The organism is Wolbachia endosymbiont (group A) of Barypeithes pellucidus, assembly GCF_964030885.1.
Classification (GTDB): domain Bacteria; phylum Pseudomonadota; class Alphaproteobacteria; order Rickettsiales; family Anaplasmataceae; genus Wolbachia.
This window is the reverse complement of record NZ_OZ034985.1, coordinates 1,440,815-1,498,485: the sequence shown is the minus strand read 5'-3', so window position 1 is coordinate 1,498,485 and position 57,671 is coordinate 1,440,815. Positions and strand designations below refer to the sequence as shown.

The following is a 57,671-nucleotide window of genomic DNA, read 5'->3' as shown; positions in this document are numbered from 1 at the left end:
GTCCATTAAATTTTCTGTTTAGGTAAAGCTAGAATTATACTAAAATCATAGAAAAACTGCTATGTTTTTTTGGCAAACTAGTTGTTTGTGTATGCTATAGCTATACCGCCGCGGTATCTCTAGATCCCGCTAACACGTAGCGGGATGACGAATTTGTCGTTACGTCATACCGCGATTCATTCGCGGCATCTCATCCGCTAACACGTAGCGGAATGACGAATTTGTTGTTTTTCAAATTGTAGGTAAACATACTGTAATTGTATTGAACAATTTAAGTTGTCATTCCAGCGCGTGACGCTGGAATCCAGATTTTTTAGACTGGATCCTATGGTCAAGCCATAGGATGACAAAAGAGTAAACTTTATCTGTGTGAGCTATAGACGCAAATTACAACAAATGCAGTAGCATAATCTCCATCGTCACTCAGAGAAAGATGAATTATGTAGTCCTTTGAGATAAAATCCTTGCCAACGGTAAGATACGGCTTGCCTCTTACATCATTGTATATTTCTATATCTTTCATTATAATACCCTGACCACTGCCTAGTGCTTTAACAAAAGCTTCTTTTGCAGCAAAGCGTTTAGCAAAATACCTTGCTTGCATTTCTTGACTATTATACTTTCTACTTAGCTCTATTTCTTTTTCAGTGTAGATTCTATTGAGAAATTTTTCCCCGTATTTTTGTAATATTCTCAATACTCTTGGTATATATACTATGTCAGTGCCGATACCACGTATCATTTTGTGCTAAAGCGATTTATTGCTTCCTCAATTTGCATTTCCTTTACCTCTCCAGTTGCTCTATTTTTTACTTCAACTATATTTTCATCTATTGCCTTTTTTCCGACAATTATTTGCCACGGCAAGCCTATCAGATCCATTCTAGAAAATTTTACTCCTACACTTCCTTCCGTATCATCGTAAAGCACTTCATCGCTTTTCAAAGCTTTGTATATTTTATCTGCAGCCTCCGTTACTTTCGTTTGTAAATTGATTAAACCAATTCTGAAAGGAGCTACCACCTCCGGCCAGATAATTCCTTTATCATCATGAAAAGCTTCTATTATTGCACCGACAAGCCTTGAAACCCCAATGCCATACGAACCCATATGTATATTGACATTTTTTCCATCTTGTGCGGTGACTTTTGCATTCATTGGTTTTGAATATTTGTCGCCAAAGTAAAAAATATGCCCTATTTCAATACCCTTACTAACATTTAACTGTTCTTGCGGTATAGGACAAATTTTAGGATCATGCATATCATCTGCAACTGCATATATACTCTTCAGATTTTCAATATCTTCACTCTCTAGTAGTTCAGAAAATTTATTGTCATAATATAAAGTGCTCTCACCAGTGTTTGCCAATATGTGAAATTCATGACTTAAATTTCCTCCAATTGGCCCAGTATCAGCTCGAACTCCAATTGGAGTAAGTCCCATGCGTTTGAAGATTTTTATGTAAGTTTTGTACATCAAATTATATGAATTCAGTGAATTTTCGTAATCTACATCAAAACTATACGCATCTTTCATCAGAAATTCTCTGCCTCTCATAACACCAAAACGTGGTCTTACCTCATCACGAAATTTCCACTGGATATGATACAAACAAAGTGGCAAATCTTTGTAACTTTTTACCACATCTCTAATTAAATCAGTTGCCACCTCCTCATGCGTTGGACCGAAAAGCATGTCTTCCTCATGCCTATCCTTTATACGCAACATTTCCTTGCCGTAATCATCGTAACGCCCTGATTCTCGCCAAAGACTTGCCGGTTGCACACAAGGCATCAACACTTCAATAGCACCGGATTTGTTCATTTCATCTCTGATAATGTTTCCAATATTTTTAAGCACTAAGAGACCAAGTGGTAACCACGTATAGATGCCAGATGCTATCTGCTTTATTAAACCTGCACGTAAAGAATATTGATGGGAGATAATTTTAGCATGAGCAGGCTTTTCCTTTAGAGTTGGCAGATAATATTTGGATAAACGCATATAATAGACCCGATTGTATTAAACAATCTTAATACAATCAGATCTGTAGGTAAACTTATTTTGAAAAGGAAGGGAAGTGCGTGGTTGACCATTTCATAAAACCTGTGATCTTTGTACAACAAATTGTTTTTGGTATTGCAACGCTTCTCCACCAAACTTTGTTATGCGATCCTTCAAAGGAAGAGTAGATGGATCTTGCACCTCATTATTCACCGGGTTAACATTATTCACTTGTGCTGTAGAAGGTGAACCAACACACGAACTTGGTGGTACCGGTGACTCCTCTGTCTTTTGTTCAGAATATAACGGAGATGTGGCTCTAGATCCTATACCACTGTCAAAACCCCCGCTTCCTTCTTCCTTGCTTAATGGGGGATTTGTGTGTTTTGTCTGTTCCTTTTCTGCCTGCTCTGGCTCTGTTTGTTCGTGTCCATTTTCAATACTTACCCAGCTATTAGAATGATCACTTCCACTCTCTGAGGGTGCCTTGGCTTCTCTTATCGTATTAAGAACACTAATAAGTGGATTTAGAACAGGTAGATTTACAATAGTAGGCTGCACTTGCTGCGTATCTTCCTCAACATGCTTCAAATTAAAACCTTTTTTCTTATCTGTGCAAACACAGCATCTCTAGGATTTTCTTGATTAGCACCACCATTAACTTTACCTTCAGACATACTAGAACTATTAGCTTTTTTTGGCAAAGGAGTTCCATTTGAATTTGGAGCAAGCGGTGGAGGAGGTGGTGGTGGTACTGCACCACTTGATAGAGACGAAGGGGATGGTGGTACACTATGTTGTACTTGAGGAGGTGCTGTACCACGTGTTTGCGGAGACTGTGAAGGGGAAGTAGGCACACTTGATTTATCCTGCGAACTAGTACCACTATCAACTTCTATATGTGATCCACTACCTTGCTTAACAGGCTTTTCTTGTGGTACTTGAGAAAGTGCTGTATCACGTGCTTGCGGAGGCTGTGAAGGGGAAGTAGGCACACTTGATTTATCCTGCGAACTAGTACCACTATCAACTTTTATCTGTGATCCACTATCTTGCTTAACAGACTTTTCTTGTGGTACTTGAGATGCAGTATGGCCGGATTCTTCTCCACTAAGATCTATTTTTTTTTATCACCAGCTCTAGAAACGGCCAGTCTAATAAGACATATCACTGAAACCAGTGCAACAATTGCAGAAACAGCAAAAATTGCTAAGAGCCTGTTCATAATCTTTTAAGGAGTAAAGCAGTGAAAGCAAGAACGACCATTTGCAGGCTAGTGTTGAGTTTCCGCTCACAATTTTTCCACAATCTTCTACATTTTTCTAACCAAGCAAAAGATCGCTCCACAACCCATCTTTTGGGCAACACAACAAAGGAATGTAATTCATTTCTTTTTACCACTTCAACGGTTGCACCAATAATCGTTTTTATTTGAGTTGCAAAATTCTCTCCACTGCATCAACCAGTACATTTTTTACTCTCGAGAGGTTTTCTTTTGCATTTTCGACCATTCTCACAGCACTGCTACGGTCAGTTATCTCTGCTGTCGTTATATAAATTGCATGCTTGCGTATCTACTGCAATATGGCGTTTTATTCCTGAAATCTTTTTGCCTGCATCATAGCCTTTTTCTTCAGCAGTATCTGCATTTTTTACACTTTGTGCATCAATTATGCAGAAGCTGGTTTTTTCTTTCCGACCATTGTTTTGTCGGACCACGCCAACTATTTTTTTTTAATACCAGCTCCAGAACACTTTCTTTATTTACATCTGATTTTTCACTCCACTTCTTAAAATAGTCGTAACAATTGCGCCATTTTGGAAACTCTTTTGGTAACATTCTCCACTGGCAGCCGCTTTTTAAGACGTATAGCACCCCACAAAATACATCATATAAATCAAGTGTTCTTGGTTTTGTCTTCTTTCTGCAAGATTCCAGATCTGCTACAATAATCTCAAACTTTTCTCGACTTATGTCACTTGGGTATAAACTCCTCATATATCCTCATTTATATACACTATCTCTTAGTTTATTCCTTTCTTGAGATCATGTACAGTCTCTGAGACAAATAGAGAGAAGGAACTACTTATTAAATGCTACTTAATGAACAAATTTACTGCAATTGGTATGCCTAAATTTGAAATAGTCGCATAAAATTATTTACTCTGGAAAAAACTTACGTTGCTATGCAACAAAGCCATCCCAGTGTCGGCTACTTGGATGACACCCTCTTGGATGAAAACCAGTGTCCGCTGCTTGCATAGCATTTATCTACCAAAACAATGGTCATGCAAGAGGCTTAATGACTTTGCTTGGATGTTTGATATAATTTAAATTGTAAGGTCTAAAGAATACTAGCATGAATGAAGTGATAACATTTGGTTGTCGTCTAAATTTTTACGAGAGTGAGTTAATCAAAGAAGCATTAAAAAAAGCAAAGAGAGAAAATGTTGTTGTGGTGCACAGCTGTGCAGTGACAAACGAAGCAGAACGTCAAGTAAAGCAAAAAATACGTAAGATCTATAAAAATGACCCAAGTAAAGAAATTATCGTAGTTGGCTGTGCTGTTCAGTTGGATCCTGAATCGTATAGTGATATTCCTGGTGTAAGTAAAGTGCTCGGTAATCAAGATAAGCTAAAAGCTGAAAGTTACTTACTAAATGATGATAAAATCTTAGTCAGTGATAACCAAGCAAACAAGTCAGAACCTGTTCTAATTAATGGATTTGAAGATAAATCAAGGGCATTTATTGAAATTCAAAATGGTTGTAATCATAGCTGCACATTTTGCTCAATTACTGAGGCAAGAGGGAATAATCGATCTGTGCCAATAAACAGTATTATAGAGCAAATCAGGATCTTTATAGAAAATGGATATCAAGAAGTAGTGTTTACAGGTGTTGATATTACTGACTTTGGTACAGATTTGTTGGGTAAGCCATCACTTGGTTCAATGATTAGGAGAGTTTTAAAAGATATACCAGAGTTGAAGAGACTAAGACTTTCCTCTATCGATGTTGCTGAAGTTGACGACGAATTAATGGATTTAATAGCTAATGAGTCAAGACTTATGCCTCATTTACATTTGAGTCTACAATCTGGTAATAATTTAATACTAAAGAGAATGAAGCGTCGTCACAACAGAGAACAAGTGATAGAATTTTGTCATAAAATGAAGAGCTTGAGGCCTAATATAGCATTTGGCGCTGATATTATTGCTGGATTTCCAACAGAAACTGATGAAATGTTTCAGGATACAGTTGATTTACTGAGAAAAACAAATATAGTTTACCTACATGCTTTTCCATATTCAGAGCGGAAGAATACACCTGCTGCACGAATGCCACAAGTACCAGAGAATGTGCGTAAAGAACGAGTAAAAAATTTAAGAGAAATGAATAGAGAAATGATGAGTAGCTTTTATCAATCTTTGATAGGCACTGAACAAAGTGTTCTGGTTGAGCAAAATCATATCGGTAGAACAGAAAATTTTGCATTAGTAAAGCTTGAATCAAAAGCTCAAGCCAAGAGTATTGTGAAAGTTAATGTTAAAAGAGTGGAAAATAATTATCTAATCGGAAGTATCTTACCTTAATTTTTTGTACATTAAAGAAATATATGATATAGTAGTTATACTATAAATGATAATTATGGGTTCATTTGTGATAACTAAAATATCTATTGCTTTATTTTTAATTTTCATTCCATGTGTCTATTTTTTTATTACTTATATTAGTAATAGTACACACATTGAGCAAGTACAACCCTTAAAATTAGAAACAGACAATAATGAAAGTGTAATACGTTCTGAAGAGGTTACTGAAAAAGAAATACTAATAAATGATTTAAAATATCAAGAACTTGAAAGTAGTCCTATTAAGCAACCTTCTATTCTCCAAGTAGCTGATCAGAAAAATATGTGGTCACGTATTGCAGATCAAGCTGATAATGAGCAGCCTACAAAAGAAAAATCAAAAAAACTTGATTTTTATGTTAGTGCTAACGGCGGTAAGATATACAATGATAGTTCAGAAACATTTGTAAAGGGCATTAGAGAAATAGGGCAATGGTTTATTAGTTTAATCGATACAGATGCTGAGAGTAACATTATAAAACAAATGATAATAGGGTATATAAAAGGGAAATTCGAAGATGAAATTAATAGTATACAGAAGTTTAACGGTAAAATTGATTTCCAGTGGCTTAGGAGCGTATCTTTAGGTTACTATGCTGAGGAAAATGGCCGAGTTGATTTTGAAGCCATGTATTCTAGAGCCAATATTGAAGATAGTAATTCTCCTCCGATATTTGATAAATCAGCAAGTGTGTTTGCATTTTTATTAAATTTTTATTATAATCCCAACATTCAAAGTACACAATTTGCTCCGTACATCGGTCTTGGTATAGGACCAACAGTTTTTAGATTAAAAAGGATTAATGGGTCACCCCAAAATTCAATGCCACTCAATGTTCCTTGGTTTGCTTATCAAATAAAATTTGGTGTTGATTATTCAATAATCCCAGAAGTCAAAACCTTTCTCGGCTATCGTTACTTTAGCATTCCGATACCTGTTGCAGATGACATATCTACTCACAATATTGAAGCTGGTTTGATATTTAATTTTTAGTAATGATTTAATATATATATAAATTCTTATCTTTTCTATCTAACAAACCAAATGTTGGTACGATTGTTGCTTTTAAAAAAATGACAGTTTCTACTGTTCTAATATTATTCGCTAGCCTTTTTGACTTCTGATGCAATGAGCTTTGCTTATCTTCTCTATGTTCTATAAGCCCGCCGATTACCATAATTTCACCGCTCTTAATTTTTAACATAGAGTTCATTTCTCTGATTTCAACAATTGGAATGTCGCTATTTAATTTCATTTTACTCTGCTGTGCGACGTACTCTATATCTGGATCTTTAGTGTAGCCGTTAATTCTTGATAAAGTTGGATGTATATCCATGAATATTTCACTAGTATCAATGTTAATGCTTGGGTGGATTATTAGCACAACACCTATTGGGACGCTATTCATCTTGGTAATTAAGGTCTGATTAGAGTTTCTAGTATCTTTTTGTATATCGGAAGTAAAATAAATATGGTTTTTAGTAAATGAAATCATCGCTTGCTGATTATTTATAGCATGTACTCTGGGGCTTGAAATTACAGTTGAAGTGCCAAATTTGTCTAAATTTTTTACTAAATCTCCTAGATCATTCGCACCAAAGTTCATTGCTAGGTTAATAATGGAGTTATCTTGATTTATTATAGACTTAGTTCCATCGTATAAGTCATTTAAGTTCATACCAGAAAGGTATTTGTCATCTAGCACAACTTCAACTATTTTTGCCTCTATCATTACTTGAGAAGACGCTAACTTCTTAACCTTATTAATATATTCTTCAACAGCTTTGTGGATATCTTTTCTAGCATTCAAAATAATAACACCAGCTTCTCTGTTGGATGAAAGGAATTCGCCATCATCCACCCCGTTAACATCCATTATTGCATTCAAGCCTTTTTCTAATGAATTCCATAAGTCACTACTGTATTGAGACTTCATAACATTGTTATAGTCCCTATCAACGTTACTTCCATCACTGTTAGTAATATTGTTACTAATGACGAAACTGCTTTGAGCAGAATGTTGAATATTGATGAAGTCTACGTAATAATTTTGCGTGTATGGCAAGTCCTGCTCAATTCTAATTACACCATTACTTGTTGAGTAACGCAGTTTGGCGCTATTTGCTATACTCTGAATTACTTCATTTATATTCTTATCTTTTAGCTTTAAAATAATATTACCTGATATTTTTGGGTCCATATCCAAGTTAACGTCAGAAAGTTTTCCTATCTCAATCAGCAAATCTTTTACTGATACTTCTTCACTAACATTAATAGAAATAAGCTGACTACTGGTCGTGAGATCAGGAAACTCTATTGGTAAAGGCATAATTTCTGGTATTGCCGGTTCATTAATCTCCAAAGAGGTGTTATATTGTTGCAACGAATAATCGTGCCCACCTATATCATGATGATCTTCGTTGTCTATATTAGTGAGATGTTGCTTAGTAGGCAGGTGTGTGCAAGAAATAATGAAGAGGAGTATTAAGCATTTAAAAATAGCCATTAGAACAGCATACAAAATCTATACTAATAGATTTCTATGAAAATATTAAAAATGTATTTAATTTCGTTTTCATCGAGCAGATAATTGTCATATATTAGCTTGACCTACACTGGCTATAGCTAAACTGACTTAGATTTACCGACGATTTGAAAAACCGTCATCCCGCTACGTGTTAGCGGGATCTAGAGATACCGTGACGGTATGACGGTTCGCGGCGGTATAGTAACTCGTCATTCCGCTACTCGTTAGCGCCGTGGCGGTATAGCTATATATGTTTCTTTGCACACTTTATCTTGTACTTAAATGTAGACCAGCATAGCCTTAGTTTTTTTATATATTTTACTTCTTTCTCTATATTTAATAATAGGCTTGAAAATAAATGGTAAGCCTATAATTGTTAAGCTTAGAGCTAGGGTTGAAAGTATACAACAGGCTTTGTGTTTACTATGTAGCTCTTTCAGGTAAAGCATCAAAAATCTACAAAATTTTTTGTAATTTTCTTCGATGTTTTTTTTGCTATGAGCCTTGCTAATGAACATATCTATTGCGGTATGACCGTTATTACACTTAATGTTAAGGTCTGCACCTTTTTCTATTAACAGCTGAGCTATATCAAAATAATCCTTTTGAACAGCAAGATGTAGAGGTGCAAAACCTTGTTGCTCACAAATGTTCATATTGGCTCTAACTTCCAATAACATTTTCACAATTTTTGTATGGCCTTTTTTAACTGCCAGTAGCAAGGGAGTTCTGTTACATTTAGTAACAGCATTAATGTTTACCTTAAGCTTCAATAAGAGCTTAACTGTTTTAGTGTTACCATTATGGCTAGCTTTATGCAGCCTGGCATTACCATTAAAATCTTGATCGTTTGCTTCTATTCCCTTTGAAACAAGAAATGTTACCATTTTTCTATTATTATGCTCAATAGCGCAATCTAATGCATCAAAACCATGGTTGTTTTTTGTGCAAAAAAACTCTTTAAGTTTAATTTTATCGTTACTTACTTGCTGTCTTTTTGCAATAAGCTTTACTATTTGCATTTTGTTGTTATACGCTGCTAGGAAAAGCGTAGTGTTATTTTCTGCATCTTTTGCTTCTATATTTGCACCTTTCTTTATCAGATATTCTATAATTTCTGCTCTGCTGTCATAATGTGCGGTGCATTGATAAATGGTTAAAAACAAAGGAGTACGAAAATTGTTATCTTCACATTCGAGATTTGCTCCGCTATCAATTAAAATTTGGACGCTTTTTTTAGAACCGTATAGTGAAGCTATATGAAGAGGAGTATAGCCCTCTTTGGCATCTTTTTCATTAATTTTTGCGCCTTTTGTTATCAAAAAATCTATTAATTCCGTGTCATCTTGTAGTGCAGCAAGGTGCAGTGGAGTGAATCCGTTTTTATCCTTGGAATTAATTGTCAGTTGATTAACAAAAAGTTTAGCAACTTTCTTGTGTCCATGCATAATGGCGTAATGCAGAGGGTTTCTATTTTCATTGTCTACGACATTGAAATCAGCTTCGTGCTCTAGTAATGACTTTACTCCAACTAAATCACCTTCTTTTGTGAACTTGTGCAAGAGAGTGATTCCACTTGCATCTTTTGAGTTAATATCAAATCCATTTTCTACTAATTGGTTTATATCTTCCTCACGCGCCATATTACTTAAGTCTCTAATTGAACCCTTTTTGCGTTAATAATACTCCTACTTGATTAAGTTTAAATGAATCTGTGAGAAATGGCTAGGATACTATGCATTCTTGCATAACAAACTTTTGGCAGCGCGTTGAAAAACGAAAAACTTGCTTGACACCCTCCGCCAGCCCCCTTATCATGAAACTGAAGCTATTTATTTATCTTCGCAATCTGTGCAGGTTAATGACAAAAAACTTAGGGTATTTGGCGTCTCATGTTTAATTTTTCGCACTACGTGCATCGCATGTCTTTAAAAATTTCTGGGTTTTTACCTATATAAGCCGAAACGCGCTTACAAAGCGTTTAAGACAGCAAAAAACGTCAAATTGACAAGGGAGAATTTGAATGCTAGCTACTACGGGGTTTCTTTGCCTTTTTTCCTGCTTGGTAAATTTCTTAAACACTTGCGGTGTAGGTTAGTTGCAAGTTAAAAGTAACTAAATCGCTCTTAATCAAGCGTTTTAGAATAAAAAAACGCCGATATTTTAGTACATAGTAAATAGCCAACCACCATGGGGCTTCTTTTGCCTTTTTTTTCGTTTGGTAAATTTCTTAAATATTTATGGCTAAACGACAACCGTCATCCCACTACTTGTTAGCGGGATCTCTTGTTAGCGGCTGAGATACCGCGAATGAATCGCGGTATGACGGTTCGTGGCGGTATGACGGTTCGCGGTGGCATGACGATAAAGCCTCGTCACCCCGCTACTTGTTAGCGGGATCTAGAGATACCGCGGCGGTATGACGGTTCGCGGTGGCATGACGATAAGGTTTATACCTTGTCATGCCAGTGCTTGACACTGGCATCCAGTTTTCTTTACAAATTCACCAAAAGTGCTTCATTCTATAACGCAAAACCCATACTCACCAAACCCAATGCATTACTTGCAATTAAGTTTCCTGGATCCCAGTTTCTGGGCACTGAGATGACAACGAAGGGCTACTTGGATGATAGGGAAGGGTGCTGGAATGAAGGTTTTTCAAATTGTCGGTAAACCTAAATCTATAATAACTATTTGCCTTTTTTCTAGGTTATGCAAGAAGTCTACTGAATAACAGTAAGATTTTTCAATCCTGTTCCACAGCAAATTTTAGTGCCATGTGAGTAGTTACAGTGCTGTTGACAATCAAAATGACAAAAACTAAGATGGTGATTAGTAGTGTATAAATATTCAAGGACAAATTTTCAAATTGAGTTAGCATTTTAAAATACACAAAGGTTGGCATTATCATTGGCAAAACAAGAATTTGCGATACTCCTGATGCTAAGTTGTTTCGACCAATCATCAATGCATTTCCAGTAGCTGAAATATTAATGATTATCAGCGTATTAAATAATAAAGACACTCCAACTGCTATTGAGTGTTCAATACTATTGCCTAGAACTGCAAAGCTGAATATGGAAGAAATTACTGAAATCGGTAACCCAAATAATAACCAGTGAGCGAAAATTTTATAAGCAACTATAAGCCTAGAAGAGAGTGGCTGTACAAAGATTTGCTCTAATATTCCATCATGATAATCAGATGTAAACAAATTATTTGTAGAGATCTGCAAAACAAATGTAGCACATATCCATGTTAATGTTAGCATAACTTCTTGTTTATTGTTGTTTTCAAGTGTAAATGAAGATAAACTTAACATTATAATGAAAATACATACTATATAGGTAAGATTCTTATCATTTATTACTAATTTTTTTACTGGGTCGATCATACTAGGCTTTTAAATGTTTATTATAAATTATAGTGTTTACTTTGAGGTAGTATAATTTTTTGTTCATAAGTTATATAAGTTTTATTATTTTTTTGATAATGCAATTATGGAAAAGTTACCAAAAATAAAGTCACCAGAAGATTACACTCCTTCAGAAGATGAAGAATATATGAGCGTAAAACAACTGGAATACTTCAGCTTAAAGTTACAATCAATACTCGCTGAGTTGGAGAAACAAGAACTAGAAGAGAATAGTATTGATACATACTATTCTGATGGAGATAGTGGAAACGAGGAATTAATCAAGCGTCGAAAAGATAGAAAAGAAAAAATTAAGGAGGCGTTAGAAAAAATAAAATTAGGCACTTATGGTTACTGCGATGGAACAGGAGAAGAAATAGGAGTCGAAAGACTTAAAGCTAATCCGCTTGCTATATATTGTATTGAAGAGCAAGAGAGAGTAGAAAAAGAAAAGAACGTGTACAACATTAACGATTAATTTACACATAAGTGGTGAGCCATTGGACTTCAAGAGGAGCAAGAGGCGCTAAAGTATGTTATGCTATAAAGAAAGTGGAAAATTGGACATTCTCAACTCGACTCCTGCAGATTAAAAGGGAGTGTTAAATAAACTGTGTCAAACCGAAAAAAAAGTAATAAATTGATATAAAAAAATGGAGGTTTGACAATGAGTCAGAAAGTAGTAAACAGAACTACCGGTTTGGTAGATTATAAAGAATTAGAAACAAATATCCTGTCGTCTATACGAGAAGGAAGACCGTTGACAGGAAGAGATGGAGCATTAACACCGTTTATAAAAAAGTTGCTGGAGGTAAGCCTGGAAGGTGAAATAGAAAACCACTTGTCGGCTAAAAGCGAAGAGAATAATCGAAGAAATGGGAGAAATGCAAAAACTTTACGTACAAGTGCAGAGCTATTAACACCAAGAGATAGAGAAGGAAGTTTCGAACCACAAATAGTCAAAAAAAGGCAAACAAACTTACATCCAGAGCTTGAAACGAAGATTTTGAGCACATTTGCCAGTGGTATGGGCTATAGAGATATAGTGTCACATGTTGAGGAAATTTATGATCACAAAATATCGGCGGCAGAGATATCAAGTATTACTGACAAATTGCTACCAGTAATCAACGAATGGCGTAGTCGCCCGCTGCAGTCTGTATATCCGATAGTTTTCATGGATGGCATGTTTTTTAAAGTCAAAGAGGACGGGCATTGCGTAAGTAAATGCATGTATAACATATTAGGCATAGATCAAAATGGCAAAAAAGAAGTATTAGGTTTTTATTTGGCTGAAAGTGAAGGAGCTAACTTCTGGTTGGGAGTGTTAAATGACCTCAAAGAAAGAGGAGTAGAAGATATCCTTATTGCCTGCGTTGATGGGCTAAAAAGCTTTCCTGCAGCTATAAACAGTGTCTTTCCTAATGCGGAAGTGCAGATGTGTATAGTGCATCAGATACGCAACTCACTGAAGTATGTGGCCAGTAAAGATGCGAAGAGTTTTTTGAGCGATTTAAAGAAGGTATATCAAGCTTCAAGCAAGGAAATTGCCGAGAATTATCTGTTGGAATTGGATGAAAAATGGGGCACAAAGTACCCTATGGTTATAAAATCTTGGCAGAATAATTGGGAAAACTTGTCTGGTTATTTTAAGTATTCTGGTCCAGTTAGGAGGATAATCTACACCACCAATCCCATAGAGGGGCTACATAGGCAAATTAGGAAATTCACTAAGACCAAAGGCTCATTTACCAGCATAAATGCCTTGTATAAGCAGGTATATTGTGCTATAAAGAAGGCAGAGGAAAAGTGGACGATGCCTGTACATGATTGGGCATTAACTATCTCTCAACTTGATGTTTTCTTTCCTGGCAGATTGAAAATTGAGTTGAACTAAAAATGCGGTTTGACACAGTTTATTTAACACTCCCGATTAAAAATTAAGTTGAATTAAAAATTGGGTTTGACGCAGTTTTTTCCCATAGTTTAAGAAATTAAAAATTTAACGATTAGAATTATAATTACAGACCACAGTAAAAAATAGACTTTTCCATTTGATTTATTTTTAACTTGGATGTTTTCTAATTTTTTATCAGCTATTAGGTTTAATTTTTCTATAAGGCTAAATATCCCTTGGATTGTTTTTATGGGATAAGAACTTCTAATTTTTTCCCTATACCCTATTTTACTTTCATGTTGACTGCTTATCCACGCTTCAACTACTTTCCACATATTGATTTCTGGGTAGATCTTTCTACATGTCCCTTCTAGTAAAATCATAGTTTTCTGCAGCAATAACAATTGTGTTTGAACTTTCATATCAAAATCACCCGTTATTTTTAATAGCTGAGCAAGTAAACTAGCAAATGAAATTTTCTGTATAGGCTGCCCAATAATGGGTTCACCTATTGCCCTGCAAGCTGTGACAAAATTTCTATGCTGTGATGAAACGTAACCAGCTTTAAAGTGCATTTTTGCAACGTGATCATAATCCCGATTTAAAAAGCCTTTGAGTATCTCTATAACGTAATAGCATGTCTCACGATCTATTCTACCCATGATTCCACAATCCAGGGCAATAATATTGTTATTACTATCAACCATTAGATTTCCAGGATGCATATCAGCATGGAAAAAACAATCCCTGTATACCTGATTACAAAACGATTCTATAAGGTTGATAGCTATTTGCTTACGATTATTCAGTTTTTCAACTTCGTATATTGGCGTTGCTTCTATCCATTCTAATGTTAAAACCTTTTTCGAAGTTCTATTCCAATCTACTTCAGGTACGTAAAAACCTCTGTCATTTTTTGTGTTTTCCTTTAGTTCCGAAGAGTGAGCAGCTTCAAAACGTAGATCTAACTCTAATCGGCAAATTTCAGCAAAAGTTTTGACTAATTCAATCGGCTTCAGCCTTTTTGATTGTTCGCTAAATTTTTCTGCAATTTCCGCAAGCCAAGAAAGCATCTTTATATCCCTTGAGAATGTTTTCTCAATATTTGGCCTTAAAACCTTCACAGCAACTTCTTTACCCTCAGTTGTAACCGCTCTATGCACCTGAGAAATCGATGCTGCTGCAATTGGCTTTTCAGAAAAGCTTGAAAAAATGTCGCTCAATTTACAATTAAACTCACTTTCTATAGTTTTAACTGCTATTTTATGTGAAAACGATGGCAATCTATCACATATCAATAATAAGTTATTTGTTATATCCTCATTTAAAACATCAGTACGTGATGAGATAGACTGCCCAAACTTAATGAACACCGGACCTAATTTTTCAAGAGCACGCTTTAGTTTATGGCCTTGTATCTTATTTATTGATTTCTTTGATGGTGGAAGTAAATAAGGTAATATATTGTAACGCGTCAGCACTGTAGTTATGTGCAGAAGACGCAAAATATTTTGAATCATTTCGCTGCGTAACTGCTAAAGATTTCATTTAGGGTTTTATTCTTCATAATCTCACCAGGCTTACCTTGGCAGTAGACAGTATTATTTATACAAATTATGTAATCTGAGCATGGTAGAGCAGAGTTAAGATCATGAGAAGTCATAAGAATCGACACTAATCGGTTTTTTGCTATTTTGCTTATAATATCATAGAACTTAGCCCGTGCGTTAATATCCATTGCACTAACTGGTTCATCTAGAATGATCAAGTCAGGCTCTGCGATTAAACAACGTGCAAGCAGTAGTAGTTGTGTTTGCCCTGCAGAAATTTCTAACACTTGATTCTTCAAAATGTTACCGATACCAACCAACTCTATCGCTTCTGTAATAATGGATTGATTTTTCTTTGGTCTTTTCAAGGAGCTATTTAAAAGGAAATATTCAACTGTTATTGGCATCAAATTACTAACACTAAAATTTTGCGGCATATAGCCAATTTTTATGTTGTCAGCAAATACGATACTACCAGTACAGCTTTTATTTATGCCAGCAATTGCTTTCACTAAAGAGGTTTTACCTCCACCATTTGGACCAAGTATTGTAATTACGTCTCCTCTTTCCATGAACATATTGATATTGTCAAGGATTCTTTTACCATCATATGTGAGAGTAAGATTTTCTATTTTTAGAACATGATTATTGACATTATTTAACTTATTGACAAAATTTAACTTCTTCTCAACGTTTATATGAGACATTTACTGACTTTTTTTCTATTACTTTCATTTACACTATACTATAATATTGCTTTTTCATCCAATTTAAAAGTTGTAGCTACAATCAAACCTATCCACTCACTTGTGGCTTCTGTTACAGAAGGGATTTTAGAACCGGAATTGCTTGGCTATGCAACATCTGCGCATAATTATATATTAAAGCCATCTGATGCGAGTAATTTGGAATCAAGTGATGTCATATTTTACACTGACGATAACTTAGAGACGTTTGTTCAAACTTTCGCTAAAAATAATAAAGAACTAGTGCAATTGTCAAAGGCAATCAACCTACTTCCTGCTCGGCCACATTCATTTTCTAGAAAAATCACTAATATTCAAGATGAAAAAGACCTACACATTTGGCTGAGTCCCGAAAATGCAAAGAGCATGATACTTTTTATAAGTGCAACATTGTCTAACATAGATAAAGAAAATTCCCATCAATACAACTCTAATGCAACAAAAGCTATAAAAAAAATAGACCAAGAAGTAAAAGAAATCATGAAAGAACTGAATGATTTTAAAAATCAAAAATACATCGTCACTCATGATGCTTATCAATATTTTGAAAAATATTTTGGTTTAAATCACCCAAGCGCCATTCTTTCTATAGAAGAGGATTCTTACATAGGTATGAAGAGTTTAATGAAGCTAAAAAAGATAATGAAGGAAGAAAACGTTAAATGTATATTTGCTCATTCACAGGAAGATAGCATAAAGCCTAATGCCCTTTCTAATAACGCAAAAATGGTAGTTCTTGATCCTATTGGATCAGACATAGAGCCTGGAAAAGATGCATATCTAGCTATAATCAATAGCATTGCACAAAATTTTAAGTCTTGTTTTGTTGAGTAATAAGCTCCCTTTTAGCTTACCGTTTTATTGTTCTGCAATTTAAATTACCATTTGTCCTTTACATATTATGCAGGTTTAGAATTATGCTTTATTCTTACGTTTATGTCTTGGCCCAATGCAATCAATAAGTTAAGCAAGTATTCTAAGGAGAACCCTTCGACTCTTGATCTATTGATTTGAGATACTTTAGGCTGATCAATCTTTAGAGCGTTTGCTGCTTTTTTCTGTGTTGTGTACTGCTTACTTATTAATTGTGCAATGATCTTTATTAATTTCAGTTTTGTATCTTTTACATCCCCCAACTCTACTATTATAGGATAACTTAATTGTAAATTTTGCATAATAATAAAATTCCTTATAAAAAAATTACTTTAGTTTTTCTTCTTTAAATAACACATGCCTTCTGACTACTGGGTCATACTTCCTAAACTCCAGTTTTCTGGTGAGCTTTTTTGGATTACGCTTTTTTACATAAAAATAGCCAGTTGATTTTTCTTCACCAGTTTTTGTTGTCTTGATTGCAGTGCTGACTAACTTAACAAGCAAAGAAGCATTTTTTTTCGTCATACTTATAATGATATAATAAATTCTATGCGAGTTTATTACGCAAAACACTAAAAGTCAACCGAATAATGCAGATCGTAAAATTCTTGACAATCAACAGTGCATTAAGTAGCATAAAGTTAACTTCAGAATAAAAAGCAAACGGTAAATAAGTGGCAAATAGTGGCAAAAGGTTATTGTTGATAGAAAATTCCACCTGTTCTAATGAGGTAAGAGTTGCCTTGTCAGTTAATAATAAGGTTGTAGAATTTGAACAAGAATTCAAGGAAAAAAAACAATTAAGAGGTAATATATATGTTGCTTATATAAAGCGTATAGAGCCTTCTTTGCAAGCCGTATTTATTGAATATGGAAAAAATAAGCAAGGTTTTTTGTCTTTTTCTGAGATATCTCTAGATTACTTCAATATTCCAGAAAAAGAAAAGGAAACTATCTTTGAGAGCTACTCAAATGACGATTGTACAGAAGAAGCCCCAGCAAATATTTCTTCAGATTCTGCAGCTAGTAAGAATGTCAACGAGTCAGGTAGTGGTTTTGTAAGAGAGGTACCTTTATATAAAAAATACAAATTACAAGATGTTATTTCAGTAAATCAAAAAATATTGGTTCAGCTAACTAAAGAGGAACGAGGCAATAAAGGGGCTTCATTTACAACATACATAACTTTAGTGGGTAGATACTGTGTTTTCATGCCAAATTCCATGAGCAAAGGTGGAGTGTCCCGCAGAATTGAAGATGCTAATGTCAGAAAGCAGTTAAAGGATATACTAAATTTAATAAACTTGCCAAAAAGATCAGGTTTAATAGTAAGAACTGTTGGTTCAGGAAAAAGTAAGAAAGAAATTGAGCAGGATTACGATTACTTATCCTCATTATGGCAGAACATTCAGAAAAATGCCTTCTCTGTAAACGCTCCATCATTAATTTACAACGAAGCAGATGTAATTATGAGATCTGTTCGTGATTTTTGTAGCGATGGTATAGAAGTTATAGTGTCTGGAAAGGAAGCTTTTGAAGCAGTTAGGCAATATGCTAACAATGCACTAAAAGGTAGTAAATTGCGCTATAGATTGTATAGAGGTTATGTTCCGATCTTTACTTACTATGGAATTGAAGATCAAATTTCTGAGTTATATAGCAATAGAGTAGAATTGCCATCTGGTGGGTCTTTGATAATAACTTTAACTGAGGCGTTTGTTTCAATAGACGTAAATTCAGGAAAGATGACAGGAGAAGATAGCATAGAAGAAACAGCTTATAGAACCAACATGGAAGCAGTACCTGAAATATCAAGACAGGTGAATCTTAGGGGCCTATCAGGATTAATAGTAGTCGATTTTATTGATATGTTGAAATATCAGTATTGCAGAGCTGTTGAGTCTGCTATAAGGCAAGCGTTTAAAGATGATAAAGCTAAGGTTCAATTTAGCTACATAAATGACTTTGGTTTAATGGTGTTTTCAAGACAAAGAATCAAACCAAACATACAAGAAATTAATACTACAGAGTGTTTACACTGCAAAGGTACTGGAAGAGTAAAATCAAACGAAGTAATTGTTGCATCGATACTAAGGGACTTACAACATATTGCTAATAAGAATCGAAATAAGTCTTTTGATTTAGTAGCGCACAGTGCAGTTATAGCGCATATTTTTAATAATAAACGGAATACAGTTTCTACAATCGAAAAAGAGTTTAATATTACATTGAACGTCAGTATTGATAACAGTTTAGATGTAAATACATTTGTTTTAAAACAAGGAGATGATGTTAATTTAAACGATTATAAGCCATTACAGAACTCTGGATACCAAATTGGGGATAGCAGCAATGAAGAAGCTGATAATTCAAATAAACTACGAGGCAATTTTTGGCTGACTAAGTGGCTTTCGCGCCTTTTAAGTTCTAATAACTAATTAGAACTCCTAAATTGGGCTTGTAATTAATAAGTCCTATACTTATATATTCTTATATCAGATGATATTTACAATGGGGTACTCATTATGGGAAGAGCAATAGGTATAGATCTCGGAACAACAAATTCTTGTGTTGCAATAATGCAGGGCAAAGACACAAAGGTAATAGAGAATAAAGAAGGAGCAAGAACTACTCCATCTATAGTTGCATTTACTTCATCAGGAGAAAAATTGATTGGTGCTCCAGCAAAAAGGCAAGCAACCACCAATGCAAGTAATACCTTTTTTGCTACTAAGAGATTAATAGGCCGTCAATACGGTGATTCTGAAATGAAAAATCTAAACGTGCCGTATAAAGTGTTTGCAGCAAAAAATGGTGATGCATGGGTTAAAACCACTGATAATAAAGAATACTCTCCTAGCCAAATTGGTGCATTTATACTACAAAACATGAAAGAAGCAGCAGAAGCTTATCTTGGAGAGGAAGTAAAAGATGCTGTGATAACAGTGCCAGCATACTTCAACGACTCTCAACGTCAAGCAACAAAAGATGCAGGAAAAATCGCCGGATTAAATGTACTCAGAATAGTAAATGAACCGACTGCCGCAGCGCTTGCTTATGGTCTTGATAAGAAACATGGGCACACAATAGTGGTGTATGACCTTGGTGGTGGTACATTTGATGTCTCAATACTTGAAATAGGTGAAGGGGTTTTTGAAGTAAAGGCTACAAATGGTGACACTCATCTTGGAGGTGAAGACTTTGATAACGCAATAGTGAGTTATTTACTAGATGAATTCAAGAAAAGTAATGGCATTGATTTGAAAAATGATCCAATGGCTATGCAAAGAATCAAAGAAGCTGCTGAAAAAGCGAAAATTGAATTATCAAGTGCAATGGAAACGGAAATAAATCTACCGTTTATTACAGCTGATGCAAGTGGTCCAAAACACTTAAATATGAAATTAACGAGAGCAAAACTTGAAAGCTTAGTGAATGATTTAATCGAAAGAACTATGGCTCCTTGTAAAAAAGCTCTTGAGGATGCTGGTTTGTCTGCTAGTCAAATTGGCGAAGTGGTTCTCGTTGGTGGCATGACTCGTATGCCAAAAGTCATAGAGAAAGTTAAAGAATTCTTTGGCAAAGATCCACATAGAGGAGTGAATCCTGATGAAGTTGTAGCAATTGGAGCTGCAATACAGGCGGGAATCATTCAAGGTGATGTAAGAGATGTGTTACTACTTGATGTGACTCCACTTTCTCTTGGTATTGAAACTCTAGGAGGAGTGTTTACTCCACTTATTGAGCGTAATACTACCATTCCTACAAAAAAATCTCAGGTATTTTCAACTGCGGAAGACAATCAAACAGCTGTTACAATTAAAGTGCATCAAGGTGAAAGAAAACTGGCAGTTGATAACAAGCTACTTGGTCAGTTTAGTTTGGAAGGGATACCTCCTGCTCCTCGTGGAGTTCCACAGATTGAAGTAACATTTGACATAGATGCAAATGGAATAGCACACGTTTCTGCAAAAGATAAAGCTACTGGAAAAGAGCAAAAAATACGCATTCAATCTTCAGGTGGTCTATCTGATGATGAAATAAATCGCATGGTAAAAGAAGCTGAAGAAAAAGCACAAGAAGATGAAAAGCGTAAGAAATTTATTGAAGTGAAGAATCAGGCGGATAGTTTAGTTCATTCTACAGAAAAGTCTCTGACAGAGTATGGTGATAAAGTGTCATCTGAAGATAAATCTGCTATTGGAAATGCATTGAATGAGCTAAAAGAAGCGAGTAAATCTGATAACATTGATGACGCTGATTCAATCCAGCAGAAAGTTACCAACCTTTCTCAAATCTCTATGAAGCTTGGGGAAGCTATGTATAATGCCTCACAACAAAATAGTGCTGGAAATGGCTTTTCATCAGAAGGGAATCCAAATGATAAAGAAGAAAAAGTAGTAGATTCTGATTATCAAGACATAGATAATAAAGAAGAGAATAAGTAATTGTGATCACTTTTCCTGTCATCCCAGTGCGTGACACTGGGATGACAAGAGGAGCGTATTGTTGCTTAAAGGAGCCATTATGGATATTATTAAAACGATAGAAGAAAAGATACGCGATTCGATAGATGTAATTGATATCAACATTATCGATGAATCAGCAAAGCATGCTGATCATTATTTTGCTTCATCTTCAACACTACCTTCACATATCAAGCTAATATTAATATCTGACAGCTTTATCGGAATGAACACTCTCAAAAGGCATAAATTGATCTATGAATTATTAAAGAGTAAGATAGAGCTAATACATGCAATTTCTCTTCACTTGTATACGCAAAACGAGTACAATTTAAAAAATAAAGAATAAAAATGTGAAGGAAGAGTCTTTATTAGTTAAAGCAGGAAGAAAATTTAATGACTATAAAGGTTCTATGAACCCGCCAGTTTATCATTCTTCTACCATATTATTTCCTACTTACAAAGACTACTTAAATGCTGCAAATGGAGAAAGTATATACGATGTAATCAACGATGGTGTTGCAAGAGATTACAGCTATAGTAATGTTGGTACTCCCACTGTTCATTATCTTTCAAATGCGCTTGCTGAAGTTGAGGGTAGGGGACAAGCATTAATCTATCCTTCCGGATTGTTTGCACTTACTTTTGCTATTTTGACTTTCACTAAAGCGGGTTCGCATGTCTTGATACAAGATAATAGTTATTACCGACTTAAGAGATTTGCCGAAAATGAGCTACCAAAAAGAGGAATAGAAGTAACTTTTTATGATCCAATACAGGATATAACTGATTTAATTCAGAGTAATACTTCATTGATAATGATCGAGACTCCTGGTTCTGTAACGTTTGAGATTTCGAATGTAGAGCATATAGTAAAAATTGCTAAGGAACACAGAATCGTAACCGTTTGCGACAATTCATGGGCCACTCCTTTGTTATTTAAGCCGCTTAATTATGGAATTGATGTTGCACTATATGCGGTGACAAAGTATCTAGCCGGTCACTCAGATTTAGTGATGGGAGCTATTATTGCTGAAGGTGAAATTTTTAAATTGCTTTATGAGAGCTATAAAAATTATGGAGTAACCATTCAATCGCACGACTGCTACCTTGCACATAGGGGACTTAGAACATTGTACACACGTATGAAAAGGCACCAAAATACAGCAATGGAAGTGGCAAAGTGGCTAGAAAAACATTCAAAAATCAAAAAAGTTTTGTATCCAGCACTTCCCTCCCATCCTCAACACGAATTATGGAAAAGTTACTTCAAAGGAGCAAGCGGCACATTCAGTATAGCACTGGATAGAGAATATTCATGTGAAGAACTAAGCTGCATGGTTGATCACATGAAAATTTTTGGTATCGGTGCTTCTTGGGGAGGGTGCGACAGTTTGATATTACCAATAGATCGTAGATCTATGTCAAGATCCGTAATGAGTTCAGACTATGGTGGAAGTTTTATACGGATATTTTGTGGACTGGAAGATCCTGAAGATTTAATCTCTGATTTAAATGCTGCACTAGCAAGGTTGCCATGTTCGAATATCAAAGCTGGCAGAGTAAAGCATGAAACTGAGAGAATTACTGCATAACATTATTGATGTTAACTTTGATGTTGAAATCAAGGGCGTTACATGTAATCCCAAGAGAGTCAAGGAAGGTTATCTTTTTGTTTGTGTGTCAGAAAGGGATAGGATTTACATAGATCAGATATTATCTTGTGGAGCTAAAGCGATAATTGCAAGTGATTGCATAACAAATGGTGTCATTCCAGTGCGTGACACTGGAATCCAGGAAAAAAAAAGATGGATCCCAGTGTCAGCTACTTGGATGACAGAAGCTTCAAGCCTTGGTATCATTCCAGCGCGTGATGCTGGAATCTGTATCTTCCACCCAAACCCTCAAGAAATATACAGCGAAATAGTCAGCAGGTTTTATCAATTTAAACAGCCCAAATATGTTGCTGCTGTAACGGGTACGAATGGTAAAACTTCAGTGGTAGAATTTTGCCGCCAGATCTGGCAAAACTCTGGCTATAATGCTGCGTCTATTGGAACACTTGGAACATGCATCAATAATGGCAGAAAAGATAATAGCAACAGTCTTACCACTCCAGGTGCAGATGACCTTTACGCAACATTGCGTGGTATAAATGTAGAACACTTAGTGTTGGAATCATCAAGTCATGGAATTGATCAATACAGAATCCATGGATTAAAGTTGAGTGCTGCAGCTTTTACTAATTTCTCGCAAGATCATTTAGATTACCATAAAAATCTTGGTGAATACTTAGAAACTAAAAAAAGGTTATTTTACGAGGTATTACCAAAAGGAAAAACAGCGATTTTAAATGCGGATATAGATGAATACGGCGCATTGCTTAAAATAGCTGAAAAACGCAGCAACAAAATTATCACCTATGGAAAAACAGGCTCTGATATTACTTTATTAGAGCAAACACCAACCCCTAATGGTCAATATCTTACAGTAAAAATTGATAACCAAATTTACAATACATTTTTCCCAGTTTTAGGAAAATTTCAAGCATATAATCTGCTATGTGCAATTGGTATATCTGGATTAAATTACAGAGAAATATGCGTAGAAAAACTCGTTTCTCCACCAGGAAGAATGGAAAAAGTGAAACCTTTTGCATTCGTGGATTACGCTCATACTCCAAGTGCGCTTAAACAAGCCCTATTGTCTTTAAAATGGCACGTTAACAAAAAAATAGTCCTAGTTTTTGGATGCGGTGGAAATCGTGATCAAATAAAACGTGCAGAAATGGGCAAAATAGCACAAATGTATGCAGACAAAGTAATAATTACAGATGATAATCCGCGTGATGAAGATCCGGCAAAAATTCGTCATGACATTTTGCTACATTGCCCTGATGCGCTAGAGATAGAAGATAGAAGAGAAGCTATAGAGAAAGGTATAGATATTGCCCATAACGAAGGTATGATTCTGCTGGTTGCAGGAAAAGGACATGAGAAATTCCAAATTGTAGGAAGCCAAACTTTTGAGTTCAGTGATGTTGAGGTTATTAAAAGTAAAGTTTTATCTTGATCTATATACTCTGACCAATTTCCTGTACAGAGCTCTCTGTTCCTTCCATTTTAGTGTTAGGTTTTGACATTACGTACGCAATGCAAACAGATACTAATGCAATGGATACAGATATACCAATAGTTACTAGTATGGGAGTGTTAAATAAACTGTGTCAAACCGCATTTTTAGTTCAACTCAATTTTCAATCTGCCAGGAAAGAAAACATCAAGTTGAGAGATAGTTAATGCCCAATCATGTACAGGCATCGTCCACTTTTCCTCTGCCTTCTTTATAGCACAATATACCTGCTTATACAAGGCATTTATGCTGGTAAATGAGCCTTTGGTCTTAGTGAATTTCCTAATTTGCCTATGTAGCCCCTCTATGGGATTGGTGGTGTAGATTATCCTCCTAACTGGACCAGAATACTTAAAATAACCAGACAAGTTTTCCCAATTATTCTGCCAAGATTTTATAACCATAGGGTACTTTGTGCCCCATTTTTCATCCAATTCCAACAGATAATTCTCGGCAATTTCCTTGCTTGAAGCTTGATATACCTTCTTTAAATCGCTCAAAAAACTCTTCGCATCTTTACTGGCCACATACTTCAGTGAGTTGCGTATCTGATGCACTATACACATCTGCACTTCCGCATTAGGAAAGACACTGTTTATAGCTGCAGGAAAGCTTTTTAGCCCATCAACGCAGGCAATAAGGATATCTTCTACTCCTCTTTCTTTGAGGTCATTTAACACTCCCAACCAGAAGTTAGCTCCTTCACTTTCAGCCAAATAAAAACCTAATACTTCTTTTTTGCCATTTTGATCTATGCCTAATATGTTATACATGCATTTACTTACGCAATGCCCGTCCTCTTTGACTTTAAAAAACATGCCATCCATGAAAACTATCGGATATACAGACTGCAGCGGGCGACTACGCCATTCGTTGATTACTGGTAGCAATTTGTCAGTAATACTTGATATCTCTGCCGCCGATATTTTGTGATCATAAATTTCCTCAACATGTGACACTATATCTCTATAGCCCATACCACTGGCAAATGTGCTCAAAATCTTCGTTTCAAGCTCTGGATGTAAGTTTGTTTGCCTTTTTTTGACTATTTGTGGTTCGAAACTTCCTTCTCTATCTCTTGGTGTTAATAGCTCTGCACTTGTACGTAAAGTTTTTGCATTTCTCCCATTTCTTCGATTATTCTCTTCGCTTTTAGCCGACAAGTGGTTTTCTATTTCACCTTCCAGGCTTACCTCCAGCAACTTTTTTATAAACGGTGTTAATGCTCCATCTCTTCCTGTCAACGGTCTTCCTTCTCGTATAGACGACAGGATATTTGTTTCTAATTCTTTATAATCTACCAAACCGGTAGTTCTGTTTACTACTTTCTGACTCATTGTCAAACCTCCATTTTTTTATATCAATTTATTACTTTTTTTTCGGTTTGACACAGTTTATTTAACACTCCCTGTTCAAGATCGTGATGGTGCTCTAAATCTTTTTACTCAAGCTAAATGCAAAGCTCCAACTTTACGTAAGTTTTTTGCTGATCAAGGATACACAGGTAAATTACAAAACCGCTGTTTATTGGAAATGGGATACGATTACCAAGAAGGTAGTTGATACAGGATTTCAGGTTATTCCTAAACGTTGAAAGAACGTTTGCTTGGCTCTCCAATTTTAGGCGCATGAGCAAAGATTATGAGCATTCTCCTCTTACTTCAAAAAACAATATCTTCTTTAATATGATCACTATTATGTTTCACAAATTAGCTCATTTTTGAGTTTGAAGACAGGCTCTTAGAAAGTGGGATTACGCTATTCCTTTCTATCCGCTTTCTTGGGCAATCCACCTCCACATCTAACACACATCTCAGTGATTATAATATCCAATTTTTGATCATGTTTTTCTACAGGTAAATCTTTACAATATTGTTTCTCATAGGCTACACCTATAAATATTTTTCCAAGCGGCCGCAGTTTTTCTATCATTGTATCATACCAACCACCGCCAAAACCTAATCTATTAAAATGATCATCAAAAGCAACAACAGGAGTAATGATTGTGTCGGGAATTACATCTTCATTTGTTTCGTTCCATCCCTCAAATCTTAGTAACTGATTTTTATTAGGAATTGTTACTTTATAACCTAAATAAAGCAAACGACACATCAAAGGGACAACATTTATTTCCCCATCCATTGGAATGTAAGCCGCAACTGTTTTTCCTTTAACGTAACTTAAGTTCTGATTAAAGAGATTAATAAGGGAATTTGCCGCATAACTGGAATAACTTTCATCAATATCTTTTCTTATAGTTCTATATTGCTCTCTTATTTCCTTTTTGTGCTGTTTAATATCTTTGAACATGATCTATCCATTTCGCAGTAAGTTTTTCTTGTAAACTATTTTGCTTCAAGCGCTCACTTAAAAAATCAAAGTCAATAAATTCCATATCCTGGTCTTGATTACTGCAGCTATAAACAAAACTCCTTTCTCCTGTTTTCGCATTTATATGTTGCTGCACACACTGAGCGCAGATTTCTTTCATCATACACTGCATAGGAGAATTAACTGATGATATTGCTATGTGGCCTGATTTCAGATATGGCTTTAAAATTGTTTTTCTAGCTTCATTCACAGCTTTCATCATTTTATCAGAACCAATAGTGATAATTTTATCTATAGCGTTCAAATTAATACCTAATCTTCCTTGTTGATAAGAGACTATTGCATCAACTATATTACCATGAAAGGATTTATCTTGATCTCTGCTTGTTTCTATCAATCCTTCTTCACATGCCCAAACTACTGCATTTGATGCACGTTCTATCAGTGCTCGTTTAAATACATCACTTAACTTCTTATAGCCAGCGAAGTACAAAACCTTGTTATTATTTTCAAGACATGCTTTCCCTATCGAAAACAACACTGCATTTCCAACTCCACCACCAACTAGCATTATATTCTTCATGTGCTATTTTAACTATATTTGTTCAAATTTTTTGAAATTTTATAGAACAAAGTAATTTTCGCACACAAAGACAGAGACAAGGACACTCTCTGACTTCAACTATACTGATAACTGACAGCTGCATTTTTACGCATACTATCCAATAGCAGGTTGCTTTGTATCATAATCTTTTGTTGGTACATCTGCTGTTTAATTGCTTCTATATCCGCTGCATTACTCTTGATATCACACAACATCATCAACTTTGCAGTGCTATTTTCTCTCAATTCTACTATTTCATTCACACTTATTTTACTAAATAAAATCTGTAAATCAGGATTTAAATCTCGCATTTTTATTTCAAATTCTTTTGCATTCGGCAACTTAAAATTATCTGCTAATTTATCAAAACTTAAACAATTGACTTTTTGCTCCTTGAAATTATCCAATAAACTTTCTGAACCTTCAACCACAATCTGTTTTAATTTTAAAGTGCTTTCCAGCAGTGCATGATTAAGTTGTACCTTATCTATGACTTTTATAATAGAGCAACCTTCACTAAAACTAACTGGACCTGCTATATCGCTGATTTCTAATCCTTCTAAAACGCCCTTGAGTTTGCCTTTCAGCTGACTTAAATTAACTGTTGCTTTACGTATCTTTATTGGAGATTCTGGAATAAAGTCATCATTACTATTACGTAATTTTTTTACTAAATCTTCAGCTATACCATAAACGTCCTTGTCTTTTTGATCAGGAATTATAAACTCTTGGAACGTGATAAGACAATCCGGCTTTTCTGTTTGCCTTTTTACATCATCTACTTCTTTATCGCTTATATTAATAAATGGCACAATTCTTACTTCAATAATTTTGCTCCATAGTAACTGACATTTTATTTGTTTTCTTAAAATACTAAGATCTATATTATGCTTCTCTATGTATTGATCAACTTCATTAGCCTTAAGTTTAAAACTTTGGGTTAAAAATAACATGACAGCATTATCTAACTCCTCGTTGCTCAATTTTATATTCAGCCTCTGCGCTTCATTGATAATGATAATTTCGTCTATTAGTTCCCTAAGAATTTGAGGCTTTGCTTCTTTTTGATTAACACTTTGAGTGCCAAACAATGAATTTATAAAGTTGATGCGTTTTTCGATATCTAAATTTGAAATTGGCTCGCCATTTACATCTGCAATAATTTCAATCTCGGTTGCAAGCAACCTAAGTGGCAACACTATCAACAGTAAAATTAGTATTTTATGCATATAAGTAAGGTTAATAACCAATTCTATAATAAATACTGAGTCAATGCTAGCCAACTTTTTAATAGTGATCTCAGTGACAATGGAAATAAAAACCATTGCAACAAAATCAGGTACGCTGGTAAATAGGCTAAAAACATGCTAATATAGCGAATTTAGACCGTGCTCAAAACAGTATACGGAAGGAGAGGGATTCGAACCCTCGATACGACTTTTCAATCGTATAACGGTTTAGCAAACCGCCGCCTTCAGCCGCTCGGCCACCCTTCCAAATTTAGAACCTAAAGATTATATAATACCAAGACCTCTACCGCCTGTCTAATGCTTTTAATTGCAATATTTGTATCTGTTCAGATGCATGGCTAATGTACAAATACTGAAACAAAAATTCCAGTGCTCCCTTTCTTGTCATCCCAGTGCGTGACACTGGGATGGCTTTGTTGCATAGCACCTTAAGCAGTGATGATTTACGACAAATTTATGTAATGATTTCAAATTTAGCCATACCAATATCAGTGAATTTGTTGAGCAAATAGCACTTAATTAGTAATTCTTTTTCACGATTTACTTCAGATTTATTCCTAAAGCTAAATCCAAATACTTGCTTCAACCTTGAGAAAAATCCTTCTATGTAAGATCTCTTTCCATAAATCGCTTCCTTTTTCCACTCTTTTACACCATCTTGTCCATATAATTTTATTAACCTAATAGCAGCATTTCTGTCAGACATATAATCTATTTTTGAATGTTCTGCTGCATCCTTTTTTGGTAGAACTTTTGTCTTTATATCGTATTTCTTACACAATTTATAAAGTTTGTGCCTATCGTATGCCCTATCTGCATATAATGCTTTTATTTTGTGCTGAAAATTAACTTCTTCAAGCAAATCGCAAGCTCCATAGTGGTCAGAGTAGACGCCATTACTGTATCTTGCAGCTATAGCTTTTTTACTATTCACACTTAACATAACATGTAACTTTCTTACTTGCTCGTAGCTTCGGTACTTTCTATCTGCACTGTTTTCCTTACTGTGGCCAGGAGTGTTACTGTAAATGCTGATACTTGTGCTATCTATGATAATTTCAATATTTTCCATGTTGCTTTTATCAACCCTGCAATCATTTATCTTAATATTAAGTTTTTTAAACCTTCTTGATGCTTGTGAATAGCTGATAACTGCCAAATTTTTTCCTATTTGTTGCAGATATCCTTTTATAAACCCCACCGTTTGTCTTAAACCAATTCTAAAAAGATTGACAATTATATGCACCAAAATTACGACTTTATCACTGTAAATATAGTTGCCGCCCTGCATTTTTGGACTATTTTCATACCAATTTTCGATAGCTTCATCGATGTAATGAAAAATATTTCCCCTTTTTTCAAGGAATTTGTTATATTCGTTTTGGTTACTGACTTTCATTTTCTGTGGCATATTTTTTCTTCAACAGTTAAATGGTTATTTATAATGAATTTTGTCAGTAGCTACCAGATTTTTTCGGTTGCTATGCAACAAAGCCCACTGGGATCCAGGTTACTATATATGAAAAGTTATTATGTTTATATACTTGCAAGTGAACGAAATGGAACCCTGTATATAGGTATAACATCAAATTTAATTAAACGAATTTGGGAGCATAAAAGCAAAGCCATTTCCGGTTTCACGTCAAAGTACAATGTTAGTAAATTAGTCTACTTTGAGGAGTTTCAAGACATAAATTTAGCAATTAGTAAAGAAAAGCTTCTAAAAAGCTGGCAGAGAAAATGGAAAATAAACTTAATTGAAAAAACAAATCAAGAATGGAAAGATTTATATGATGAAATCGTATCTGGATTCCAGCGTCACGCGCTGGAATGACAGGAGGTAACGCAAGAAGTCTATTGATTGTGAAAACAATAACTTTGCAAAATATTAATTATTAGATAACATAATCAAAGTTTTTATCTTACATTCATCATGGTTAGAGCTATACAAATTAAAAAAACTGGGGGGCCAGAAGTATTAGAATTTGTAGATAAGAATATAAGTGAGCCAAAAGGCGAGGAAGTTTTAGTACGTCACACAACTATCGGCTTAAATCGTTATGATTTAGAGCACAGAAAAGGTATGCGCAAAATTAAAGATCTACCATCAGTGCTTGGGGTAGAAGCAGTGGGAGTTATTGAAAAGTTTGGTAAAAAAATCAGTGATGGATTGAAGGTTGGAGATAGAGTTGGATATTGCACAGCTCCTCCAGGGGCATATTGTGAAAAGCGCATTATACACCAGAAATATCTGATAAAAATTCCAGATGACATATCTGATGAAGTTGCCGCTGCAGTGCTGTTTAAAGGTATGACAGCTCACTATTTAGTTAATCAATCTTATAAAATTAGGCCTGGTGCTTTCGTGCTAGTTCATGGGGCTAATGGTGGTTTAGGACAAATAATATGCCAATGGGCAAAGGATAAAAAAGGTGTAGTGATAGGCTCTGTAAGCTCTGATGAAAAAATGAAGATAGCTTTACAAAGTGGCTGCACATACGCAATAAACTACAATGATAAAGACTTCGTTTCTAAAATTATGGAGATTACGCAAAACAGAGGAGTAGGTGCAGTGTATGACCCCATAGGTTACGCTACAAGCAAGCTCTCTTTTGAATCTTTAGGCAGGTTCGGCATATACGTTTCCTATGGGCAGATATCAGGTAACGCTCCTATTAGTTTTTCTTTACTTAGTTCACGTTCGTTATTTGCAACTGGAACTTCGATATACCATTATAAGCATGATAGATTCACATTAGTGCTTACCACAATGGAAATCTTCGAGATGATAAGAAAAAAACTTTTAACTGTACGGATCAATAAAAAATATAAATTTGATGAAATAATTCAAGCCCATCGTGATATGGAAAATAGAAAAGTAAGTGGGTTAAATATTATTAAAATCTCTTAAATAAATTAGTAATTTAAACTAACCATTCATTAAATCATATCAACTAGAATTTCACATATTTAATTCTCCTTTTGGGGAAATTAAAAGCATATAGCTAAACTGACTTAGGCTTACCGACGATTTGAAAAACCATCATTCCGCTACTCGTTAGCGGAATCTATGCTGAGATACCGCGAATAGACTTCTTGCATAACCCAAATTAAGTAGAAAAAGGTATCATCCGAGTAGCTGACACTGGTTCCTTTATGACGGCAGTAGCCCCTTCTTGTATCTTGTCAAAAGCATCTAATGTTTTAAGCTTAAGCATTAGGTGGAGAAGGGAGGAACTCTGTGCTTCTTCTTAGATATAAAATCTGTAGAGGAGATAAGAATTCCCTTCTCAAAAGTATAGGCTGGACGGTATCGTAGAAAAACCTAAATGGTTCTAATTCTGTATTCACAAGGTTAGCCTTACTTTTCATTTTAAATAGTAACGTATGGGGTTATATATGATCAACAACTTTCTGGGAATAGATGTATCAAAAGATCGCTTTGATGTTTTTCTCTCATTTATAAGTAAAAAAGGAAAACGTGAAACTAGGAAAAGAAGCTTTAAGAACGATGATAATGGGTTTCAAGGTCTGCAGAGCTTTCTACAAAAACATAACGTAGAGCAAGTGAAAGCTTGTATGGAAGCTACCGGTTGTTATAGTGAAGCTTTGGCTGAATTTCTACACAATGCTGGACATTTTGTAAGTGTTGTAAATCCTTATTGTATTAAATCTTATGCGAGGAGTAAGCTTGTAAGACAAAAGAATGATCAGACCGATGCAGAAATTATTGCTGATTATTGCCAAAGACAGGAACCTACTCGTTGGACACCACCTTCTCCTGAAATGAAAAAATTAAAACATCTTTATCGTTGCTCGGTTGCGTTAAAAGATGGATTAACATTCGTAAATAATCATTTAGAAAAGAAGGAGAGACTGCCTGAAGAAGTTGCAAATGCTTGGGAAAACCTTGCAGTGAACATAGAACAATCAATAGAAACAATAAAAAACTCCATACGTGAACTATTAAAACAGCACAAAGAGTTGTTGGAAAACTTTCAACTCTTATTGACTATTCCAGGAATAGGAGAGGAATCAGCAATAGCTATTTTAGCTGAAATTCCTGACACAAAGGCTTTTATAAATGCCAGACAATTGGCAGCATACGCTGGAACTATACCACGAAATATAACATCAGGTTCATCTGTATATGCCAAGCCCAGATTAAGTAAATCAGGTTCACGAACACTACGTAAGGCCATGTATTTTCCTGCTATAGTAGCTAAAAATCACAATCCTATTATTATGACTTTTTGCAAGAGATTAAAAGAAAAAGGCAAGCATAATATGGCCATTGTTGGTGCTGCAATGCGTAAGTTGCTTCATATTGTTTTTGGTATTTTAAAATCAAAAAAGGCTTTTAATCCTGACCATATCAAAAGCTACAGGACTAGGAGATTGACTGAAGCTTTAGTAATTTAAAATCGAAAAATGCTTCCATTCTATCTTATGTAAAATGGTATCTTACACAAATTTATTGAATGTAGTTGGTTAGTGTATATGTTGATAAGTGTAAAAGACAAGATTTAATCTGACAGACAAGAATTAACTGACAGAAGAATTGAGGTAGTCAAAACTAATATCAGGCTCTTGTTTAATACAACTACAATCTGTATACCGCTACACAGGACGGGAATTGGCAGTATTTTTTGATTTCACAATATAACTTAGGCAATTTAGATTCAATTTTTGTAATTTTCTTGTTGACTGGCGAGACGGTATCTCCTGTCATCCCAGCACCTTCTTCCTGTTATCTAAGTAGCTGACTACTTGGATCCAGAAAACTTAACTTTAAATAAGTGGCTGCATCTAGATTCCAGACTGGAATGACAAGGCTATAAGTGTCAACACTGGGTTAGCCCAAGCGAGACGTCATGCCGCCGCGGATAGATCCCGCTAACAAGTAGCGGGATGACGAGGTTATCGTCATGCCACCGCGAACCGTCATACCGCCGCGGTATCTCTTAGCCGCTAACACGTAGCGGGATGACGGTTGTCGTTTAGCCATAAATGTTTAAGAAATTTACCAAACGAAAAAAAAGGCAAAAGAAGCCTTAGTCATTGTCTATTTTCAGTATTGGCGTTTTTTAAGTCTTAAACACTGCAATTTAGCTGCTTTTAAATGCAACTCACCTTTGTTTAAATGTTTAAGAAATTTACTAAGCAGAAAAAAAGGCAAAAGAAACCCCGTGTTAGCTAGTTGTCACTTTCTAATCCTGCAAATTGGCGTTCTCTACTGTCTTAAACGCTTTGTAAGCGCGTTTCGGCTTATATAGCTAGAAATGTTGTGAAGACATAAGGTGCACATAGTGCGAAAAATTAAAAATAAGACGCCAAGTACGTTGTTTTTTTGCTGTTTAATCTGCACAGATGAAGATAACTGAATACCTTCAGTACCATGATATGGGCGCTGGCGAAGGGTGTCAAGTAAGTTTTTTCGTTTCTGAGGGCTACTGAATAACGGCTACAATGTTTGTACAGCTATGTACATAGTGCTGGAACCAAAAAAAGAACCAAGTAGCTTGGCTACTTGGATGACAAAAGGTAATACAAGAAATCTATTGGCTCTCGTATACCTTAGTGAAACTTAACAAGTTTATCTATAGTTTTAGTGATGATTCTTGGAGTATCCGGAGAAACTGCTGAGCTCAGCCTATTTAACCGTTCTATAGCAAACTCGCTGTTCTCATTTGCTATGAAATCACATAAAATATTTTCTATATCCTTAGTAACACTTTCATGCTTCCTCAGAGGATGATTATGTGGATACCTATTGATGGTTCTGATGCTAGAATACTCAACAAAAGCTTGATCCTTAAAAGCAAGTTGTCTCAATTTCTCTTTGAATTTTCCTTCTTCCTCTTTTGCTAAAAGGCGGGACTTTATCAGTGATTTTATAATCAAATTTATAGCTTGATGTATTTCAGAATGCACTATAACTTTAATAGTATTTTCCTCTACTATACAATCATAAATACTTTTTTCGCTCTTTAATGACTCTATAAGCGTTCTGCTATTTTGTGAATTCAATTCCAAATTCTCTTCACTCATAGGAGTTATTATAAAGGTATTCTTATTTACTCTGATGTTAAATTGTGAAAATCCTTCAGAAAAGGAAAATGCTACATCCTTAGATTCAAGTGCGTGATTGCATGCAGAAAAAAGGGTATGTGCTATAACATTGCTGGGCACCTTCATTCCATGTTTACTCAGGTGGTTCAATACATTTTCAACCTCATGATATGTAAAGTCTGTATCTTTTAGCAATTCAACAACTTCTTTGCCGTTGTGCTGCTTGTACTCTATTCTCACTTCTTCTGTAAAAAGTGTTTTAGCTGCTATATGTTTATCAAGCACTGTGAAAATTTTGATAAAATTCTCTAAATCTTGTTTGTTAACTAATTCGATACTAATTAAGTTTCTGCTAATATATGAAATATTTTTTGTCATTTTTTCCCACTAAAAAAACTCACTAAATGAATTGTATTTTTAATTCATTAAGAATTGTTTAAAGTGAGCATACTAGCTTTTCACTCGTGCATTACATGACAATGAAAGTGAGATAAAAATTATATAAAATCATCGCGTAGTACAACGCCTTCTTCATATTCGTCATTGCTACTTGTGTAGGTTGTGACATCAATGTGATTGTCATTATTATTTAGCATATCATCCAACTTTCCTTCTTTTTCAAGATCCATCAATTTGTCACACCCCCCAATGTGCTTATCGTTGATAAAAATCTGTGGAACTGTTCTAACGTTATACTTTGATTTTATGTCGTTAAATAGATCTGAGTTTTTGAGCACATCGATTTCTTCATATTTCACACCTTTTTTATCCAGCAACTCTTTTGCTTTTTTGCAGAATGGGCAGTGCTGCTTTACATATATTATAACTTTTCCTTTAGTATTTTTCACAATTTATCTCCGTAGCTTACTAAAATATAGTTATTATATATAAGAAACATGTAAAAACATCAAATTGTATGAAAATTATTTATAATTGTGAGCAAGAGATAGAAAATAATATAGCACTGACCTTCGGAAATTTCGATGGCATTCATTTAGGACATGAATTTGCAATTTCCACTCTAAAGAAGGTAGCACAAGAAAGAGGATTACCCTCCGCAGTTTTAACTTTTGAGCCTCACCCATCAACTGTTTTATTTGGTAGAAACAATTTTAGGTTAATAGACCAAGAACAAAAAAAGGAACTGATCAGCAGCTATGGTATAGATTACTTGTATATTATTAATTTTAATAGAGGTTTTTCTGAGGTTAGCTGCGATGACTTTATCAGTAAGATTTTAATAGATAAATATGGCGCTAAACACATAATTGTCGGAGAAAATTGCACTTTTGGTCATAAACGATTGGGTGATATATTAACTCTAGAGAAATATTCTGAAACATATGGATACTCTTTGACTAAATTAGAGCCATTAATAATTGACGGCAAAATTTGCTCTTCTTCTTCAATAAGGGAGTATGTACAGAGGGGCGAAATAGAAATTGCTAATAAATTGCTCGGCAGACCTTATCAAGTTTCTGGTGTTGTGACAAAAGGTGCATGTAGAGGTAGAGAAATAGGATTTCCAACCATAAATATTCCTATAGAAGATTGCATGATAAAACCAAAATTTGGTACATATTACGCTAAAGTGATGTTTTCTGATAATAACCCCAATTGGTTATATGGAGTAGTCAATATTGGTATGAGACCTACATTTAAGGATCTGAAAAAGCCCATAATAGAAATGCACATATTCGATTTTGATGAAGACGTATATAATCATAAAGTCAACATACAACTTTTAAAATTCATAAGGTCAGAAAAAAAATTCCATAGTATTGAGGAGTTAACAAAACAGATAAATTATGATATACTTAAAGTTTGTAGGTTAAAGGCAAATTTATGAAAAAGTTATGCTTAATTGTTATATTAATTATAGTATTGATTGACCAAACGAGCAAATCGTACATAAACTCATTGATTGATGAAGGAGAATCAATTGAGATCACTAGCTTTATAAAGCTAGTTGAAGTTTGGAATTCAGGTATTAGTTTTGGAATGTGTAGCGCTTTACCACATGGCGGTTTCTTTTTTTTAGCAGTTTCAATACTAATAATTGGTATACTTGCATACTTGATATACAAGTCTGATGATCGGTCAATTTACCTTGGTTTTTCTCTGATGATTGGTGGAGCAATCGGAAACGTAGTTGATAGGATCTATTGGGGAGCTGTATATGATTTCATATATTTTCACATTGATGATTGGTATTGGCCAGCCTTTAATTTAGCGGATTTATCTATAGTTTGTGGAGTGTTTACATTGTCATATAAGTGGTATATATATGATATGTTTATTTCCAAACAAAATGAGAAATAAAATAATTGTTTTTATATTAGGTCGAAATAATGCTTCATAAGCTTTTTAGTTTTCTTATACTACCTGCGCTCTTTTTTACTTACCCAATTTCTTTGAAGGCTTTAAGCATAGAGCACGACATAAAACATGCTAAACTCAGTAACGGACTAGATGTCTATGTTGTTCCTAATCATCGGATTCCAGCCGTTTTACATGCAGTAATATACAAAGTTGGGGGAATGGATGATCCAATCGGCAAAGCAGGATTGGCTCACTACTTTGAACATTTAATGTTTGAAACTACAGGAAAGTTTAAAGACATAGAGGCCACTATGAGTAGCATTGGGGCTCAATTTAACGCATTTACCACTAAAGAATATACCTGTTATTATGAATTGGTTCCCAAAAAAGATTTACCACTTGCAATGGAAGTTGAAGTAGATAGAATGGGCACCTTTAATGTTACTCAAGACAAAATAGATAGAGAAAAAAACATTGTACTGGAAGAAAGAAAGATGAGATTTGATAATCATCCTAACAACTTGTTATGGGAAGAAATGAATAGTGCATTTTACCGTACTGGCTATGGTAGATCTGTTATCGGCTGGGAGAGCGATATCAAAACTTACAATCAAGATGACATAACGAGGTTTCATGATAACTATTATCACCCCGGCAATGCAATATTACTGATTGTTGGTGATGTGGAATTTGATGAAGTAGTGAAGCTAGCAGAAGAAAAATATGGTGACATTAAGTCTAAGGCAGTAATTAGGCATTACCCAAATCAGGATCCAGTGCATAATGCAGGTTTATCGGTGATTTTAGAGAGCACTGAAGTAAAAGAACCAGTTTTATATTTTCGTTATCGTGTTCCCTTATTTGAGCACATAAATGAAGCCTCTGCTGCTCATTTAGCGGTTGACATTTTAGGTGGCGGCAAATCCAGCAAACTGTATAAAGATTTGGTTTTAGATAAAGATGTGGCAGTATCAGTATCTGCTTATTACAATAGTTTAACTTTTAGTGATGGCTACATTGATATTGAAATAATTCCAAAAAGCGGAGTTAATTTAGATATTGTTGAAAGAGAGTTAGATAATGCTATTAATAACTTCATGTCTAAAGGAATAACGGATGAGGAGTTGCAAAGCTCGAAATATAGATACAAAGTAGCACAATTTGATAATCTATCTGACTTAACTCATATAGCAATGTTTTATGTGCCACGCCTCGCACTTGGTATTCCACTTGATGAAATAGATATTTCATATAGCAAAATCAATGATGTTAATTTAGAGGATGTAAATAACAAAATTCGTACTATCTTTTCTGCTAATAAGTTAATTGGCCGTTTATTACCAAAAGGAGATGATAATGAGAATAAGTAAATTTGTACTTCTATTTTTTTTCTGTCTAGGCTTTAATTTACAAGCAAGTGGTAACCTAAATATAGAGGAGGTCACCACCCGTAAAGGATTTAAGTTTTTATTTGTTGAAAACTGTGATTTACCAAAAGTTTCACTAAATATATCGTTCAAAGATGCAGGTTATGTGTATGAGAGTGCAGAAAAACAGGGACTTACCTGGTTTACTTCTCTTGTAATTCAAGAAGGGGCAGGAAAAAATGATGCCAAAGGTTTTGTGAAAAAGCTTGAAGATAAAGGGATTAGTTTAAATTTTATTGCTGGTTTAGAAGCATTTAGGGTTTCATTAAATACTTTGTCTGAGAATCTAGAGGATGCAATTTCGTTACTAAGCGACGCTATAATACGTCCTAAAGTTGACTTTGAAGGGTTGAATAGAGTTTTCGAGAAAGCCAAAGTTGATTTTAATAATCTTGAAAAAAATCCTTTTTTTGTTGCTGGAGAAGAATTGAATACGTTATTGTTTAAAAAACACCCTTACTCAAAAAGTGTGTACGGTACTCTTGACACTATAATGAGCATTACTAGGGACGATGTTTTAACATATATAAAGCGTAATTTTGCTAAAGATAACATAGTTATCAGTGTTGCTGGTTGTGCAAAAAAAGAAGAAATTATTACGTTGTTAGATAAATATTTATCTAAATTGCCATCAAAAAGATCGAAAGTTAGAAAAATACCTGTGAAAAATGATTTTGGTTCTACAGAAAGTAAGAATATTTTTATGGATATACCACAGAGTGTGATACTTTTTGCTCAAAAAGGTATAGCTTATGAAGATCCTAATTATTATAACGCTAGTGTCTTAATTGATGCACTTGGTGGCATGAGGCTGAATTCAATATTAATGACAGAATTGAGGCAAAACTTGGGTATTACTTATGGTGTTTATGCAATGATTATTCCCAATAAACATGGGAACTTTATAATTGGAAGTCTTAGTACTGATAGTTCTACTGCTGGCAAAGCTATATCAGCAGTAAAAGACACATTTAGCAGAATAAAAAAGGAGGGAATTGACGAACAATTGTTCAAGGATGCAAAAATTGGCTTGGTAAATAATCTTGTCCTTTTCCTGTCCAATAACACAAATACAGCAATGCTGCTCGATGATATGCAGATAAATGATCGTGATGTTAACCGTATAAATAATTATGCGAATGTCATTAATGACGTTAAATTAGAGAAAGTAAACGAACTGGCAAGTTCTTTACTGGAATCAGAAAATTTATTTTTTGTTGAAGTTGGAAGAAACACTCAAGGTCAATAATTAATACTTTCTGCTATTGACCTTACTGCTTCTACATAACACTTATGCTCCTCAGCTAGAATGCGTTCTGAAAGGCTTTGAACATCATCATTTGGTAGCACTGGCACAGCAACTTGAGCAATTACGGCTCCAGCATCAACTTCAGGAGTGACATAATGTACAGTACAACCTGTAATTTTTACACCTGCTTTTAGAGCTTGCTCTTGAGCGTTTAGACCTTTAAAAGACGGAAGTAACGAGGGATGAATATTTATAACCTTGTTATGCCATTTACTCAGAAGATCAGCTTTGAGAATTCTCATAAATCCTGCAAGGCAAATTAAATCAACCTTCTGTTGAACAAGTATTTTGTGAATTTTATCAGCATCAAGTGGTTTATCTTTAACAATAAACGCTGGGATTCCTGCTTGCTCTGCTGTTTTCAGACCAGCAGCTTCGCTATTATTTGTGATAACACATGCAACTTCTGCGGGAAAATTCTGATCTTGACATGCTTCTATCAAGGCCTGCATATTTGATCCCCTGCCTGAAATTAGTATTCCAAGTTTTATCTTTTTCATTATAGCACAGTTAGTTTAGAATTTAGTTAATACTAACAAAACAGCTCAAAAGGAAAACTTATTTTATAGCAAAGAAGGCAGACTAAACTCTTTATATAAGTGGACCTCTAATTTTGGACCTCACTGGACAACACAAAATAACGAATAGCCCCATGTACCCAGCTAAAACTAGCTTTAATGCTTAGATATTGTGCTATTTTTGTATAATATACCACTATAAGTATATATTTTTGTAATCGCGTTATTATTTATTTAACAAAGTATTAGTATAATTTATTACACTGGATTAAATGGAGAAAGTTCAATGAGTAAATTACCGAACAATGCAAAAATAGGTAAATCTCAGGTTACTCAGTGGGAGGTAATAAAAAATTGTGAATATGCTGATAATTGCTTGTCAAAAATAGTAACTTTGTACGTTATTAGAATAACTCAGCTATCAGATTTTTATACGAGTGACGAACCTGAAATTAACACTGTTTTAGCAAGAATAAGCGTGACAAGTGAAAATGTATTTTTAAACAAGGCTACTACTATTGAAGTTATGGAAGGTATTTTTCCGTATAAATTTAACAGCAAGAAGAGAAATAACATATTAAGGTTAGAAGATTTATATAATTATTTATGTTCTATTGTTAACAATAGCCTTCCAAAAGAAATGCTTGAAAGTCTTGTAAGGGAATATAAGGATGCTGTTAACTTATTTAAAGCAATTACTTAACTGAACGTAGTATTTTTAAGATTTTACTTTCTATTTCAGAAATGCCACTTTCAAGATCTTTATCTATCAAACACATGGTAGACAAATACGTTTTTTGCTTACTTTCAACATTGATAGTTAAAGTTCCGGGAGTGATTGTAACTGAACTAGCAAATAATGCAATGCTTTCATCATTATGCCCTTTGCATTTTCTTAGGATAATGATCGGTTCAAGCTTAGATTTGAGTTGTAGCACCTTTTTTGTTACATAAACACTTGATAAAATGATTTGGTACATTAACCATGGTATATAACTCACGAGCTTATAAAACGACAGTCTACTCGTACCATTTAAAATCTGACTCAGAGCGCTTTCAGCGTTTATCAACCGTCTAAAGATAAACAATGTGAATATAGAGGAAAACACTCCACAAAAAATAAAGAACGGCTCAAAATAACCAGACAGTATAATCCATAGAACAAATAAAGTTATAAACGACAGAGAAAAAAATTTGATTTCCTTCCTAAAGTTGAGGTTTTTCATAGTCTGTAATATAACTTAAATGACTCTTTAAGGAAAGATAATAACGAATATTTAGGTTCTTGACTTCTATGTTAAAAGATATAACAACTAAGTTATGCATTTTAAGTGAGGAAGTTATGAAATATGACAAATTTATGGGAATATTAAAAGAAATAGATAGCCTTTTAGATTTGAGCAAGGACAATATAGTTGAAAAAATAAAAGCTGAGTTACAAAAAAAAGATTCAGATTTATGTCAAGAGTGGGAAAAGAGTAAACCTGACAACGATAGTGGACCTAACATAGATCACGAATTCACTATATCTCGTGATCAAAATTCTGGGAAAGTCACATTGTTACATCTTGCTTCTTATGGGAACTGTGCAAAGGTAGCAAAAGCTCTGATTGAAAACGGGGCAGATGTTAATGCAGAATATGATAATAAAATTACTCCTTTACATCTTGCTGCTCACCATGGCCACAAAGATATAGTAGACATTCTAATCGCAGAAGGAGCAAATGTTAATGCAGAAGATAATAAAGGATGGACTCCTTTACATATTGCTGCTGCAAAGGGCCACGAAGATGTAGTAAACATTCTAATTGAAAACAAAGCAGATGTTAATGTACAAGGTAGTAGTGAGTATACTCCTTTGCATTATGCTGCTAAAAATGGCCACGAAGATGTAGTAAAAACTCTAATTGCAAACAAAGCAAATGTTAATGCAGAAGATGATAAAGGATGGGCCCCTTTACATATTGCTGCTGCAAAGGGCCACGAAAAGATAGTACAAGCTCTATTAAAAGCAGAAGGAATCAACGTTGATGCAAAAAATAGTGATGGATGGACTCCTTTACATATTGCTGCTACATATGGCCACGAAAAGATAGTACAAGCTCTATCAAAAGCAAAAGGAATCAACGTTGATGCAAAAAATAGTGATGGATGGGCTCCTTTACATATTGCTGCTACAAATGGCTACGAAGGTGTAGTAAAAATTCTAATTGAAAACAAAGCAAATGTTAATGCAGAAGATAATTATGAACGTACTCCTTTGCATATTGCTGCTTACTATGGCTATGCGAATGTAGTAAGCATTCTAATCGCAAAAGGAGCAGAGGTTAAGGCAAAAAGTAATAATGGATGTACTTCTTTACATTATGCTGCTGAAAAGAACCACATAAAGGTAGTAAAAATTCTAGTTGAGAAAGCAGATGTTAATGCAGAAGATATTGAGGACAAGACTCCTTTACATATTGCTGCTGCAAAGGGCTGCAAAGATGTAGTAGAAATTCTAATTGCAAAAGGAGCAAAGGTTAATGCAGAAGATAATGATAGATGTACTCCTTTACATCATGCTGCTGAAAAGAACCACATAGAGGTAGTAAAAATTCTAGTTGAGAAAGCAGATGTTAATGTAAAGGATGCTGATAGATGGACTCCTTTGCATGCTGCTGCTGAAAAGGGCCACGAAGATGTAGTAAAAACTCTAATCGCAAAAGGAGCAGAGGTTAATGCAAACAATGGTGATAGACGTACTCCTTTACATCTTGCTGCTAAAAATGGCAAGATAAAAGTGGTGGAAGCTCTGCTAGAAGCTGGAGCAGACTCTTCATTAAAAGATGTTGATGAAAAAACGCCAAGAGACCTTACTAAAGATCAAGGTATAATTCAGCTTGTAGAGGAAGCGGAAAAAAAACAAACGTTAAAAAATGAGAATAAAAAAACGCCAAAGGATCTTACTGAAAATAAAGATGCAATACAGCTCCCAGAGAAAAAGGAAGAAAAACAGGTTGGAAAAAATGCAATTGTAAAAGGTGTTATTGTGTGTTTTGTAACTGCGGTGATAGTTGGTGCTACACTTGCACTTACTACCGCCCTATCTGTGCTAGCAATAATTGGGCTAGTTGCAGGATCTGCACTCATAGTTGGTGCTGGTCAATATATAATGTCAAAGCCTAAAACTGAAATGAAAGGAGTAAAGCAGGAACTTGTACCTGGAAAGGCAAAAAAAGCACTTACTTGATTTTTGTTATCCTGTTGCTATCAGACTAGCCTGGCACCTTATATTTATTGGAATAATTGTTTTGTTATGAATTAAGTCAAAAATTCTGTAATATATTGAAGCTTAAAGATATCTTTAGATATGGAAGTTATTGCAGAAAATAGGAAAGCAAGGTTTGAATATTTCATCTTAGAAGAATTTGAAGCAGGTATGGTCTTATTAAGCAGTGAAGTTAAATCGCTAAGAGAAAGAAAAGTAAATATTTCCGACGCCTACGTTGTCGAAAAGAATAGCGAAATATGGCTGCACAATATGCATATTGCAGAATATAAAGCTGCGAACAAAAAAAATCATAAGCCAAAAAGGGAACGTAAATTACTCTTGCATAAAAAGGAGATAAATAAACTAATTGGTCAAATCAAGACTGCTGGGATAACTGTTGTGCCGCTTTCGATCTATTTTAATGATAAAGGATTTGCAAAAACTAAAATTGCCATTGTAAAAGGAAAAAAACTCTACGATAAGAGAGCAACCATAAAACAGAGAGAGTGGGATCGTGAAAAAAGTAGATTGTCTAAGAATAATTTGTAGCAAAATATGTCTTTAAATCCAGTAATTTTCAGCATCGGTCCTGTTTCTATATATTGGTATTCCTTAGCCTACGTTTTGGGTATAGTGTTTGCATATTGGTATTTACATAAGCTAGACAACCAAAAAATATTTACTAAGAATTTTTACGATTCGTTATTAATAGCCACTATTGTAGGTATTATCCTTGGAGGCAGACTTGGCTACGTATTGATATATGATCCAGTTCTTTATATAAGCAACCCTATCGAGATATTGAAAACCTGGGAAGGAGGGATGTCATTTCATGGTGGTGCTATAGGAGTTTTGCTTGCAGTAATAATTTCGTGTAAAAGACATAATATCCCTACATTTTATGCACTGGACCTAATTTCTTGCGGAGTTCCCATAGGTTTATTTTTAGGTCGCATAGGCAATTTTATAAACGGAGAGTTATTTGGCAGAGTTACAACTATGCCATGGGGTATGGTATTTCCAGAGAGTGGTGATAATTTGCTGCGTCATCCAAGCCAGCTTTATGAGGCATTTTTTGAAGGACCGCTACTTTTCGCAGTTGTAAATTCACTGTTTTTCTTGACTAGAATAAGACTGTATCACGGTGCGTTAACTGGTATTGCAGTTATGTGGTATGGAATAGCACGTTTTTTCGTTGAGTTTTTTCGCGAACCAGACTATCAAATTGGCTATTTGTGGCTTGATTTAACTATGGGGCAGTTGCTTTCTATACCTATGGTTTTGCTGGGAATGCTTGTATATCTAGGCGCATTAAATTTAAAATTTAATACGAAATCTGTTACATAGAGGAAAGGTGAGTTTAATAGAAAAATGTAGCCAGAAACCCTACATCATGCACAATTGTACGAATTTTCTGCGTTGTAGTAGAATGAATGTGAGATCCGGTGGGCTTTGTTGCATAGCAACCGAAAAAATCTGGTAGCTACTGACAAAATTCATTATAAATAACCATTTAACTGTTGAAGAAAAAATATGCCACAGAAAATGAAAGTCAGTAACCAAAACGAATATAACAAATTCCTTGAAAAAAGGGGAAATATTTTTCATTACATCGATGAAGCTATCGAAAATTGGTATGAAAATAGTCCAAAAATGCAGGGCGGCAACTATATTTACAGTGATAAAGTCGTAATTTTGGTGCATATAATTGTCAATCTTTTTAGAATTGGTTTAAGACAAACGGTGGGGTTTATAAAAGGATATCTGCAACAAATAGGAAAAAATTTGGCAGTTATCAGCTATTCACAAGCATCAAGAAGGTTTAAAAAACTTAATATTAAGATAAATGATTGCAGGGTTGATAAAAGCAACATGGAAAATATTGAAATTATCATAGATAGCACAAGTATCAGCATTTACAGTAACACTCCTGGCCACAGTAAGGAAAACAGTGCAGATAGAAAGTACCGAAGCTACGAGCAAGTAAGAAAGTTACATGTTATGTTAAGTGTGAATAGTAAAAAAGCTATAGCTGCAAGATACAGTAATGGCGTCTACTCTGACCACTATGGAGCTTGCGATTTGCTTGAAGAAGTTAATTTTCAGCACAAAATAAAAGCATTATATGCAGATAGGGCATACGATAGGCACAAACTTTATAAATTGTGTAAGAAATACGATATAAAGACAAAAGTTCTACCAAAAAAGGATGCAGCAGAACATTCAAAAATAGATTATATGTCTGACAGAAATGCTGCTATTAGGTTAATAAAATTATATGGACAAGATGGTGTAAAAGAGTGGAAAAAGGAAGCGATTTATGGAAAGAGATCTTACATAGAAGGATTTTTCTCAAGGTTGAAGCAAGTATTTGGATTTAGCTTTAGGAATAAATCTGAAGTAAATCGTGAAAAAGAATTACTAATTAAGTGCTATTTGCTCAACAAATTCACTGATATTGGTATGGCTAAATTTGAAATCATTACATAAATTTGTCGTAAACCATCACTGCTTAAGGTGCTATGCAACAAAGCCATCCCAGTGTCACGCACTGGGATGACACCCTCCTGATGGGCCAAAATCACAATGTTCGTACAGTTATGGAATGAATCGCGGTATGACGGTTCGCGGTGGCATGACGATAACCTCGTCATCCCGCTGCTTGTTAGCGGGATCTAATACCAATTCCCGCTACACAAGTAACGGATAGACAATAATAGAAAAAAAGCCATACTGAAGTAAGTAAAATAGCGAGGTTTAAATGGCATTAAGATCAAAATTATTGGATGAAAAAGTGGTGGAATCAGCAAAAGAAATGCTGAAGAAAGTAAGAAATAACGCATATGTTGCAAAAAAACTAAATGCTGTAATTGCAGCAAAAAAGCACAGTATAACAGCCGTAGCAAAGATATGCTGCATTTCAAGAAAGGCACTTACTGCATGGATAAAGCACCTAAAATTTGGCAGAGAAGAAAAATTATTTGCTCCGCCTCAACGCCGTAGAAAAACTATATTGAATCAAAGTCAACGTGAACAAGTTGAGGTGTGGATAGAGGAAAACCCCAATATTACTATAAAAGAAATGAAAATAAGAATTCAAGAAAAGTTTGGTTTGAATATCAGCAAATCTACAGTACACCGTAATATGCAAAGAATGAAATTCTCATGTATCACACCAAGACCAGTGCATAACGGACAAGATAAAAGTAAACAAGAGGGATTTAAAAAAAAATCTTAATGAAACTATTGTCATGTATCCTGAAAAAGAGCTATTTTTCTTCGATGAATCGCGGTTTGGCACACATTCAAAGATTGGACACGGGTGGTTTAAAAAAGGCATTAGGACACAGGTTAAGGTAAAACTAGGTAGGAAAATTTTTATCTCTATAGTGCAGTTAATCCCAGAAATGGAGAGAGTTCTAGCTCAAACGTCAATACTGATTGTATGAATATATTCCTTGAGCAGATGTCACAATATTTAGGAACAAGGGAGGCATTTCTTATCATGGATTGTGCTAGTTGGCATAAGTCAAAAAATTTAAAAGTACCTAAAAATATCGACATTATATACCTACCACCATACTCACCTGCTTACTTTTACCCACAATTTTGAGAGGTTATGATGTGAAGCATAACAATGCTCTCCTTAAGGTTTTCATAGCCCCGCCATAGAGTCATAGACCCTGGTAAATTATCACTTTTTCTATTCATAAATCCACCCAATTTTCCTAACCAAATAATAGCTTGTTTTATGTTTGGAGGTTCTTCGGGTAATGTTGCTACCCGATACTCACGCATGTAAAGGACCTTCCACTCTTCGTTGCTTAAAATTTTAGTACAAGTTTCCATGGGATTTGATAAAGCCACTTTTGTCAAATATAAAATTTTAAACGCGATTATACTTTTTATAGCAATTAACTTCTGTAATCTTTCTTTTGTAGCTAAGCGAGAGCTTTCTATCTTACATCCTGATTTTAAAATCCTAAAATACTCTTCAATTTTCCATCTTAGCTTATACCAATTTATCTTTTCTATGGCATCTAAAGTATGGTACATTAGTTAGTAGAGTCCAGTCGACAGCTTCCAATCCATCAGGAGCTTTTGCACTTACCACATATACAGGGACTTATTTTATGTATTGTATCTTTTGACCCATAAATGGAAGAAGATCTGATAGGCTTTCATATACTTAACTTCAATATTAGCTTTCCTTGATCTCTGGTTTTCACCTTTAGTAACTTCTAGAGAAATTTTCTTTTTTACTGGCAGTTGAGTGATGCGTGTTTGCAAATCTGTTTTTCCGACTTCAGTACAGATAAATCTTCTATTAGCTCGATTGCGGATTACATAAAAACTACCTAACGTCTCAGCCACCCATAAAAATTTGAAGATGTCTGCTTCCCTATCACCAAAAGTTGTACATTTGGAGGAAGGTTGTTTATAGTTTCTTTGAGAGCTGTTATCCACTTATAACTTTCTTTTTCTTCTATGGAGGTACGGTATTTTCTGTTTGCTTTTTCTTGTACCGTTTCTTCTTCCCTAATAGAACGCGCCCAACATTGTTGGGAAGATAGACCTAAAGGTAATCCGTCTTTGCTAGGCACTATGCAACAGTAAACCCATTTTATGCTTTGTATAAGCTTTAGAAATACTGCCTAGGCTCTGTGGACAAAATTTTAGAGAAGCCATACAAGAGCCCCGACAAAATTTAGAAAACCCATAAAAACCTCAGCCGTTTTATCGAATCTGGAAAAAATACGCCTAAAGTTCTTAATTTTACCGAAAAACACTCAATTAAATGACGCTCTTTATAAATGTGTTTATCGTAACCCCTCTGCACTTTTCGATTACGCTTCGGAGGAATAACTGCTGTACATCCCTTGCTTTCAAGACTCGTAACAAAAGCATTGCTGTCATAGCCTTTATCAGCCACTACAGTGGTATTATAGACACTTTCAGTTAATGTTGCTGCTTGTGTAATCTCATTTCTTTGACCAGGGGTCAGAGTAAATTTAAGTGGATTTCCAAGTGCATCGACAAGCGCATGTATTTTAGTTGTAAAGCCACCTTTGCTCCTCCCTAAAGCTTCTTGATCCTTGGAGTTTTTTGTATATCCAGATGAACATGGATGGGCTCGGATGATCGTACCGTCGATTATAGCAACTTCTAAATCAGGCTCTTGTTTAGTATATTCAAGCAATTTTTCCCAGACATCTCTTCCACACCATCTTTTAAATCGCTTATGTATACTCCTGTAATTACCATAAGTTTTTGGTAAAAGTCTCCATTGGCAACCACTTCGGACTATGTACCACACTGCCTCTATGAATATTCTTAAACGTTTTTCATCTTTGCTATGCATTCCTTTTACGCTTTTTATGAACTCTAAAATTTGTTTCCAATTTTCCTCTTTGATGTAATATTGCATATGGTAGTTTCTCCATTTTTTACCTATTAAGCTAAACTACCATCTTTTTCTCTCTTTTCATATTTTTTGTCCACAGAGCCTAGGCACTATGCAACAGTAAACCCATTTTATGCTTTGTATAAGCTTTAGAAATACTGCCTAGTCTCTTGGTCTTTATATGAGAGTCAAAATCCAAATAACTTGTATCTTGAACTGAAAATACCAACTGGTTTCCTTTTATTCTTTCCTTAGTTTCTTTATAATGGGAAGAATAAATTTCCTTATCTTCAAGCTTTTCATTGCTTATATGCACCCTTACCACCCACTACAGCTTTGATTCAGATGCCTTACCCTCTATGCAATAACTTGTTTTTATAAGTCTTTTATTAAGCCTTATATCTCCCAAATTAATGTGTTTTAACTCTCTTTTTAGCCATTTATCCCCTAAGCCATCTGTATATTGCACGCTTGTACTTGTTTCTATCATTTTGATCCTAAATTATTTAGCTTACTCACTTTTTATATTTGTGGGTAAAAGTAAGCAGGTGAATATGTTGGAAGATAAAGCAAATGACAGCCAAAAGACTCTATTAATGACTTTGTTTTGGGAGTTTTATGAAATGTAGCATTATCCATAACTATGGTTGTATCACGCTGTAATTGTGGTTCGCTCTAACCATACATTAAATACATCTTTATTACACCCTCCTGTGAAGGTCATTGGTGCAATGAACTTCTCATCCACCTATTATACTCACTCTTTCCCGCTTTTTTCCTGGAACATCAGCATATATTTTTTCTCCTCTTGGAGCTCGTGCATATTCTCGGTATAGTCTATCCTGCTTCATCTATATATAAAATGCTACAGTGGTCTATTTTTGAGACTTTATCGATAAATTGCTGCCTATCTTTTTGATTGCGCTCTTGATAGAATGTGACTTTTTTTAAAGGTTATTTTTAGCTGTCTTAATCTATACCAAATTGCACTTATTCCAAAGCCAAGGTTTTGTTTCATTTCTGCTAGCTGGGTGTTTTTTAACATAGTCTGCAAGTATTTTTGGGTCTATTTTCCGAATAAAACCAACACTTTTTGTCGCTCTGAGATCTTGACCAGCAGACTTCTTTTTCAGCCATCTATATAGTGTTGCTATTCCTATCTCAAAAAGCTCTGCAACCTCAGTCTTTGACTTTCCTTTTTCTACCAAAGACACTGCTTTTTTCCTTAAATCTACACTATATACCATCACTTTTCCTATACACTAAAAAGTATATTATACCTTTATCATTCGCTTTTGAAAGTACTATAGTTAGCGGAATCTATACCGCGAATGAATCGCGGTATGACGGTTCGTGGCGGTATGACGTAGAGTGTATTAGTCCTTAGAAGCTGTTATTTTGCTATAAATGGCTGTAATGGCATCATCTATTTTATTGCTATCACAGCCTGTTTGTGCAAGTTCAGCATTCCCACTACAATTCTTTTCAACTGCTATTGATATTAGTTCTTTTGCGCTAATCTTATTGATTAAGTCTTTACTTACTTTAATAATCAAAACTGTTTTATCTTTTTCTGTTGCCGTGAAAGCTATTACCGTTCTTGGTTTTTGTTGCTGCAAAACAAACTCTCTTATTACATTTGCTGGAATATCAGTGAAAGTGTGGCTTATAAAATTTATTCCATTTATTTCAGTGCTTTTTATATTCTCTGCACTCACAAGCTTTTTATATAGGTTTTTTATTTTGGTTTCGGATTTTTTGTGTTCTTGACTTAAAATACTTAATCTGCTTGTTATTTCACTCACTGGCGCTTTTACGAATTCTGCAACTTTTTTTAAGTTAATTTCATTATCACGTACATAATTGATTGCTTCCTGACCAGTTAAAGCTTCAATTCTCCTCACTCCAAAAGCAACAGAACTCTCTGTTACTATCTTAAACAAACCAATTTCTCCAGTATGTTCAACGTGTGTGCCACCACACAGTTCCCTTGAATCCCCAATCTTCACTACTCTTACTTGGTTGCCATATTTTTCACCGAATAACGCCATAGCTCCTTCGTCTATTGCCTGATTCATGCTCTGAATTTTTGTAGATGTAGAAAGGTTTTCTCTGATTAGAGAGTTTACCATATCTTCTACTAAGAATAGCTGATCCTGAGTAACTTGAGTGTTATGACTAAAGTCAAATCGTAACTTATCCGGTGCAACTAAAGAACCTCTTTGCGTGACATAATCACCTAGAATTTTTCTGAGTGTAAAGTGCAGAAGATGTGTAGCTGAATGATTTCTTCTTAAGGTTTGCCTTCTTTCCTTATCTATGCTTGCTGTAACTGTGTCACCTTTACAAATTGAACCGAATTTAACTATGCATCTGTGCAAATATAGGTCATTAACCTTATTGGTATTTTCCACTATAACCATACTTCCAGCAATGCGATCTGTCGTCATTCCAGCGCGTGACCACGTGTTTTCTTCTTTCTGGATCCCAGTGTCCGCTACTTGGATGACAGAAGGGACAATGAAACTTCCAGTATCCCCCACCTGTCCACCTGATTCGCCATAAAAAGGTGTTTTATCAAGTATAATGGTTATCTTTTCTCCCTCCTTTGCAGAATCAATTACTTCATTTCTAGGGGAAACTATAGCTAGTATTTTCGCATCACTTACTTCATTGAACTCATAACCAACAAATTTTGTTTTGCCAAATTTATCGATCAAATCAAACCATACTTGCTCAACAGATTTTTCACCAGATCCAGTCCATTTAGCACGTGCTTTCTCTTTTTGCTCTTCCATTGCATCATCAAAACCTTTCTGGTCAAAATTTATTTTTCTCTCTTTTAAAATATCAAGTGTAATATCCAAAGGAAATCCATAAGTATCATATAGCTTAAACGCTAATTCTCCAGGCAGAGTGTCACCTGGTTTTAAATCTGCAGTGAATTTTTCCAATAGATTAATGCCTTTCATCAAAGTGTTTTTAAAGTTTTCTTCCTCTGATTTTAACGTCGTTTCTATTAAGCTTTTAGCTCTGACTAATTCAGCTCCCATATAAGCCGAACTCGTGCTATCTATCAGCACCGGAAAAACGCGATGGAGTAGGGAATCATTATATCCAAGCAGGTGGATATAACGCGCGGCTCTCCTAATTAATCTGCGTAATACGTAATTCCTGCCTTCATTTCCGGGGAGCACTCCTTCTGCGATGAGAAATGCAGCTGCGCGAAGATGATCTGCTACGATCTTATGCGCTATTTTATTTTCCGTTCTTCCACAGTACTCTTGTGATTTACTTATCAAAGCAGAAAATAGATCAATATCATAGTTATCATGGACATTTTGCATTACAGCCGCTATTCTTTCAAGGCCCATTCCAGTATCGATGCATTTTTTTGGCAATTTGTGTAAATTACCTTCTTCATCTTTATTAAACTCCATGAATACCAGATTCCAGATTTCAACAATTCTATCGCCCTCTTGTAAATTAGGACTCCCATGGTCATAAAAAATTTCAGAACATGGACCGCATGGACCAGTGCTTCCCATACTCCAAAAGTTGTCATCCGTTGCAATTCTTATGATTTTATCACTTGAAAAGCCACTTACCTTACGCCAAATCTCGTATGCCTCATCATCAGTATGATAGACGGTTATGGATAGTCTGTTTTTATCAAGAGACAACTCCTTAGTGATAAATTTCCACGCGAATTCTATCGCAGTTTCCTTAAAGTAATCACCGAAGCTAAAATTTCCGAGCATTTCAAAAAATGTGTGATGCCGAGTTGTATAGCCAACATTTTCAAGATCGTTGTGTTTACCGCCTGCTCTTAGGCACTTTTGACTTGAGACAGCACGTTTCATTTCAGTTTTTTGAGCACCAGTAAAAATATTTTTAAACTGCACCATACCAGCATTTGTGAACATGAGCGTTGGGTCATGTTCTGGAATCAAAGGAGAAGAAGGAACCTGCTCGTGATTGTTACTTACAAAAAATTTTATAAATCTTTCTCTGATTTCGTTTAGCTTCATCGTTTTTATTGAGATTATTCATGAATAATAAGCTGCAATGGAAATAAAATCAATTCATCAATCTAAATATTGATATATACTATTTAGTATAAAATATATAACTTTTATATAAAAATATTAATAAAGATTATAGACTAAAATAATTTATTCATCATATATGTAGTAATATTTTATTAATTAATTTAAGGAGTATGAAATGCCAAAAGAATTCCAGAACACCAAGAATAGCATGCGAAAGAAAGAAACAACAAATAAGCAGGAGATGGATAGTGACCTTACCCAGAAAAAATGGAGAGAAAGAAAGGAGTTTTTTTGTGGTAATCCAATCAATCCAATTAACAGCTTGCTCATTATAGTCTTGCAACTTTGATTTAATATACAATCCAAGTGTCATTTGAACACTCCCAAACTTACCACTTTATGCCACTGGTCTTCATCTAAAATTTCTACACCTAATTCCACTGCCTTTTTATATTTGGATCCTGGTTTTTCTCCTGCAATTAGGTAGTCAGTTTTAGCAGAAAGATGTGAGCTGACCTTTGCTCCCAGAGTTTTAGCTCTTACTTTTGCCTCTCCTCTACTCATAGCAAGTAGCTTACCAGTAAACACTATAATTTTATTATTTAAAACAGAGTCACTAGAGTTGGAGCTCACAGGAAGAATTTGAAGACAAGCAGTAAGATCATTTAACATTTTGATGTTATGTTCCTTAGAAAAAAATGATTCCAAAGATTCAGCCACTTTTTTTCCTATGCTGTCTATACCTACTAGCTCAGTATTATCTGATGACAGTTCAATCATCGAATTATACCAGTTATTATAAGAAACATAATAATCTGCAAGCAATTCTGCTGCAACTTGACCAATAAATCTAATACCTAAAGAAAATATAAACCTATCTAGAGTTATTACCCCTCTGCTTTGTATAGCATTTAATAAATGAGCTATTGATTTCTTGCCCCAACCAGGCTGTTCTTCCAGATTAAATTCATCCAATCTTTCTTCTAAAGTAAAAATATCATGGATTTGTTTTATCAGACCAAGGTCGTAAAAAAACTCTATCTGCTTATCACCAAGGCCAACAATGTCAAATGCATCTTTCGATACAAAATGCTTTAGTTTTTCTATTATTTGAGCTTTACAGGCAAATTCCTCAGGACATCTTACTGCCGCCTCTCCCTCAACCTGACGTACTTTACTACCACATTCAGGGCATACTTCAGGAAACACAAATTCAGGTGCATTTGGAAGACGAGAATCTCTGTTCACTTCAATGATCTGGGGAATTACATCCCCTGCTCTTTTGATTGTTACAATATCTCCCTCTCTTATGTCTTTACGTTTTATCTCATCTTGGTTATGCAGGCTTGCTCTACTAACTAGCACCCCACCAATATTGACTGGCACTAAATCTGCAACTGGAGTTAAAACCCCTGTTCTGCCCACCTGTATAAATATCTTATTTAACTTTGTTTTTGCATAAACCGCAGAAAACTTGTATGCAAGTGCTGAGCGCGGTGCTTTGTGAGTATTCCCTAGACGATTTTGTAGTATCAAATCATTTACTTTGTAGACTATTCCATCAATATCATAATCCAAGTTATAGCGACAATTATAGACCTCGTTATAGAACTTCAGCATTCCATCCAAACTACTCGTTAAGGACTGATGCTCATTTACGCAAAAACCAAGTGCCTCAAGCTTATTTAGTATTTCACTTTGACTTTTCTCTGCTCCACTAATCAAAGAATAAGCAAAATATCTAAGTGGTCTACTTGCTGTAATGTTTGCATCCAATTGCTTTAGAGAACCAGCAGCTGCATTTCGAGGATTGGCAAATTCATCGTTTTCATTTAACTTTAAAAAGTCGCTGTTACTGATGTATATTTCACCTCTTACTTCCAGTCTACCTTGCACACCTTGCAAAAACTTAGGAAAGCCTTTTATTGTTGCAACATTGTGAGTGACATCTTCCCCTACAAAACCGTCACCTCGAGTTGCAGCTTTAACAAATCTTCCATCCTCATAAATTGCAGAAAACGACAACCCATCAATTTTGGGCTCACATAATATCTCTATTTTGTCTTCAATTAAAAATCTCTTTATTTTAGACAAAAATTTCTCTACACCTTGTTCATCATAAGCATTCTCAAGAGAAAGCATAGGTTCTTGATGTTCCACCTTAGAAAACCTCTCATCAGGTGGAGCACCAACACTATCTTGTGTTGCATAAATTTCTGGAAATTGTGCCTCTATTTCAGCTAACTTTTTCTTCAGTTCATCATATTCAGCATCACTTATTTCTGGCTTATTTTTTTGGTGATACAAAACATTATGATAATTTATTTGATCTTGTAGTTTTTCTCTTATCTTTTCTAAGTTAGTCATGTGTAAATTGAAATTTACATATTAATATAATAGGGTCACACTAGCTTTATCGTCAAGTTGTGAAATTTCTTAATTCAACACATGGTCTTAATTCACCAAACATCAAAGGTGCTACAAACCATACCTATTCCTTCTTCTACGCCAATAAGCCGTAGCAACGAGCTTCTTTAACGCTAACTATGAATCAGCCAAGAAAGAAGAGTAGGAAACAGATCTCGCTTGCTTTAGCCGTATATTTATATAAAATTAAAATAAATTAGAGTAAATAAGTTATTATTTTATAATATTGCTATTTGAATGCTAACAAGATTCGCTCCAAGCCCAACTGGCTACCTCCACGTAGGAAACGTACGGACTGCTTTGGTTTGTTGGATGTACACACGTAATCAAAATGGAAAATTTTTACTCCGTTTTGATGATACTGACCTTCAGCGTTCAGATGTCAAATATATAAATGATATCATACAAGACTTGAAATGGATTGGCATAGATTGGGATGCAAGTTTTAAGCAATCAGAGCGCTTTGAGCGTTACAATGAGGTGTTTTTGCAGTTAATAAAAGAAGGGCATGTTTATGCATGCTATGAAACAAGAGAAGAGTTAGACATTAAACGAAAATTGCAGTTAAAACAAGGACTTCCCCCGGTATATGATAGAAGCGCGTTACTTCTAACTGAGCAAGAGAAAATTCATTATGAGCAAGAAGGAAGAAGACCACATTTTAGATTTAAGTTGGATAGAAATGAAGTTGTTAAATGGAATGATGAAGTTAAAGGTGAAATAAATATTGCAACCAGTAGCATAAGTGACCCCGTGGTAAAGAGAGAAGATGGAATTTACACATACATGTTACCTTCTGTTATTGATGATGTTGACTTTAATGTAACCCATATTGTACGCGGGGAAGATCATGTAACTAATACTGCAGTGCAAATCCAAATGATTAAAGCATTAAAAGCGAAAATTCCTATGTTTGCTCACCTTTCTCTGCTACATTTTGATGATAGCAAGATATCCAAGCGAGTCGGTGGGCTGGATATCAAATCTATAAAAGAAGATGAAATTGAACCGATGGCGCTAGTTAGTTATTTAGTGAAGCTCGGAACATCCAATCCAATTGAAGCTTGTGTTAGCATGCAATCTTTGATTGACTCATTTGATATTAAAAAATTTAGCTCAGCATCTGCACAATTTAGCTTGAGTGAAATATATAAGCTAAATAGCAAAGTGCTGCAACAAATGCCATTTGAAATGGTGCAAGACCGTTTAAATCAAATTGGAGTGGACTCCTCAGAGTTTTGGTATTTTATAAGGAACAATATAGAAAGGTTTTCTGAGGTGGCCAAGTGGTGGAAAATATGCAAACCCGATATAGAGCCTGTGATTCTTGATAAGGAGCTTATAAAAATTGCGTTCAATGCATTGCCTCAAGGTGATTGTAATGAAAACACGTTGTCAGAATGGGTCAAAACTATTCAACAAACAGTGGATATAAAGGCAAAAAACCTATTTATGCAGTTGCGTTCAGCTTTAACAGGAACAGAAACAGGCCCAGAACTTGCTAAATTATTAATTTTTATCGGCAAAGAAAACATCATTGCAAGGTTAAAAGAAAAGTGAAAACCAAAGAATTATAGCTAATACAATCCCTACGTCATACCGCCGCGGTATCTCTAGATCCCGCTAACAAGCAGCGGGATGACGAATTTGTCGTTTATCAAATCGTCGGTAAATCTAAGTCAGTTTAGCTATAGGCAGCAATTTTCTGTATTTATTTTAAATTGAAGAAAGCTCAAATGAAAGATCGTGTTTTGCTAAAAATTACAGAATGCAGTCTGGTTACATTAGTGCGATCCGATAGTCATGAAATCGTGATGGTTAAATTCCATCCGCTCTAACATCGGGTTGAAATCGCGATCCACATTTTAGGAAAGTGGCGACTTATACCAATTCTCATTACTAGTGAATCAAATAAGCGGCATTGCAGAGTTTTTTAATTGTAGAGTGAGAAAGAGAGGTAATAAATTTGCATAAAGCGCTCTCAAGCAAAGCAATAGTATCGTAGATTTTGTTACGCAAAATGTTCTGTTTTATATATAACCAAAACCTCTCAACAGGATTGAGGTCTTACTTTTACCCACAAATATAAAAAGTGAGTAAGCTAAATAATTTAGGATCAAAATGATAGAAACAAGTACAAGCGTGCAATATACAGATGGCTTAGGGGATAAATGGCTAAAAAGAGAGTTAAAACACATTAATTTGGGAGATATAAGGCTTAATAAAAGACTTATAAAAACAAGTTATTGCATAGAGGGTAAGGCATCTGAATCAAAGCTGTAGTGGGTGGTAAGGGTGCATATAAGCAATGAAAAGCTTGAAGATAAGGAAATTTATTCTTCCCATTATAAAGAAACTAAGGAAAGAATAAAAGGAAACCAGTTGGTATTTTCAGTTCAAGATACAAGTTATTTGGATTTTGACTCTCATATAAAGACCAAGAGACTAGG

Annotated in this window: 54 protein-coding genes, 1 tRNA gene and 4 pseudogenes (1 of these 59 cut by a window edge); 26 read left to right on the top strand and 33 right to left on the bottom strand. The window is 34.9% G+C overall.

The window, feature by feature from the left end; genetic code table 11:
* The 6 genes and pseudogenes from ACQH1X_RS07675 to ACQH1X_RS07650 form a co-directional block, all read right to left on the bottom strand.
* A protein-coding gene (locus ACQH1X_RS07675; RefSeq protein ID WP_425386166.1) for a proton-conducting transporter membrane subunit crosses the window boundary here: on the bottom strand, positions 1 to 6 show its beginning. Its footprint begins 1,491 nt before the window's first position; the window shows 6 of its 1,497 coding nt (coding positions 1-6); the start codon lies at positions 4 to 6; its stop codon lies beyond the left edge, outside the window.
* Positions 7 to 361: 355 nt separating this feature from the next.
* Entirely contained in the window at positions 362 to 742 is a 381-nt protein-coding gene (locus ACQH1X_RS07670) for a holo-[acyl-carrier-protein] synthase (RefSeq protein WP_425386165.1), read from the bottom strand.
* Positions 739 to 2,007 carry a proline--tRNA ligase gene (gene proS, locus ACQH1X_RS07665; protein WP_425386164.1) on the bottom strand — a complete coding sequence of 423 codons (1,269 nt, stop codon included), beginning with the start codon at positions 2,005 to 2,007 and terminating at the stop codon, positions 739 to 741. Before proS ends, ACQH1X_RS07670 begins: the two co-directional genes overlap by 4 nt.
* A gap of 93 nt (positions 2,008 to 2,100) precedes the next feature.
* Positions 2,101 to 2,598 carry a hypothetical protein gene (locus tag ACQH1X_RS07660; RefSeq protein WP_425386163.1) on the bottom strand — a complete coding sequence of 166 codons (498 nt, stop codon included), beginning with the start codon at positions 2,596 to 2,598 and terminating at the stop codon, positions 2,101 to 2,103.
* Positions 2,595 to 3,002 (bottom strand): hypothetical protein, encoded by a 408-nt coding sequence (locus ACQH1X_RS07655; RefSeq protein ID WP_425386162.1) that lies wholly within the window; start codon positions 3,000 to 3,002, stop codon positions 2,595 to 2,597. Before ACQH1X_RS07655 ends, ACQH1X_RS07660 begins: the two co-directional genes overlap by 4 nt.
* 226 nt (positions 3,003 to 3,228) lie before the next feature.
* A pseudogene (locus ACQH1X_RS07650) lies at positions 3,229 to 4,006 on the bottom strand (IS5 family transposase).
* 361 nt (positions 4,007 to 4,367) lie between these two features.
* On the opposite strand from ACQH1X_RS07650, the gene mtaB reads away from it, so the two are divergent.
* Both mtaB and ACQH1X_RS07640 read left to right on the top strand, forming a co-directional pair.
* Positions 4,368 to 5,603 carry a tRNA (N(6)-L-threonylcarbamoyladenosine(37)-C(2))-methylthiotransferase MtaB gene (gene mtaB / locus ACQH1X_RS07645; RefSeq protein WP_265034594.1) on the top strand — a complete coding sequence of 412 codons (1,236 nt, stop codon included), beginning with the start codon at positions 4,368 to 4,370 and terminating at the stop codon, positions 5,601 to 5,603.
* A gap of 67 nt (positions 5,604 to 5,670) precedes the next feature.
* Positions 5,671 to 6,636, top strand: coding sequence for an outer membrane protein (locus ACQH1X_RS07640; protein ID WP_425386161.1), 966 nt, complete (start codon positions 5,671 to 5,673; stop codon positions 6,634 to 6,636).
* A 7-nt stretch (positions 6,637 to 6,643) separates the two neighbouring features.
* Here the strand turns inward: ACQH1X_RS07640 and ACQH1X_RS07635 are convergent, their stop codons facing one another.
* From ACQH1X_RS07635 to ACQH1X_RS07625, 3 genes are all read right to left on the bottom strand, one after another.
* Entirely contained in the window at positions 6,644 to 8,149 is a 1,506-nt protein-coding gene (locus ACQH1X_RS07635) for a type II secretion system protein GspD (RefSeq protein WP_425386160.1), read from the bottom strand.
* 299 nt (positions 8,150 to 8,448) lie between these two features.
* Entirely contained in the window at positions 8,449 to 9,813 is a 1,365-nt protein-coding gene (locus ACQH1X_RS07630; protein WP_425386159.1) for an ankyrin repeat domain-containing protein, read from the bottom strand.
* A 1,103-nt stretch (positions 9,814 to 10,916) separates the two neighbouring features.
* Entirely contained in the window at positions 10,917 to 11,564 is a 648-nt protein-coding gene (locus ACQH1X_RS07625) for a heme exporter protein CcmB (RefSeq protein WP_425386158.1), read from the bottom strand.
* Positions 11,565 to 11,670: 106 nt separating this feature from the next.
* Between ACQH1X_RS07625 and ACQH1X_RS07620 the strand changes: the two genes are divergently transcribed.
* Together ACQH1X_RS07620 and ACQH1X_RS07615 are read left to right on the top strand one after the other, a co-directional pair.
* Positions 11,671 to 12,063: a TraR/DksA family transcriptional regulator gene (locus ACQH1X_RS07620; protein WP_064124828.1), complete on the top strand. Its 393-nt coding sequence runs from the start codon at positions 11,671 to 11,673 to the stop codon at positions 12,061 to 12,063.
* A 189-nt stretch (positions 12,064 to 12,252) separates the two neighbouring features.
* Complete coding sequence (locus ACQH1X_RS07615; protein WP_425386153.1) at positions 12,253 to 13,482, top strand: IS256-like element ISWpi15 family transposase; 1,230 nt, start codon at positions 12,253 to 12,255, stop codon at positions 13,480 to 13,482.
* Between the two features lie 89 nt (positions 13,483 to 13,571).
* Here ACQH1X_RS07615 and ubiB read toward each other — a convergent pair whose 3' ends face one another.
* Both ubiB and ACQH1X_RS07605 read right to left on the bottom strand, forming a co-directional pair.
* Complete coding sequence (ubiB, locus tag ACQH1X_RS07610; RefSeq protein ID WP_425386157.1) at positions 13,572 to 15,002, bottom strand: 2-polyprenylphenol 6-hydroxylase; 1,431 nt, start codon at positions 15,000 to 15,002, stop codon at positions 13,572 to 13,574.
* On the bottom strand, positions 14,999 to 15,739 hold the full coding sequence (locus ACQH1X_RS07605) for a metal ABC transporter ATP-binding protein (RefSeq protein ID WP_425386156.1): 741 nt from the start codon (positions 15,737 to 15,739) through the stop codon (positions 14,999 to 15,001). Before ACQH1X_RS07605 ends, ubiB begins: the two co-directional genes overlap by 4 nt.
* On the opposite strand from ACQH1X_RS07605, the gene ACQH1X_RS07600 reads away from it, so the two are divergent.
* The gene (locus ACQH1X_RS07600; protein WP_425386155.1) at positions 15,731 to 16,612 is read left to right on the top strand and encodes a zinc ABC transporter substrate-binding protein; all 882 of its coding nucleotides are present in this window, start codon (positions 15,731 to 15,733) and stop codon (positions 16,610 to 16,612) included. The genes ACQH1X_RS07605 and ACQH1X_RS07600 overlap by 9 nt on opposite strands.
* 65 nt (positions 16,613 to 16,677) lie before the next feature.
* Here the strand turns inward: ACQH1X_RS07600 and ACQH1X_RS07595 are convergent, their stop codons facing one another.
* A complete protein-coding gene (locus tag ACQH1X_RS07595; RefSeq protein ID WP_265026428.1) occupies positions 16,678 to 16,953 on the bottom strand; it encodes a helix-turn-helix domain-containing protein in 276 nt (91 codons plus the stop codon).
* A gap of 25 nt (positions 16,954 to 16,978) precedes the next feature.
* Entirely contained in the window at positions 16,979 to 17,179 is a 201-nt protein-coding gene (gene rpmG / locus ACQH1X_RS07590; RefSeq protein WP_265026429.1) for a 50S ribosomal protein L33, read from the bottom strand.
* Positions 17,180 to 17,328: 149 nt separating this feature from the next.
* Here rpmG and ACQH1X_RS07585 point away from each other — a divergent pair, with 149 nt between their 5' ends.
* The 5 genes from ACQH1X_RS07585 to ACQH1X_RS07565 all read left to right on the top strand — a co-directional run bounded on the left by ACQH1X_RS07585 (position 17,329) and on the right by ACQH1X_RS07565 (position 24,192).
* Positions 17,329 to 19,092, top strand: coding sequence for an Rne/Rng family ribonuclease (locus ACQH1X_RS07585; protein ID WP_265034605.1), 1,764 nt, complete (start codon positions 17,329 to 17,331; stop codon positions 19,090 to 19,092).
* A gap of 87 nt (positions 19,093 to 19,179) precedes the next feature.
* Positions 19,180 to 21,102, top strand: a complete 1,923-nt coding sequence (gene dnaK, locus ACQH1X_RS07580; RefSeq protein WP_265026431.1) for a molecular chaperone DnaK — start codon at positions 19,180 to 19,182, stop codon at positions 21,100 to 21,102.
* A 79-nt stretch (positions 21,103 to 21,181) separates the two neighbouring features.
* A complete protein-coding gene (locus tag ACQH1X_RS07575; protein WP_353285334.1) occupies positions 21,182 to 21,469 on the top strand; it encodes a BolA family protein in 288 nt (95 codons plus the stop codon).
* A gap of 4 nt (positions 21,470 to 21,473) precedes the next feature.
* Positions 21,474 to 22,715: a cystathionine beta-lyase gene (gene metC, locus ACQH1X_RS07570; RefSeq protein ID WP_353285335.1), complete on the top strand. Its 1,242-nt coding sequence runs from the start codon at positions 21,474 to 21,476 to the stop codon at positions 22,713 to 22,715.
* Complete coding sequence (locus tag ACQH1X_RS07565; protein WP_425386154.1) at positions 22,690 to 24,192, top strand: Mur ligase family protein; 1,503 nt, start codon at positions 22,690 to 22,692, stop codon at positions 24,190 to 24,192. Before metC ends, ACQH1X_RS07565 begins: the two co-directional genes overlap by 26 nt.
* A gap of 167 nt (positions 24,193 to 24,359) precedes the next feature.
* On the opposite strand, the gene ACQH1X_RS07560 is transcribed toward ACQH1X_RS07565, so the two are convergent.
* The 6 genes from ACQH1X_RS07560 to ACQH1X_RS07535 all read right to left on the bottom strand — a co-directional run bounded on the left by ACQH1X_RS07560 (position 24,360) and on the right by ACQH1X_RS07535 (position 29,848).
* Complete coding sequence (locus tag ACQH1X_RS07560; protein ID WP_425386153.1) at positions 24,360 to 25,589, bottom strand: IS256-like element ISWpi15 family transposase; 1,230 nt, start codon at positions 25,587 to 25,589, stop codon at positions 24,360 to 24,362.
* A 421-nt stretch (positions 25,590 to 26,010) separates the two neighbouring features.
* A complete protein-coding gene (locus ACQH1X_RS07555) occupies positions 26,011 to 26,562 on the bottom strand; it encodes a 5-formyltetrahydrofolate cyclo-ligase (RefSeq protein WP_425386152.1) in 552 nt (183 codons plus the stop codon).
* Entirely contained in the window at positions 26,546 to 27,166 is a 621-nt protein-coding gene (locus ACQH1X_RS07550) for an oxidoreductase (RefSeq protein ID WP_425386151.1), read from the bottom strand. Before ACQH1X_RS07550 ends, ACQH1X_RS07555 begins: the two co-directional genes overlap by 17 nt.
* 95 nt (positions 27,167 to 27,261) lie before the next feature.
* Positions 27,262 to 28,416, bottom strand: a complete 1,155-nt coding sequence (locus ACQH1X_RS07545) for a SurA N-terminal domain-containing protein (protein WP_425386691.1) — start codon at positions 28,414 to 28,416, stop codon at positions 27,262 to 27,264.
* 176 nt (positions 28,417 to 28,592) lie between these two features.
* Positions 28,593 to 28,683 (bottom strand) — tRNA-Ser (locus tag ACQH1X_RS07540).
* A 208-nt stretch (positions 28,684 to 28,891) separates the two neighbouring features.
* A complete protein-coding gene (locus tag ACQH1X_RS07535) occupies positions 28,892 to 29,848 on the bottom strand; it encodes an IS5 family transposase (protein WP_425385760.1) in 957 nt (318 codons plus the stop codon).
* A 108-nt stretch (positions 29,849 to 29,956) separates the two neighbouring features.
* Between ACQH1X_RS07535 and ACQH1X_RS07530 the strand changes: the two genes are divergently transcribed.
* The 3 genes from ACQH1X_RS07530 (at position 29,957) to ACQH1X_RS07520 (ending at position 32,859) form a co-directional block, all read left to right on the top strand.
* On the top strand, positions 29,957 to 30,271 hold the full coding sequence (locus tag ACQH1X_RS07530; RefSeq protein ID WP_253307275.1) for a GIY-YIG nuclease family protein: 315 nt from the start codon (positions 29,957 to 29,959) through the stop codon (positions 30,269 to 30,271).
* A gap of 99 nt (positions 30,272 to 30,370) precedes the next feature.
* Positions 30,371 to 31,348: a quinone oxidoreductase family protein gene (locus ACQH1X_RS07525; RefSeq protein WP_425386150.1), complete on the top strand. Its 978-nt coding sequence runs from the start codon at positions 30,371 to 30,373 to the stop codon at positions 31,346 to 31,348.
* Between the two features lie 488 nt (positions 31,349 to 31,836).
* Complete coding sequence (locus ACQH1X_RS07520) at positions 31,837 to 32,859, top strand: IS110 family transposase (protein ID WP_425385829.1); 1,023 nt, start codon at positions 31,837 to 31,839, stop codon at positions 32,857 to 32,859.
* A gap of 181 nt (positions 32,860 to 33,040) precedes the next feature.
* On the opposite strand, the gene ACQH1X_RS07515 is transcribed toward ACQH1X_RS07520, so the two are convergent.
* The 3 genes from ACQH1X_RS07515 to grxC form a co-directional block, all read right to left on the bottom strand.
* Entirely contained in the window at positions 33,041 to 33,169 is a 129-nt protein-coding gene (locus ACQH1X_RS07515) for a hypothetical protein (protein ID WP_425385836.1), read from the bottom strand.
* Between the two features lie 845 nt (positions 33,170 to 34,014).
* Positions 34,015 to 34,887 (bottom strand): hypothetical protein, encoded by an 873-nt coding sequence (locus tag ACQH1X_RS07510; protein ID WP_425386149.1) that lies wholly within the window; start codon positions 34,885 to 34,887, stop codon positions 34,015 to 34,017.
* A 119-nt stretch (positions 34,888 to 35,006) separates the two neighbouring features.
* Complete coding sequence (grxC, locus tag ACQH1X_RS07505) at positions 35,007 to 35,357, bottom strand: glutaredoxin 3 (protein ID WP_265026213.1); 351 nt, start codon at positions 35,355 to 35,357, stop codon at positions 35,007 to 35,009.
* 68 nt (positions 35,358 to 35,425) lie between these two features.
* Between grxC and ribF the strand changes: the two genes are divergently transcribed.
* The 4 genes from ribF to ACQH1X_RS07485 are packed head-to-tail and all read left to right on the top strand — an operon-like array spanning position 35,426 to position 39,507.
* Positions 35,426 to 36,358 (top strand): riboflavin biosynthesis protein RibF, encoded by a 933-nt coding sequence (ribF, locus tag ACQH1X_RS07500; RefSeq protein ID WP_425386148.1) that lies wholly within the window; start codon positions 35,426 to 35,428, stop codon positions 36,356 to 36,358.
* A complete protein-coding gene (gene lspA, locus ACQH1X_RS07495) occupies positions 36,355 to 36,831 on the top strand; it encodes a signal peptidase II (RefSeq protein WP_425386147.1) in 477 nt (158 codons plus the stop codon). Before ribF ends, lspA begins: the two co-directional genes overlap by 4 nt.
* Positions 36,832 to 36,860: 29 nt before the next feature.
* A complete protein-coding gene (locus ACQH1X_RS07490) occupies positions 36,861 to 38,201 on the top strand; it encodes a M16 family metallopeptidase (RefSeq protein ID WP_425386146.1) in 1,341 nt (446 codons plus the stop codon).
* Complete coding sequence (locus tag ACQH1X_RS07485; protein ID WP_425386145.1) at positions 38,188 to 39,507, top strand: M16 family metallopeptidase; 1,320 nt, start codon at positions 38,188 to 38,190, stop codon at positions 39,505 to 39,507. The genes ACQH1X_RS07490 and ACQH1X_RS07485 overlap by 14 nt, the downstream gene beginning before the upstream one ends.
* Here ACQH1X_RS07485 and purN read toward each other — a convergent pair.
* Positions 39,501 to 40,067, bottom strand: a complete 567-nt coding sequence (gene purN / locus ACQH1X_RS07480) for a phosphoribosylglycinamide formyltransferase (protein WP_425386144.1) — start codon at positions 40,065 to 40,067, stop codon at positions 39,501 to 39,503. The genes ACQH1X_RS07485 and purN overlap by 7 nt on opposite strands.
* A 304-nt stretch (positions 40,068 to 40,371) precedes the next feature.
* Here purN and ACQH1X_RS07475 point away from each other — a divergent pair, with 304 nt between their 5' ends.
* The gene (locus ACQH1X_RS07475) at positions 40,372 to 40,788 is read left to right on the top strand and encodes a hypothetical protein (protein ID WP_006279382.1); all 417 of its coding nucleotides are present in this window, start codon (positions 40,372 to 40,374) and stop codon (positions 40,786 to 40,788) included.
* On the opposite strand, the gene ACQH1X_RS07470 is transcribed toward ACQH1X_RS07475, so the two are convergent.
* Positions 40,781 to 41,311 carry a Na+/H+ antiporter subunit E gene (locus ACQH1X_RS07470; protein WP_425386143.1) on the bottom strand — a complete coding sequence of 177 codons (531 nt, stop codon included), beginning with the start codon at positions 41,309 to 41,311 and terminating at the stop codon, positions 40,781 to 40,783. The two genes, ACQH1X_RS07475 and ACQH1X_RS07470, sit on opposite strands and share 8 nt — an antisense overlap.
* A 116-nt stretch (positions 41,312 to 41,427) precedes the next feature.
* On the opposite strand from ACQH1X_RS07470, the gene ACQH1X_RS07465 reads away from it, so the two are divergent.
* From ACQH1X_RS07465 to ACQH1X_RS07445, 5 genes and pseudogenes are all read left to right on the top strand, one after another.
* Positions 41,428 to 43,317 (top strand): ankyrin repeat domain-containing protein, encoded by a 1,890-nt coding sequence (locus ACQH1X_RS07465; RefSeq protein ID WP_425386142.1) that lies wholly within the window; start codon positions 41,428 to 41,430, stop codon positions 43,315 to 43,317.
* Positions 43,318 to 43,437: 120 nt separating this feature from the next.
* On the top strand, positions 43,438 to 43,887 hold the full coding sequence (gene smpB / locus ACQH1X_RS07460; RefSeq protein ID WP_425386141.1) for an SsrA-binding protein SmpB: 450 nt from the start codon (positions 43,438 to 43,440) through the stop codon (positions 43,885 to 43,887).
* Between the two features lie 6 nt (positions 43,888 to 43,893).
* Positions 43,894 to 44,685, top strand: coding sequence for a prolipoprotein diacylglyceryl transferase (lgt, locus tag ACQH1X_RS07455; RefSeq protein WP_425386140.1), 792 nt, complete (start codon positions 43,894 to 43,896; stop codon positions 44,683 to 44,685).
* A gap of 186 nt (positions 44,686 to 44,871) precedes the next feature.
* Positions 44,872 to 45,828, top strand: a complete 957-nt coding sequence (locus ACQH1X_RS07450) for an IS5 family transposase (protein ID WP_425385760.1) — start codon at positions 44,872 to 44,874, stop codon at positions 45,826 to 45,828.
* Between the two features lie 271 nt (positions 45,829 to 46,099).
* Positions 46,100 to 46,927: pseudogene (locus ACQH1X_RS07445) on the top strand (IS630 family transposase); the annotation flags it as partial.
* Positions 46,928 to 46,935: 8 nt separating this feature from the next.
* Here the strand turns inward: ACQH1X_RS07445 and ACQH1X_RS07440 are convergent.
* The 7 genes and pseudogenes from ACQH1X_RS07440 to alaS all read right to left on the bottom strand — a co-directional run bounded on the left by ACQH1X_RS07440 (position 46,936) and on the right by alaS (position 52,773).
* The gene (locus ACQH1X_RS07440; protein ID WP_265026145.1) at positions 46,936 to 47,394 is read right to left on the bottom strand and encodes an IS4 family transposase; all 459 of its coding nucleotides are present in this window, start codon (positions 47,392 to 47,394) and stop codon (positions 46,936 to 46,938) included.
* Between the two features lie 75 nt (positions 47,395 to 47,469).
* Positions 47,470 to 47,805: a hypothetical protein gene (locus ACQH1X_RS07435; RefSeq protein ID WP_425385942.1), complete on the bottom strand. Its 336-nt coding sequence runs from the start codon at positions 47,803 to 47,805 to the stop codon at positions 47,470 to 47,472.
* A gap of 209 nt (positions 47,806 to 48,014) precedes the next feature.
* Positions 48,015 to 48,766, bottom strand: a pseudogene (locus tag ACQH1X_RS07430) (IS5 family transposase).
* Positions 48,767 to 49,070: 304 nt separating this feature from the next.
* Positions 49,071 to 49,232, bottom strand: a complete 162-nt coding sequence (locus ACQH1X_RS07425; protein ID WP_425386134.1) for a transposase DNA-binding-containing protein — start codon at positions 49,230 to 49,232, stop codon at positions 49,071 to 49,073.
* A 32-nt stretch (positions 49,233 to 49,264) separates the two neighbouring features.
* Positions 49,265 to 49,381: a transposase gene (locus ACQH1X_RS07420; RefSeq protein WP_425386139.1), complete on the bottom strand. Its 117-nt coding sequence runs from the start codon at positions 49,379 to 49,381 to the stop codon at positions 49,265 to 49,267.
* Positions 49,382 to 49,716: 335 nt separating this feature from the next.
* Complete coding sequence (locus ACQH1X_RS07415; RefSeq protein ID WP_425386138.1) at positions 49,717 to 49,989, bottom strand: IS630 transposase-related protein; 273 nt, start codon at positions 49,987 to 49,989, stop codon at positions 49,717 to 49,719.
* Between the two features lie 129 nt (positions 49,990 to 50,118).
* Entirely contained in the window at positions 50,119 to 52,773 is a 2,655-nt protein-coding gene (gene alaS, locus ACQH1X_RS07410) for an alanine--tRNA ligase (protein ID WP_425386137.1), read from the bottom strand.
* A gap of 196 nt (positions 52,774 to 52,969) precedes the next feature.
* On the opposite strand from alaS, the gene ACQH1X_RS07405 reads away from it, so the two are divergent.
* Complete coding sequence (locus ACQH1X_RS07405) at positions 52,970 to 53,143, top strand: hypothetical protein (RefSeq protein WP_265034569.1); 174 nt, start codon at positions 52,970 to 52,972, stop codon at positions 53,141 to 53,143.
* A 20-nt stretch (positions 53,144 to 53,163) separates the two neighbouring features.
* On the opposite strand, the gene ligA is transcribed toward ACQH1X_RS07405, so the two are convergent.
* Positions 53,164 to 55,161, bottom strand: a complete 1,998-nt coding sequence (gene ligA / locus ACQH1X_RS07400) for an NAD-dependent DNA ligase LigA (RefSeq protein ID WP_425386136.1) — start codon at positions 55,159 to 55,161, stop codon at positions 53,164 to 53,166.
* A gap of 297 nt (positions 55,162 to 55,458) precedes the next feature.
* On the opposite strand from ligA, the gene gltX reads away from it, so the two are divergent.
* The gene (gltX, locus tag ACQH1X_RS07395; RefSeq protein WP_425386135.1) at positions 55,459 to 56,781 is read left to right on the top strand and encodes a glutamate--tRNA ligase; all 1,323 of its coding nucleotides are present in this window, start codon (positions 55,459 to 55,461) and stop codon (positions 56,779 to 56,781) included.
* Between the two features lie 339 nt (positions 56,782 to 57,120).
* Here the strand turns inward: gltX and ACQH1X_RS07390 are convergent.
* Positions 57,121 to 57,288: pseudogene (locus tag ACQH1X_RS07390) on the bottom strand (IS630-like element ISWpi10 family transposase); the annotation flags it as partial.
* Positions 57,289 to 57,342: 54 nt separating this feature from the next.
* Between ACQH1X_RS07390 and ACQH1X_RS07385 the strand changes: the two are divergent.
* Positions 57,343 to 57,504, top strand: a complete 162-nt coding sequence (locus ACQH1X_RS07385; protein ID WP_425386134.1) for a transposase DNA-binding-containing protein — start codon at positions 57,343 to 57,345, stop codon at positions 57,502 to 57,504.
* The last annotated feature ends 167 nt before the right edge of the window (positions 57,505 to 57,671 follow it).

What these genes read in the sequence shown, in the direction of transcription:
- ACQH1X_RS07670 (WP_425386165.1), bottom strand. Translation starts at nt 742, where the DNA reads ATGATACGTGGTATCGGCACTGACATAGTATATATACCAAGAGTATTG.
- proS (WP_425386164.1), bottom strand. Translation starts at nt 2,007, where the DNA reads ATGCGTTTATCCAAATATTATCTGCCAACTCTAAAGGAAAAGCCTGCT.
- mtaB (WP_265034594.1), top strand. Translation starts at nt 4,368, where the DNA reads ATGAATGAAGTGATAACATTTGGTTGTCGTCTAAATTTTTACGAGAGT.
- ACQH1X_RS07635 (WP_425386160.1), bottom strand. Translation starts at nt 8,149, where the DNA reads ATGGCTATTTTTAAATGCTTAATACTCCTCTTCATTATTTCTTGCACA.
- ACQH1X_RS07630 (WP_425386159.1), bottom strand. Translation starts at nt 9,813, where the DNA reads ATGGCGCGTGAGGAAGATATAAACCAATTAGTAGAAAATGGATTTGAT.
- ACQH1X_RS07625 (WP_425386158.1), bottom strand. Translation starts at nt 11,564, where the DNA reads ATGATCGACCCAGTAAAAAAATTAGTAATAAATGATAAGAATCTTACC.
- ACQH1X_RS07620 (WP_064124828.1), top strand. Translation starts at nt 11,671, where the DNA reads ATGGAAAAGTTACCAAAAATAAAGTCACCAGAAGATTACACTCCTTCA.
- ACQH1X_RS07615 (WP_425386153.1), top strand. Translation starts at nt 12,253, where the DNA reads ATGAGTCAGAAAGTAGTAAACAGAACTACCGGTTTGGTAGATTATAAA.
- ubiB (WP_425386157.1), bottom strand. Translation starts at nt 15,002, where the DNA reads ATGATTCAAAATATTTTGCGTCTTCTGCACATAACTACAGTGCTGACG.
- ACQH1X_RS07600 (WP_425386155.1), top strand. Translation starts at nt 15,731, where the DNA reads ATGAGACATTTACTGACTTTTTTTCTATTACTTTCATTTACACTATAC.
- ACQH1X_RS07605 (WP_425386156.1), bottom strand. Translation starts at nt 15,739, where the DNA reads ATGTCTCATATAAACGTTGAGAAGAAGTTAAATTTTGTCAATAAGTTA.
- ACQH1X_RS07595 (WP_265026428.1), bottom strand. Translation starts at nt 16,953, where the DNA reads ATGCAAAATTTACAATTAAGTTATCCTATAATAGTAGAGTTGGGGGAT.
- rpmG (WP_265026429.1), bottom strand. Translation starts at nt 17,179, where the DNA reads ATGACGAAAAAAAATGCTTCTTTGCTTGTTAAGTTAGTCAGCACTGCA.
- dnaK (WP_265026431.1), top strand. Translation starts at nt 19,180, where the DNA reads ATGGGAAGAGCAATAGGTATAGATCTCGGAACAACAAATTCTTGTGTT.
- ACQH1X_RS07575 (WP_353285334.1), top strand. Translation starts at nt 21,182, where the DNA reads ATGGATATTATTAAAACGATAGAAGAAAAGATACGCGATTCGATAGAT.
- ACQH1X_RS07565 (WP_425386154.1), top strand. Translation starts at nt 22,690, where the DNA reads ATGAAACTGAGAGAATTACTGCATAACATTATTGATGTTAACTTTGAT.
- ACQH1X_RS07560 (WP_425386153.1), bottom strand. Translation starts at nt 25,589, where the DNA reads ATGAGTCAGAAAGTAGTAAACAGAACTACCGGTTTGGTAGATTATAAA.
- ACQH1X_RS07555 (WP_425386152.1), bottom strand. Translation starts at nt 26,562, where the DNA reads ATGTTCAAAGATATTAAACAGCACAAAAAGGAAATAAGAGAGCAATAT.
- ACQH1X_RS07550 (WP_425386151.1), bottom strand. Translation starts at nt 27,166, where the DNA reads ATGAAGAATATAATGCTAGTTGGTGGTGGAGTTGGAAATGCAGTGTTG.
- ACQH1X_RS07545 (WP_425386691.1), bottom strand. Translation starts at nt 28,416, where the DNA reads ATGCATAAAATACTAATTTTACTGTTGATAGTGTTGCCACTTAGGTTG.
- ACQH1X_RS07535 (WP_425385760.1), bottom strand. Translation starts at nt 29,848, where the DNA reads ATGCCACAGAAAATGAAAGTCAGTAACCAAAACGAATATAACAAATTC.
- ACQH1X_RS07530 (WP_253307275.1), top strand. Translation starts at nt 29,957, where the DNA reads ATGAAAAGTTATTATGTTTATATACTTGCAAGTGAACGAAATGGAACC.
- ACQH1X_RS07525 (WP_425386150.1), top strand. Translation starts at nt 30,371, where the DNA reads ATGGTTAGAGCTATACAAATTAAAAAAACTGGGGGGCCAGAAGTATTA.
- ACQH1X_RS07520 (WP_425385829.1), top strand. Translation starts at nt 31,837, where the DNA reads ATGATCAACAACTTTCTGGGAATAGATGTATCAAAAGATCGCTTTGAT.
- ACQH1X_RS07515 (WP_425385836.1), bottom strand. Translation starts at nt 33,169, where the DNA reads ATGACAGGAGATACCGTCTCGCCAGTCAACAAGAAAATTACAAAAATT.
- ACQH1X_RS07510 (WP_425386149.1), bottom strand. Translation starts at nt 34,887, where the DNA reads ATGACAAAAAATATTTCATATATTAGCAGAAACTTAATTAGTATCGAA.
- ribF (WP_425386148.1), top strand. Translation starts at nt 35,426, where the DNA reads ATGAAAATTATTTATAATTGTGAGCAAGAGATAGAAAATAATATAGCA.
- lspA (WP_425386147.1), top strand. Translation starts at nt 36,355, where the DNA reads ATGAAAAAGTTATGCTTAATTGTTATATTAATTATAGTATTGATTGAC.
- ACQH1X_RS07490 (WP_425386146.1), top strand. Translation starts at nt 36,861, where the DNA reads ATGCTTCATAAGCTTTTTAGTTTTCTTATACTACCTGCGCTCTTTTTT.
- ACQH1X_RS07485 (WP_425386145.1), top strand. Translation starts at nt 38,188, where the DNA reads ATGAGAATAAGTAAATTTGTACTTCTATTTTTTTTCTGTCTAGGCTTT.
- purN (WP_425386144.1), bottom strand. Translation starts at nt 40,067, where the DNA reads ATGAAAAAGATAAAACTTGGAATACTAATTTCAGGCAGGGGATCAAAT.
- ACQH1X_RS07475 (WP_006279382.1), top strand. Translation starts at nt 40,372, where the DNA reads ATGAGTAAATTACCGAACAATGCAAAAATAGGTAAATCTCAGGTTACT.
- ACQH1X_RS07470 (WP_425386143.1), bottom strand. Translation starts at nt 41,311, where the DNA reads ATGAAAAACCTCAACTTTAGGAAGGAAATCAAATTTTTTTCTCTGTCG.
- ACQH1X_RS07465 (WP_425386142.1), top strand. Translation starts at nt 41,428, where the DNA reads ATGAAATATGACAAATTTATGGGAATATTAAAAGAAATAGATAGCCTT.
- smpB (WP_425386141.1), top strand. Translation starts at nt 43,438, where the DNA reads ATGGAAGTTATTGCAGAAAATAGGAAAGCAAGGTTTGAATATTTCATC.
- lgt (WP_425386140.1), top strand. Translation starts at nt 43,894, where the DNA reads ATGTCTTTAAATCCAGTAATTTTCAGCATCGGTCCTGTTTCTATATAT.
- ACQH1X_RS07450 (WP_425385760.1), top strand. Translation starts at nt 44,872, where the DNA reads ATGCCACAGAAAATGAAAGTCAGTAACCAAAACGAATATAACAAATTC.
- ACQH1X_RS07440 (WP_265026145.1), bottom strand. Translation starts at nt 47,394, where the DNA reads ATGTACCATACTTTAGATGCCATAGAAAAGATAAATTGGTATAAGCTA.
- ACQH1X_RS07425 (WP_425386134.1), bottom strand. Translation starts at nt 49,232, where the DNA reads ATGATAGAAACAAGTACAAGCGTGCAATATACAGATGGCTTAGGGGAT.
- ACQH1X_RS07420 (WP_425386139.1), bottom strand. Translation starts at nt 49,381, where the DNA reads ATGGATAATGCTACATTTCATAAAACTCCCAAAACAAAGTCATTAATA.
- ACQH1X_RS07415 (WP_425386138.1), bottom strand. Translation starts at nt 49,989, where the DNA reads ATGGTATATAGTGTAGATTTAAGGAAAAAAGCAGTGTCTTTGGTAGAA.
- alaS (WP_425386137.1), bottom strand. Translation starts at nt 52,773, where the DNA reads ATGAAGCTAAACGAAATCAGAGAAAGATTTATAAAATTTTTTGTAAGT.
- ACQH1X_RS07405 (WP_265034569.1), top strand. Translation starts at nt 52,970, where the DNA reads ATGCCAAAAGAATTCCAGAACACCAAGAATAGCATGCGAAAGAAAGAA.
- ligA (WP_425386136.1), bottom strand. Translation starts at nt 55,161, where the DNA reads ATGACTAACTTAGAAAAGATAAGAGAAAAACTACAAGATCAAATAAAT.
- gltX (WP_425386135.1), top strand. Translation starts at nt 55,459, where the DNA reads ATGCTAACAAGATTCGCTCCAAGCCCAACTGGCTACCTCCACGTAGGA.
- ACQH1X_RS07385 (WP_425386134.1), top strand. Translation starts at nt 57,343, where the DNA reads ATGATAGAAACAAGTACAAGCGTGCAATATACAGATGGCTTAGGGGAT.